52 protein-coding genes (1 of these 52 running past the window's edge) are annotated in these 57,671 nt (G+C 61.4%); 13 read left to right on the top strand and 39 right to left on the bottom strand.

Translation table 11 applies throughout. The annotated features are described in order from the left end of the window. From G7009_RS21765 to G7009_RS21750, 4 genes are all read right to left on the bottom strand, one after another. On the bottom strand, positions 1–166 hold the 5' portion of the coding sequence (locus G7009_RS21765; RefSeq protein WP_181132166.1) for an aromatic-ring-hydroxylating dioxygenase subunit beta. Its footprint begins 410 nt before the window's first position; 166 of the gene's 576 nt are visible here — the first part of the coding sequence; the start codon lies at positions 164–166; the stop codon falls past the left edge of the window. A gap of 113 nt (positions 167–279) precedes the next feature. After that, positions 280–1,680: an aromatic ring-hydroxylating dioxygenase subunit alpha gene (locus G7009_RS21760; protein ID WP_181132165.1), complete on the bottom strand. Its 1,401-nt coding sequence runs from the start codon at positions 1,678–1,680 to the stop codon at positions 280–282. Positions 1,681–1,793: 113 nt separating this feature from the next. Then, positions 1,794–2,795: a fumarylacetoacetate hydrolase family protein gene (locus G7009_RS21755; RefSeq protein ID WP_181132164.1), complete on the bottom strand. Its 1,002-nt coding sequence runs from the start codon at positions 2,793–2,795 to the stop codon at positions 1,794–1,796. Continuing rightward, a complete protein-coding gene (locus tag G7009_RS21750; protein WP_181132163.1) occupies positions 2,792–3,493 on the bottom strand; it encodes an SDR family NAD(P)-dependent oxidoreductase in 702 nt (233 codons plus the stop codon). Before G7009_RS21750 ends, G7009_RS21755 begins: the two co-directional genes overlap by 4 nt. 133 nt (positions 3,494–3,626) lie before the next feature. On the opposite strand from G7009_RS21750, the gene G7009_RS21745 reads away from it, so the two are divergent. Both G7009_RS21745 and G7009_RS21740 read left to right on the top strand, forming a co-directional pair. Further along, positions 3,627–4,025, top strand: coding sequence for a Zn-ribbon domain-containing OB-fold protein (locus G7009_RS21745; RefSeq protein WP_181132162.1), 399 nt, complete (start codon positions 3,627–3,629; stop codon positions 4,023–4,025). After that, the gene (locus G7009_RS21740) at positions 4,025–5,215 is read left to right on the top strand and encodes a thiolase family protein (RefSeq protein WP_181132161.1); all 1,191 of its coding nucleotides are present in this window, start codon (positions 4,025–4,027) and stop codon (positions 5,213–5,215) included. Before G7009_RS21745 ends, G7009_RS21740 begins: the two co-directional genes overlap by 1 nt. 14 nt (positions 5,216–5,229) lie before the next feature. Here the strand turns inward: G7009_RS21740 and G7009_RS21735 are convergent, their stop codons facing one another. The 6 genes from G7009_RS21735 to G7009_RS21710 all read right to left on the bottom strand — a co-directional run bounded on the left by G7009_RS21735 (position 5,230) and on the right by G7009_RS21710 (position 10,673). After that, positions 5,230–6,015 carry an IclR family transcriptional regulator gene (locus G7009_RS21735; protein WP_181132160.1) on the bottom strand — a complete coding sequence of 262 codons (786 nt, stop codon included), beginning with the start codon at positions 6,013–6,015 and terminating at the stop codon, positions 5,230–5,232. A gap of 94 nt (positions 6,016–6,109) precedes the next feature. After that, positions 6,110–7,690, bottom strand: a complete 1,581-nt coding sequence (locus tag G7009_RS21730) for an MFS transporter (RefSeq protein WP_181132159.1) — start codon at positions 7,688–7,690, stop codon at positions 6,110–6,112. Positions 7,691–7,723: 33 nt separating this feature from the next. Then, on the bottom strand, positions 7,724–8,608 hold the full coding sequence (locus G7009_RS21725) for a fumarylacetoacetate hydrolase family protein (protein WP_181132158.1): 885 nt from the start codon (positions 8,606–8,608) through the stop codon (positions 7,724–7,726). A 1-nt stretch (position 8,609) separates the two neighbouring features. Then, positions 8,610–9,560 carry a VOC family protein gene (locus G7009_RS21720; RefSeq protein ID WP_181132157.1) on the bottom strand — a complete coding sequence of 317 codons (951 nt, stop codon included), beginning with the start codon at positions 9,558–9,560 and terminating at the stop codon, positions 8,610–8,612. A 66-nt stretch (positions 9,561–9,626) separates the two neighbouring features. Further along, positions 9,627–10,385, bottom strand: a complete 759-nt coding sequence (locus G7009_RS21715; RefSeq protein WP_181132156.1) for an SDR family NAD(P)-dependent oxidoreductase — start codon at positions 10,383–10,385, stop codon at positions 9,627–9,629. A gap of 51 nt (positions 10,386–10,436) precedes the next feature. Further along, positions 10,437–10,673, bottom strand: a complete 237-nt coding sequence (locus G7009_RS21710; protein ID WP_181132155.1) for a ferredoxin — start codon at positions 10,671–10,673, stop codon at positions 10,437–10,439. A gap of 304 nt (positions 10,674–10,977) precedes the next feature. Here G7009_RS21710 and G7009_RS21705 point away from each other — a divergent pair, with 304 nt between their 5' ends. The 4 genes from G7009_RS21705 (at position 10,978) to G7009_RS21690 (ending at position 14,738) form a co-directional block, all read left to right on the top strand. Continuing rightward, positions 10,978–12,237, top strand: a complete 1,260-nt coding sequence (locus tag G7009_RS21705; RefSeq protein ID WP_181132154.1) for an MFS transporter — start codon at positions 10,978–10,980, stop codon at positions 12,235–12,237. 22 nt (positions 12,238–12,259) lie between these two features. Then, complete coding sequence (locus tag G7009_RS21700) at positions 12,260–12,580, top strand: 2Fe-2S iron-sulfur cluster-binding protein (RefSeq protein WP_181132153.1); 321 nt, start codon at positions 12,260–12,262, stop codon at positions 12,578–12,580. A 20-nt stretch (positions 12,581–12,600) separates the two neighbouring features. Then, positions 12,601–13,836 (top strand): NAD(P)/FAD-dependent oxidoreductase, encoded by a 1,236-nt coding sequence (locus tag G7009_RS21695; RefSeq protein ID WP_181132152.1) that lies wholly within the window; start codon positions 12,601–12,603, stop codon positions 13,834–13,836. Between the two features lie 68 nt (positions 13,837–13,904). Then, the gene (locus tag G7009_RS21690) at positions 13,905–14,738 is read left to right on the top strand and encodes an oxidoreductase (RefSeq protein WP_181132151.1); all 834 of its coding nucleotides are present in this window, start codon (positions 13,905–13,907) and stop codon (positions 14,736–14,738) included. A 66-nt stretch (positions 14,739–14,804) separates the two neighbouring features. On the opposite strand, the gene G7009_RS21685 is transcribed toward G7009_RS21690, so the two are convergent. The 5 genes from G7009_RS21685 to G7009_RS21665 all read right to left on the bottom strand — a co-directional run bounded on the left by G7009_RS21685 (position 14,805) and on the right by G7009_RS21665 (position 19,747). Next, complete coding sequence (locus G7009_RS21685) at positions 14,805–15,155, bottom strand: nuclear transport factor 2 family protein (RefSeq protein WP_181132150.1); 351 nt, start codon at positions 15,153–15,155, stop codon at positions 14,805–14,807. Between the two features lie 13 nt (positions 15,156–15,168). Further along, positions 15,169–16,458, bottom strand: a complete 1,290-nt coding sequence (locus G7009_RS21680) for an MFS transporter (protein WP_181132149.1) — start codon at positions 16,456–16,458, stop codon at positions 15,169–15,171. Between the two features lie 30 nt (positions 16,459–16,488). Then, the gene (locus G7009_RS21675) at positions 16,489–17,277 is read right to left on the bottom strand and encodes an SDR family NAD(P)-dependent oxidoreductase (protein ID WP_181132148.1); all 789 of its coding nucleotides are present in this window, start codon (positions 17,275–17,277) and stop codon (positions 16,489–16,491) included. A gap of 85 nt (positions 17,278–17,362) precedes the next feature. Then, entirely contained in the window at positions 17,363–18,394 is a 1,032-nt protein-coding gene (locus tag G7009_RS21670) for a hypothetical protein (RefSeq protein WP_181132147.1), read from the bottom strand. Between the two features lie 75 nt (positions 18,395–18,469). Beyond that, the gene (locus G7009_RS21665) at positions 18,470–19,747 is read right to left on the bottom strand and encodes a cytochrome P450 (protein ID WP_181132146.1); all 1,278 of its coding nucleotides are present in this window, start codon (positions 19,745–19,747) and stop codon (positions 18,470–18,472) included. Between the two features lie 203 nt (positions 19,748–19,950). Between G7009_RS21665 and G7009_RS21660 the strand changes: the two genes are divergently transcribed. Beyond that, positions 19,951–20,616: a TetR/AcrR family transcriptional regulator gene (locus tag G7009_RS21660; protein WP_181132145.1), complete on the top strand. Its 666-nt coding sequence runs from the start codon at positions 19,951–19,953 to the stop codon at positions 20,614–20,616. A 48-nt stretch (positions 20,617–20,664) separates the two neighbouring features. On the opposite strand, the gene G7009_RS21655 is transcribed toward G7009_RS21660, so the two are convergent. The 8 genes from G7009_RS21655 to G7009_RS21620 all read right to left on the bottom strand — a co-directional run bounded on the left by G7009_RS21655 (position 20,665) and on the right by G7009_RS21620 (position 31,871). After that, the gene (locus G7009_RS21655) at positions 20,665–22,269 is read right to left on the bottom strand and encodes a phytoene desaturase family protein (RefSeq protein ID WP_181132144.1); all 1,605 of its coding nucleotides are present in this window, start codon (positions 22,267–22,269) and stop codon (positions 20,665–20,667) included. Between the two features lie 58 nt (positions 22,270–22,327). Beyond that, positions 22,328–23,149 (bottom strand): SDR family NAD(P)-dependent oxidoreductase, encoded by an 822-nt coding sequence (locus G7009_RS21650; RefSeq protein WP_181132143.1) that lies wholly within the window; start codon positions 23,147–23,149, stop codon positions 22,328–22,330. A gap of 32 nt (positions 23,150–23,181) precedes the next feature. Further along, positions 23,182–23,991, bottom strand: a complete 810-nt coding sequence (locus tag G7009_RS21645) for an enoyl-CoA hydratase/isomerase family protein (protein ID WP_181132142.1) — start codon at positions 23,989–23,991, stop codon at positions 23,182–23,184. Continuing rightward, the gene (locus tag G7009_RS21640; RefSeq protein WP_181132141.1) at positions 23,988–24,959 is read right to left on the bottom strand and encodes a lactoylglutathione lyase; all 972 of its coding nucleotides are present in this window, start codon (positions 24,957–24,959) and stop codon (positions 23,988–23,990) included. The genes G7009_RS21645 and G7009_RS21640 overlap by 4 nt, the downstream gene beginning before the upstream one ends. A 44-nt stretch (positions 24,960–25,003) precedes the next feature. Next, complete coding sequence (locus G7009_RS21635) at positions 25,004–27,538, bottom strand: efflux RND transporter permease subunit (RefSeq protein ID WP_181132140.1); 2,535 nt, start codon at positions 27,536–27,538, stop codon at positions 25,004–25,006. Positions 27,539–27,573: 35 nt separating this feature from the next. After that, a complete protein-coding gene (locus G7009_RS21630; RefSeq protein ID WP_181132139.1) occupies positions 27,574–28,695 on the bottom strand; it encodes a WD40/YVTN/BNR-like repeat-containing protein in 1,122 nt (373 codons plus the stop codon). Positions 28,696–28,820: 125 nt separating this feature from the next. Further along, entirely contained in the window at positions 28,821–30,185 is a 1,365-nt protein-coding gene (locus G7009_RS21625) for a DUF1329 domain-containing protein (protein ID WP_181132138.1), read from the bottom strand. A gap of 30 nt (positions 30,186–30,215) precedes the next feature. After that, on the bottom strand, positions 30,216–31,871 hold the full coding sequence (locus tag G7009_RS21620; protein ID WP_181132137.1) for a DUF1302 domain-containing protein: 1,656 nt from the start codon (positions 31,869–31,871) through the stop codon (positions 30,216–30,218). Positions 31,872–32,279: 408 nt separating this feature from the next. Between G7009_RS21620 and G7009_RS21615 the strand changes: the two genes are divergently transcribed. Continuing rightward, positions 32,280–33,125 carry an SDR family oxidoreductase gene (locus tag G7009_RS21615; RefSeq protein WP_181132136.1) on the top strand — a complete coding sequence of 282 codons (846 nt, stop codon included), beginning with the start codon at positions 32,280–32,282 and terminating at the stop codon, positions 33,123–33,125. Positions 33,126–33,134: 9 nt separating this feature from the next. Beyond that, on the top strand, positions 33,135–34,019 hold the full coding sequence (locus G7009_RS21610; RefSeq protein WP_181132135.1) for a DMT family transporter: 885 nt from the start codon (positions 33,135–33,137) through the stop codon (positions 34,017–34,019). Here the strand turns inward: G7009_RS21610 and G7009_RS21605 are convergent. The 5 genes from G7009_RS21605 to G7009_RS21585 all read right to left on the bottom strand — a co-directional run bounded on the left by G7009_RS21605 (position 34,016) and on the right by G7009_RS21585 (position 39,112). Beyond that, the gene (locus G7009_RS21605) at positions 34,016–34,801 is read right to left on the bottom strand and encodes a tyrosine-protein phosphatase (RefSeq protein WP_181132134.1); all 786 of its coding nucleotides are present in this window, start codon (positions 34,799–34,801) and stop codon (positions 34,016–34,018) included. The two genes, G7009_RS21610 and G7009_RS21605, sit on opposite strands and share 4 nt — an antisense overlap. 2 nt (positions 34,802–34,803) lie before the next feature. Beyond that, positions 34,804–36,003, bottom strand: coding sequence for a phosphotransferase (locus G7009_RS21600; protein ID WP_181132133.1), 1,200 nt, complete (start codon positions 36,001–36,003; stop codon positions 34,804–34,806). Then, the gene (locus G7009_RS21595; RefSeq protein ID WP_181132132.1) at positions 36,000–37,037 is read right to left on the bottom strand and encodes an amidohydrolase family protein; all 1,038 of its coding nucleotides are present in this window, start codon (positions 37,035–37,037) and stop codon (positions 36,000–36,002) included. Before G7009_RS21595 ends, G7009_RS21600 begins: the two co-directional genes overlap by 4 nt. A gap of 182 nt (positions 37,038–37,219) precedes the next feature. Next, positions 37,220–38,131 carry a LysR family transcriptional regulator gene (locus G7009_RS21590; RefSeq protein WP_181132131.1) on the bottom strand — a complete coding sequence of 304 codons (912 nt, stop codon included), beginning with the start codon at positions 38,129–38,131 and terminating at the stop codon, positions 37,220–37,222. A 54-nt stretch (positions 38,132–38,185) separates the two neighbouring features. After that, a complete protein-coding gene (locus tag G7009_RS21585) occupies positions 38,186–39,112 on the bottom strand; it encodes a quinone oxidoreductase family protein (RefSeq protein WP_181132130.1) in 927 nt (308 codons plus the stop codon). A gap of 281 nt (positions 39,113–39,393) precedes the next feature. Here G7009_RS21585 and G7009_RS21580 point away from each other — a divergent pair, with 281 nt between their 5' ends. Together G7009_RS21580 and folE are read left to right on the top strand one after the other, a co-directional pair. After that, the gene (locus tag G7009_RS21580; RefSeq protein WP_181132129.1) at positions 39,394–42,957 is read left to right on the top strand and encodes an indolepyruvate ferredoxin oxidoreductase family protein; all 3,564 of its coding nucleotides are present in this window, start codon (positions 39,394–39,396) and stop codon (positions 42,955–42,957) included. Positions 42,958–42,969: 12 nt separating this feature from the next. Beyond that, positions 42,970–43,527, top strand: coding sequence for a GTP cyclohydrolase I FolE (gene folE, locus G7009_RS21575; RefSeq protein WP_181132128.1), 558 nt, complete (start codon positions 42,970–42,972; stop codon positions 43,525–43,527). A 44-nt stretch (positions 43,528–43,571) separates the two neighbouring features. Here folE and G7009_RS21570 read toward each other — a convergent pair whose 3' ends face one another. The 11 genes from G7009_RS21570 to G7009_RS21520 form a co-directional block, all read right to left on the bottom strand. After that, complete coding sequence (locus G7009_RS21570) at positions 43,572–44,327, bottom strand: SDR family NAD(P)-dependent oxidoreductase (protein ID WP_181132127.1); 756 nt, start codon at positions 44,325–44,327, stop codon at positions 43,572–43,574. Between the two features lie 22 nt (positions 44,328–44,349). After that, complete coding sequence (locus G7009_RS21565; protein WP_181132126.1) at positions 44,350–45,399, bottom strand: phosphotransferase family protein; 1,050 nt, start codon at positions 45,397–45,399, stop codon at positions 44,350–44,352. Further along, positions 45,396–46,691: an acyl-CoA dehydrogenase family protein gene (locus G7009_RS21560; protein ID WP_181132125.1), complete on the bottom strand. Its 1,296-nt coding sequence runs from the start codon at positions 46,689–46,691 to the stop codon at positions 45,396–45,398. The genes G7009_RS21565 and G7009_RS21560 overlap by 4 nt, the downstream gene beginning before the upstream one ends. A 24-nt stretch (positions 46,692–46,715) precedes the next feature. Then, positions 46,716–47,453, bottom strand: coding sequence for an SDR family NAD(P)-dependent oxidoreductase (locus tag G7009_RS21555; RefSeq protein ID WP_181132124.1), 738 nt, complete (start codon positions 47,451–47,453; stop codon positions 46,716–46,718). 38 nt (positions 47,454–47,491) lie between these two features. Beyond that, a complete protein-coding gene (locus G7009_RS21550; protein WP_181132123.1) occupies positions 47,492–49,729 on the bottom strand; it encodes a CoA transferase in 2,238 nt (745 codons plus the stop codon). Positions 49,730–50,089: 360 nt separating this feature from the next. Next, a complete protein-coding gene (locus G7009_RS21545; RefSeq protein WP_181132122.1) occupies positions 50,090–50,386 on the bottom strand; it encodes a hypothetical protein in 297 nt (98 codons plus the stop codon). 29 nt (positions 50,387–50,415) lie between these two features. Next, the gene (locus G7009_RS21540) at positions 50,416–51,720 is read right to left on the bottom strand and encodes an alginate export family protein (protein ID WP_181132121.1); all 1,305 of its coding nucleotides are present in this window, start codon (positions 51,718–51,720) and stop codon (positions 50,416–50,418) included. Positions 51,721–51,869: 149 nt separating this feature from the next. Beyond that, on the bottom strand, positions 51,870–52,898 hold the full coding sequence (locus G7009_RS21535; RefSeq protein WP_181132120.1) for an AraC family transcriptional regulator: 1,029 nt from the start codon (positions 52,896–52,898) through the stop codon (positions 51,870–51,872). A 110-nt stretch (positions 52,899–53,008) separates the two neighbouring features. Then, complete coding sequence (locus G7009_RS21530) at positions 53,009–53,680, bottom strand: TetR/AcrR family transcriptional regulator (RefSeq protein WP_181132119.1); 672 nt, start codon at positions 53,678–53,680, stop codon at positions 53,009–53,011. 264 nt (positions 53,681–53,944) lie between these two features. Continuing rightward, positions 53,945–55,420: a cytosine permease gene (locus tag G7009_RS21525; protein ID WP_181132118.1), complete on the bottom strand. Its 1,476-nt coding sequence runs from the start codon at positions 55,418–55,420 to the stop codon at positions 53,945–53,947. Between the two features lie 12 nt (positions 55,421–55,432). Further along, complete coding sequence (locus tag G7009_RS21520) at positions 55,433–55,657, bottom strand: hypothetical protein (RefSeq protein ID WP_181132117.1); 225 nt, start codon at positions 55,655–55,657, stop codon at positions 55,433–55,435. 562 nt (positions 55,658–56,219) lie between these two features. On the opposite strand from G7009_RS21520, the gene G7009_RS21515 reads away from it, so the two are divergent. Continuing rightward, on the top strand, positions 56,220–57,206 hold the full coding sequence (locus tag G7009_RS21515) for an aminotransferase class IV (protein WP_181132116.1): 987 nt from the start codon (positions 56,220–56,222) through the stop codon (positions 57,204–57,206). 80 nt (positions 57,207–57,286) lie between these two features. Beyond that, on the top strand, positions 57,287–57,671 hold a 385-nt coding region (locus G7009_RS21510; RefSeq protein ID WP_181132115.1), incomplete at its 3' end, for a phytanoyl-CoA dioxygenase family protein.

The raw sequence follows: 57,671 nt of genomic DNA, 5'->3' as shown, positions 1-57,671 counted from the left end.
GGCGCTCGGCCCAATCCCGAAGGCGAATCTGGTCGAGCAAGGTGGCTTCCTCGTACAGGAAGGTCACCACATCGTTGTAGATCGGCGACCCCACCGGCACTCGCCGCGTACCGACCGGGGAGCCTGGCTGGATATCCTCCACGCCGCGTTGCTGAACCTGCGTCATGAGCAATTCCTCATTGTTATTCTTGTACTTGAATGGTGGCTGTTTGAATGGTGACTACGGGTGAGTAGCAGCGTAGGGAGGGGCGCCAACGATGGCGGCCCTCCACCCCATCCTTATGCCTCGTCCGAGGCGGTCATCAGTTCGTGCCAGTACAGCCACCAGTGCCACTGGGTATCGTCCTTGGTAAAGCCTTCGTTGACGATGCCAGGGCCTGGCCAACCTTCAGGCGCGCCCGTCTCGTAGCAGGCCTGGTACTTGAGCGTGCTCTTGCGCCCCATCGCGCCCTTGGCGGCCAGTGTCATGTGCGGCCAGGTGTCAGAGTCATCCTGTTCGACCATGCCGGAGGTGCCGAACAGCTGGATGGTCTGCTTGAGCATCTTGTCGCGCAGCTCTGGCGGCGCGTCCTTCTCGGCGAACACCCAGTTGACGAACTCCAACTTGTCGGGGCCTTGCGGTACATAGGCATGCAGGGTCATGGAACCCACGACGCTGCCGTCAGGCTGGGGAATGTAGACAAAACCGAAGAGTATGTTAGGGAACATGCCACCCACTTGCGGAGGCATGCTGGTGAGCACCTGGAGCTGATCGTCGCTCAGGTTGCGCGCCAGCTGCTCGACCATCCCGGCGGTCATGCCGGCAGGCGGCAGTGCCTCAAGCTTCTGCTGCACGCTCAGTTCGGCCGGGTCCAGTCCGGTAAGGCGCTTGATCTTGCGGGCCAGGTCAATACAACGCAGCGCGTGGCCATGCGGAGAGCTGATCTCCACACCGATCATTTCCGGGCTCAGGTCGGCGGTTTCGCCCTCTCCCTTCTTCGCATAGTTGCCCACCTCCCCCAGCCAGCGGTGCAGGGTCAGGGTATGGAAGCCGTCGGCGGCCGATTGCTCGCCGGCGGTTTTCCAGTTGGCGTTGACGATGAAGCGCTGCGGCGGGCCAAGCACTTCCATGCCCTTGTCGGAGCGACAGAACAGCATGTCGTAGTACCACTTCGCGTCGCCCAGGAACTCCTCGAAGGACGGCCCTTCAATGTTCCAGGTCGCGAAGACCAGACCGCCATACAGGGTGACCCGCGCTTTTTTCAAGCCCAGTTGCTCTTTGGGCATCATCTTGCCGTGCATGCACTCGCGCTCGACCGGCGAGCCGATGAAGTCCCCATTGGGACGGAAGGCCCAACCGTGGTAGATGCATTTATGAATCTGCGCATTGCCGCAATCGGCGGTGGTGATACGCATGCCACGATGCGGGCAGACGTTCAGGGTGACGAACACCTCGCCCTGCTTGCCACGGGCCACAATCACCGAGTCAGACCCCAGGTCGCGGACCATGAAGTCCCCGGCGTTGGGGATTTCCGTTTCGTGGCCCAGCAGTACCCAGATCTTGCCGAAGATCTTTTCCATCTCCAGCTCGTAGATTTCACGATCAGACAACACGCGCATCTGCACTTCGCGCGTAGTGGGATAGATGAGGTCCGAGACCTTGGTTCCATCAGACAATACGGGGCTTGTTCTTGTTAGCATGATTGCCTCCTGCTCAGGGTGTCACGGCGGGTCCGCAACGAAATATAAGACACTTTATTAATTTTTGTATACTTAATTCACACTACAAAAAGTAGGTCCATACAAGCTGAACGTCATGTCTCAGATGACGCCTTCTGGCCCACCTGGGTGCGCAGCACGCCAATACCGTCGATTTCCAACTCGACCACATCGCCAGGCTTGAGATAGCGCAGCTGCTCGAGGCCACAACCGTTGCCCACCGTGCCGGACCCCAGAAATTCGCCGGGGTACAGGGTCTCTGATCGGGATACATGGGCGATCACGTCTTCGAAGCGCCAGCGCATGTCCCGGGTATTTCCGCGCCCCCACTCCTCACCATTGACCCGGGCAACCATGTTCAGGTCGTAGGGGTCGCCCAGTTCATCCGCAGTCACCAGGCACGGCCCCATGATGTTGGCGGTATCGAAGTCCTTGCTCTTGGCCGGGCCAAGCATGCCAGGCATTTCCAGGGCCTGGGCATCGCGGGCACTCATGTCGTTGAAGATAGTGAAGCCAACGATGTGCGTGCGCGCCGCTTCACGACTGATGTCCTTGCCCCGTTTGCCGATATAGCAACCGAACTCCAGCTCGAAATCCATCGCACGGCTGAAGCTCGGCCATTGGAACTCATCGTCGATGCCGATCACCGCAAAGCGGTTGCCTTTGTAGTAGATGGGCTGCTTGTTGAAGGTCTCGATCACCCGGTCGTCGGCACGGGTATTCATCGCCTTGAGGGTGGCCTCGGGGTCTTCGGTACGCAACGCGCGCGCGCGGCGGGCGGCAGCAAAACTCTGGCGCAGGTGCAACTCGAAGCAGGAGCAATCGCGCATTTGCGGCGGGGGCTGGATCGGTGCTCGCAGCTTGACCCCATCGCGCTCCAGCACCGCGGCCGATGGCGCCCTGACAACGAGGGAACGTGCCAGCTCCAGCGCCGCCTCACCTCCTTCGACCAGGGCGAGAATACTGCCCAAGGCGGCGCTCTCGCGCCCTTCCAGCAAGCGATAGGCCGTGCTCAGGTCGAGCACCTGCTGGTCCTGGTTGAGCAGAGCACCGGCACGGTCTACGCCACTGGCATCGGTATAGGTGACCAGCCTCATACGCGTCCGCTCACTGGCAATAGCGCACCGGTTACCGCGGCCGCCTCGTCAGACAACAGGAACGCGACCACTCCCGACAGTGCTTGCGGGGTCACCCAGCGGCTGCTGTCGGCCTCCGGCATGTCGGCGCGGTTGGCAGGGGTATCGATGATGCTGGGCAACACGGCGTTCACCGTCACGCCGCGATCTTTCAACTCTTCGGCCAAGGCTTCGGTCAGGCGGGCCACCCCTGCCTTGGAGGCGGCATAAGGGCCCATGCCTGCTGCGGCCTTGATGGACGCCAGTGCCCCGATATTGACGATTCGCCCGGCGCCGGACTCCAGCAGAAATGCCAAGGCCGACTGGGCACTGACGACAGCAGTGCGCACATTCATCTGATATAGGCGGTCCCAGGTGTTCAGGCTGCCGCCCTCGAGCGTTTCCCAGGAAAACCCGCCGGCGACATTGACCAGGCCGTCAATACCGCCCCACTGCGCGGCCACCTGCTGGAACGCAGCGCTCGCCGACTCGGCCGAGGTCAGGTCGACATCGCCCAGGCACAACAGGTTCTGCGTATCCAGCAGGTCGGCTGGCGCATCGCTGCGGTCCAGCAGCGCCACTCGCGCGCCACGCGCCAGCAGGTACTTGCCCAGTGTGCTGCCAAAGGCACCGAAGCCGCCCGTGATGACTACCCTTTTGTCCAGCAATGATTGGGACATAGCCAAATCCTCTTGTTGTTGTATCGCGAACGGTCGATCCGTGTTTTCGCCTGCAGCAATATATGACACTTTTCTAAAATATGTGCAAATGGTACTGTGTAACTCCATGTCAAACATACACCTCGGACTGCTGATGCCTAGAAAACTCCCTGCACTGAACGCCGATAACCGCGCCTTCTGGCAAGGCGGTGAAACGGGTCGGTTGTTGATTCATCGCTGCGCGGCCTGCAGTCGCTACTTTCATCCGCCCGCCCCGCTCTGCCCACACTGCGCCAGCTTCGAGGTAGCACCCCAGGCGGTGTCCGGCCAGGGCAAGGTGCTCAGTTTCACCGTCAACTATCAGGGCTGGGCGCCAGACCTGGAGGTGCCCTATGTGGTGGCGATTATCGAACTGGCAGAGCAGGCCGGCTTGCAGTTTGTCAGCAACGTGGTGGGCATACCGGTAGCATATGTACATATCGACATGCCGGTACGCGTCACCTTTCTCAATGTCGAGGATGTGTGGTTGCCCCTGTTCGAGAGGGATCAATGATGTTCGATCATCGTTACGAAAAAGACGTGGCCATCACCGGTATCGGTCAATCGGAAGTCGGCCGGCCATCAGACAAGTCGGCCATGCGCCTGACCCTCGACGCTTGCCTGCAAGCCATTGCCGATGCCGGGCTGCAACGTAGCGATATCGACGGGGTAGCCTGCTGGCCGGGTGACAACAACAACGGCGATCCTTTTTCCCCCGTGGGGCCAAGCGCACTGAAAAGTGCCCTGGGTCTTAACGTCAACTGGTTCGGGGCTGGCTACGAAGGGCCTGGGCCCCTTGCCGGCGTGATCAACGGCGCCATGGCGATCGCCGCCGGCCTGTGCAAGCACGTGCTGGTGTTTCGCACCATTACCGAAGCCTCGGCACGCGCGGTCAACCGGCAGGCCGGCGCACTGACCGGCAAGACCCAGGGCCGGGACAGCAGTTATGCCTGGCAATGGTTCACGCCGTTCAATGTGCATTCGGGTATCAACCTGATGGCCCTGTACGCCCAGCGCCATTTTCACGAGTACGGCACGCGCGCCGAACAACTGGCGCAGATTGCGCTCACCTGTCGACGAAACGCCATTCGCAACCCCAAGGCGGTGTACCGCACCCCCATGTCGATGGATGACTACATGGCCTCGCGGATGATTTCGTCGCCGCTGCGCTTATTCGACTGCGATGTGCATTGCGATGCCTCTACCGCCATCATCCTGTCGCGCCGCGACATTGCCCAGGACCTGCCGAACAAGCCGATCCGCATCGAAGCGATGGGCGCCGCATTGAACCAGCCCTGGTCGTGGGATCAGATTTCTTTGACGCGGATGGCGGCCTTCGATGTCGGCCAGATGATGTGGGCACGAACCGACTACACCCCGCAGGACGTCGGCTCGGCACAGCTGTACGACGGTTTCTCGATTCTGACCTTGATCTGGCTGGAAGCCCTGGGCCTGTGCCCCGTTGGCCAAAGCGGTGCCTTCGTCGAAGGCGGGGCCCGCATCGCGCTGGACGGCAGCCTGCCGATCAACACCAACGGCGGGCAGTTGTCCGGTGGGCGCACCCATGGGCTGGGCTACGTGCACGAGGCGTGCCTGCAGCTTTGGGGCCGCGCCGAGGGCCGGCAAACCCGCGATCATCGCGTGAGCACGGTAGCCGCGGGGGGCGGCCCGCTGGGAGGCAGCCTGTTGCTGGTACGCGAGTAGAGTAGCTGCGGGGCTCAGTAGAGCACGCAGGCCACTTCAGTGCAGAACTCGATCAGGGCCTTGCCTATTTCGGCAAGGCCCTCCTCGTCGCGCTGGCCACGGAACATCACCGCCGAAACCGTGAACTCGATGCTGTTGGAAGGCGAGTAGATCGGTGCCGCCACGGCCAGGATACCGCCCGAGAAATGCCCATCGTCCATCGCCCAGCCCCGCTCGGCGGCCAACCTCACTTCCTCGCGGTAATCGTCCAGCGATAGCGGTCCTGCCCAGCGAATTTTCTCGAAGCTGCTCTCTACCAACGGGTCATTCATATCGATCTGGGTGGCAAACAGTCGTCCGCTGGCCCCCATCAGGATCGGCAGCCGTTGGCCTTCGGCCATGTCGATGCGTACATCGGTGGGGCTCGCGGCCGCACTGACGATGACAATCCGGTCCGGGCTCATTTTGCGCCACAACGTGATGGTGACCCGCAGCCGGGATGCGAGGTTCTGCAACAGCGGCTTGGCCATTTGCACGCGGTGCCCCTGGGTCACCAGCTGCTCCACCAGGCGGGCCAGGCCGGAGCCCACGGAGTAGCGTTTGGACAGAGGGTTGAAATCAACGACATCCTCCTGCACCAGCGTACGCAGAATGTTGAAGCAGGTACTGGGATTGATGGAGAGCTGCCGGGCAATGTCCACAGAGCGCTCGGGTGTGCCACCCTGGCTGAGGTGACGCAGGATGCGTATGGCGTTGGAAACCGGCTTGACGAGGGTTGCATTGGCCGATTTGGCGTTGTCGCTGACGTCTGAAATTTCCATACTGCATCCCGGTAACTAATTATTACCGTCATTCTAGCCTGAGAATTAATCTCGACGTAAAGTTTTACATGGGAATTTTCTGCAGGTTGTAGCGTTATCCTCCCACCGGCGGCTGATAGATCAGCCGTCGGGTTTGCAGGTCTTCACGGCGAAATTGCTGCAAAAGGCTTTCCTGGGCATGGTCGGCCTGGGTTACGCGCACCTGCTGGCGCAAGTAATCAAGCCACGACTCGACGATGAAACGCTCGCTGTAGAGCTGCGGCTCGGCCATATCTCGATACAATCGCCAGTTCTGCGCTCCGTTGCGGCGCCTGGCCTTGCCTACCGCGTACACCGCCAACAGAAAGTCATCGCGTTGGGTCACGGGCACCTGATAGACCACCTCCACCGAGACGGGCCCGTCCGCATGGGCGACCGGCGTCTGTAGCTGCAGGTTGTCGGTCAGCGGCACCTGTGCAAAGTCGGCTTCGTGGCCCAGTTCTACGCGGCCGTTGCGCGTCAGCAACACCCCGGCGAGCAGGCACAGCGTCGATAGCAGCAGGCTCGCCTCCAGCCCTGCATACTCGGCCAGCGCGCCCCATGCAGCGCCGCCGAAGGCCATCGCGCCCATCAGGGTCAATACGTACATCGACGCTACGCGGGCTCGCACCCAGTTGGCGGCATAGGTTTGCACCACCGAGGAGACCGTGGCGTTGACCGCCATCCAGCCGAACCCCGCACTCAGCATCATGGCGCAGACCACGTAGCGATTGGGCGAAAGCGCGGCGGCCAGCGTGGCGGCGGCAAAGGCAACGGTACCGCAGACAATCAGGCGACGAAGGCCGAGCAGACGATACAGGCGGGGTGAGTTCAACGCCGCCAGTACCGCCCCAGCCCCCAGGAACGCCATCAGCAGACCGTAGCCACCTGCGCCCATGCCCAATTCCTGCCTGGCGACCAAGGGCATCAACGCCCACAGGGCACTGGCGCTACCGGTGAAGATCAGCACCTGCTTCAGGGCACTGGACAACACGGCCGAATGGCGGATGTAGCGCAGGCCGCTGCGCATGCCGCCCATGATGGTTTCCGGCGGCAGCCCCTGGGCAGGCGGCGACGGCGCGAGACGACACAGGAAGATCATTACCGCAACCATGCATAGCGCAATCACCACGAACACCGAGGTCGTGTTCCAGTAGGCTATCAACATCCCGGCCAGGGCGGGCCCCAGCGCACGGGTGGCGTTGACGGCAATGCCGTTCAGGGAGACCGCCGCCGGTACCTGATCGCGTGACAGCACGGCGATCATGGTCACCATCCACGCCGACATCCCCAGCGCGCTGCCGGTGCCCAACACAAAGGTGAAGGCCAGCAGCCCCCAGGCTTCGAGGCGTGCGCAGTAAGCCAGCACGCTCAGCATGATGGCCGCGAACAACATCAGGCACTGGGTGACGATCAGCCAGCGGCGCCGGTCCACCAGATCGGCGATCACCCCGCCTGGCAATGCAAACAGAAAGACCGGCAGCGTCACTGCGGTTTGCACCAGCGACACCATCGTGGGTGACGCCGTGAGCGTGGTCATGATCCACGCCGCGCCGACCGTCTGCATCCAGATCGCCAGATTGACCACGGCACCGGCCAGCCATAAGCCTCTGAAGGCCCTGTTGCGAAATGGCGCCCATGCCGAACCATCGCTCATCATCTCTCCTCGGAGCATCTTGCAGAACAGGGTTTATTGATCCAGCGGCAGCCCTAGTCGCCCAACGCCTCGGGATGGGCTAAGTGTGCTGGCCGCCGTAACGGTGTTGCGCAGTTGGCCAATGCCGCCGATGTGCGCCACTACGTGGTCGCCCGGCTGCAAGAACCGTCCACTTTCCAGGCCTACCCCGTGCGTGGAGCCGGTAAAGACCAGATCGCCCGGGCGCAGCTTGATCCGTGCATCCAGGTAATTGAGCAGTTCATCCAGGGGAAAGATCATATGCCGGGTGTTGTCGTGCTGGCGCACTTCGTCATTGACGCTCAGGCGCATCTCCAGCGCGGGCTGCTGATCGCCACAGAACTCGTCGGCCGTCACGATCCAGGGCCCTGCCGGCGTGGTGCGATCCATGGCTTTCTGGGTCAGCAGGTCCAGCCGCCCGATCTGCCGGCCCGCATCGCGCGCGCTGATGTCGTTGCCCACGGTGAAACCCAACAGGCAGGTACTGGCGCGGGGTTCATCCAGCAGTGGCCGGCCCACGACCGCCACCAACTCCACCTCGTAGTCAAGTTGCCGGGTCAGCGGCGAATAGCTGATCGGATCATTGGCCCCTATCAGTGCCGAGTCGGGTTTGAGGTAGGCTAGCGGGTGTGCCGGGGCCTTGCTGCCCAGGCGCTCGAGATGGCTGAGGTAGTTGAGCCCCACGCCGAACACGCGGCTGCCTGGCTCCAAGGGCGGTAGCAACCGTGCCCCTGCCAGCAGCAAGCGTTCATCCGCCAGGTCCAGAGCGTCCGGATGCAGGTTCGCGCCCAGGCCGGCCCAACTGACAAAGGGCGCCCTCACCCGCCGACAGTGGTTGCCGCTGGCGTCCACCTGTGCCCAGAACGCCTGCCCGGCCAGCTCGATCCGCGCCAGGCGCATCTCACTGCCTGGCCAGGTATAGGGGCAGGTACTCGGCGTCGAGCACCTCTTCCGGGGTCTTGACGCTAGGACCCAGGATCGGGCCGACCATCTCGTGGCCCCACAGGCTGAGCTTTTCCGGGTTCAACTCGTAGGGGTCACCTTGCCATGGCTCGATTTCAGCAATGGTTTCGAAGGCAAAACCCGAGGGGTTGTAGTGATAGAAGGACAGGTGCGGGTCCTGTGCATGCTGGCCGAGGGTCATCATCATCGGCAGTTCGCGCTGGCGCACGATATCGTAGGTTTCCCCGACATCCCGCACGTTGCGAACGAACAGCCCTACGTGCTGGACACCCATCCGCCCCGGGCCATGGCCATAGGCAATGTCATGGCTGGTATGGTGGTTGAGCTTGGAGCGGAAGAAGCCGGTGCGGCCCTTGCCCGCCCCTGCGCCGTACCAGCTGAACCCCATGACATTGAGCAGGAAGTCTTCCAGTTCCGGAGTGTAGTCCGGGGTAATCAGCACCACGTGGCCTGCACCGCGCTCGTCGGCCAGAAAGCCGCTGTGGGGCCGCCCTGGCTGAAATGAACGCGGGAGCCATTTCTGTCCATAAAACAGCTCATGCTGGTAGCCGACCGGGTCGCGGAAGCGGACCAGTTCGCGCACGCCGCGGGTTTCACAGAGCTGCGCATCGCCGCGAATGTATTCTATGTTGGCGGCCTCAAGCTTCCTGATACCGTCCTCGAACGCCATGCGCCCGATGGCTTCCCAACCGATATAGGCTATACGGTCAACCTTGCCGGGATGGAACGCGAAGCGGTGTCGGCGATCATCGATTCTGAAATACAACGACTCCGGATCGCCGGGCGGATTCTTGCCGATGCCAAAGCCCATCACTTGCGGGCCGTACTCACGCCAGGCGTCAAGATCAGGGGTTTCGAAGCCCATGTAGCCGATACCAATGATGTCCACGTTGTTCACCTTGTTCTTGTTCGAGATGAAACGATGCCAACCGCCGCGTGCTCTGTCGCCTTAGGGCTAGACCGCCAGCAGCCCGCCGTCTATGACAAAGTCAGAGCCGGTAATGAATGATGCCTCATCGGAGGCTACGAATACCGCCAGAGCCACCACCTCCTCAGGTTCGCCCGGGCGGTCCATCAACACACCATCGAGCAGCATGGCGCGGGCCTCGGGGTTTTCCAGAAACGGCCGGGTGCCAGGCGTGGCAACGAACCCAGGGCTCAGGCTGACGGCGCGAATGCCAAAGGCCGCCCCTTCCACGGCCAATTGCCGGGTAAAGGACACCACCGCGCCTTTGGCCGCCGCGTGCGCACTGATGCCGGCGACTTTCGAGCCACCCCACGCCGCCGTGGAAGACACGTTGATAATCACCCCGCGCTGCTCGGCCAGGTAGGGCCATGCATACTTGGTGGTATAAAACAACAAATCTATCTCGTTGCGCAGGGTGTACTGCCAATCTTCGATCGACAGCTCGCTCACCAGCCCGAATCGTGCCGCTGACGCGTTGTTGTAGAGAATATCGATTCGCCCGTGTTCGGCGACGGCGGCCTCGATCCAGGTCCTGGCCTGTTCGTGATCGCCCAGATCCACGGGAGCTGCGCCATACAGGGTAAAGCCCTCGGCTTTCATCAAGGCATGCGTTTGCTCGTGCCCCTCGGCATTGAAGTCGCAGCCGACCACAATCGCACCCTCGCGGGCAAAGCGCAGCGCCGCTGCCCGGCCCTGCCCTCCGCCGGTGCCGGTAATCAGGGCAACCTTGTCGCGTAAACGTCCCATCAGCACATCCTCAACTCGTTGGTTATCACGCCCAGGCGGGCGCGCATGCAATCAGACGGGTCCGCCTTCAGCGCTGATGGGCTCCAGCCACACCGCTTCGGCCGGGCAGGCGGCAGCGCCCTCGCGGGCTTCCTCTTCAAGCTCCGCAGGTACGCGGGCATCATCGAAGTACACCAAGCCATCGGCATCGAGCTTGTACACACTGGGGCAAATCGCGGCGCATAGGCCATAACCACAGCAACGGCTACGGTCTGCAACTGCTTTGAACTGCGCTTTTTCTGAACTCATCTTTTTCTCCTTATCAGGTCCAGGCACGACAAATTATGAACACTTATTTATTTTATGTGCAATTTATTTTTGGCGGAGATATGCTGACCTCAGCCGCTGGAGCAAATCACGGTTTCGCTGCATCAACCCTCGGAGGGGTGCAATGTTGAACATGGCATAAGCGAGCGTGATTCAACCGCGTGCACAGCGCAGGAAATTCGTTTGTCAGTGAGTCATACGGCATTGCTGGACAAATCGAAAGTTAAGATTTTCATACAAAAAACCGAAGTGCTTGGCTCAACAAAACCTATAAGGAAGCCAACCCATGAACCCTTCGAAAAACGAAGCGGCCATTGATCTGCATGAGTTCCGGCAAAGCTGGAAGATCCTTCTGTTGTCCGTCGCAGGCGTCGCCATCAGCATCAATGCCGCCCTTTTGTATGGCTTTGGCACGTTGGTCGTGCCGCTGGGTGATGCCTTTGGTTGGGGCAAAAGTGAATTGCAGGCATGCATCACCTTCCTGTTTGGTGGCGCCGTAGTGTCGCTGCAGCTGGTGGGCTGGTTCAACCTGCGCTTTGGCATGAAGCGCGTCACCGTAGTGTCCTTGCTGTTGTTGTCGATCGGTTACCTGGCCACCACGCAGGTCACTTCGTCGATCTGGTCGATGTACCTGGCCTTTGCGCTATTGCCCATTGTCGGCATGGGTGCGCTGGCAGTGACCTGGACACAGCTGATAAGCCTCTGGTACGACCGCAATCGCGGCTTGGCGCTGGCCATCGGCCTGTCGGGTACCGGCATCACCGCCGCGACCATCCCCCGGCTGATGGCCTGGAGCATAGAACAGTGGGACTGGCGTGCGGCCTTCGTGATCCTTGCACTGCTCAACCTGCTGGTGCTGCTGCCGCTAATCCTGCTGTGGTTCAAGCTGCCCAAAGCGGCTGACAGTACCCACCACACCGCCAGTGCGCAGTTGTCGGGCATGGGGTTTCGCGAAGGCATGGGATCGTTGAAGTTCTGGACCTGCAACCTGGCGCTCGGCCTGGTGATCTCGTCGATCGTCGGCATGGTCACGAGTACGGTGCCGATGCTGCAGGCCAAGGGGCTTTCAGCCGCGGATGCGGCCACCATTTTCAGCGGCTTTGGTATTTCACTGATCCTGGGGCGGATGGTCATCGGCTATCTGCTGGACCGACTGTGGCCGCCGATTGTTTCCGCGTGCAGCTTGATGCTCCCCGCCATTGGCTGCCTGGTGTACCTCAGCGGCACTACCGACTTCATGCCCTTGATGCTGGCGGCAGTGCTGGTCGGGTTTGGCGCCGGGGCAGAGTTCGATATCGCCGCGTTCCTGATTGCGCGCTACTTCGGCCTGCGTGAATACGGCCGTCTGTTCGGTGTTCACCAGGGCCTCAATACCGTGGCATCGGCACTGGCGCCTCTGCTCTTTGCCTTGCTGCTCGCACGCACCGGCTCGTACACCGCCATGCTGGTATACAGCGCCGCCTGCTGCGTGGTTGGCCCTCTGTTGCTATTGACCCTTGGACAAGTGCCACGCTTTGAAGCGCAGCCCTTGCCCAGCCACTCCTGAGCCCAAAAAAACGGAGCAGAACATGCCCATACTGACCTTTATCGAGCACAACGGCACCCACCATCAGGTCAAAGGCGAAATCGGCCAATCGGTCATGCAGGCCGCCACATTCGCTAGCGTGCCTGGCCTGCCCGCCGACTGCGGCGGCGCCTGCAGCTGCGCCACGTGCCACACCTACGTCGACGAGGCTTGGCTGGACAAGGTACAGGCAGCGCAAGGCATGGAGAGCGACATGCTCGAATACGCCTTCGAGCGCCGTGACAATAGCCGCCTGAGCTGCCAACTGATCATCAGCGAAGACATGGAAGGCATGGTGCTGCACCTGCCTTCTTCGCAATTCTGAATGCGTTGCAAGGAGTATTCATGAGCCTCGCCTCAGTCGTTATCGTCGGTGCCGGTCAAGCCGGGTTTCAGGTTGCCGCCTCCCTGCGTCAGGAAGGTTACGAAGGCCGCATCACCCTGATCGGCAATGAACCTGGCTTGCCCTACCAGCGTCCGCCGTTGTCCAAGGCCTATCTACTTGGCAAGATCCAGGAAAGCAACCTGCTGTTTCGCCCCGCCGAGTTTTACGCAACCCAGCGCATCGAGCTGCTGCACGACCCGGCCACCGCCATCGACCGGCTCAACCGCCGCCTGGTGCTGGCCTCCGGCACTGCCGTGAGCTACGACCACCTGGTATTAGCGACCGGGGCGCACAACCGCCCGCTGCCGGTGCCTGGTGCGGAGCTTGCGCAAGTGTTCGGCATCAAGACCAAGGCCGATGCGGATGCCCTGGCGCCGCTTGCCAAACAGGCGCGCAATGTCGTGGTGGTAGGCGCAGGCTTCATCGGCCTTGAGTTTGCGGCGGTGGCCGCAGCCCTGGGGGCCCAGGTGCATGTGCTGGAGCTGGGTGAGCGCCCCATGGCGCGCGCGGTCTCGCGAGAAATGTCCGAGCTGTTTCGCCAGGCGCACGAGCATTGGGGCGTGCACTTCGACTTCCGCCAGGGCTTGAGCCGCATTCTCGACGACAACGGCAAGGTATGCGGCGTGCAAACCGCCGATGGCCGTACCCTGGCGGCTGACCTGGTGGTGTTTGGCATCGGGGTCATCCCCAATGCGCAACTGGCCACCGAGGCGGGCCTGGACATCGAGAACGGCATCAAGGTGGATGCCCACCTGCTTACCTCTGATCCGCAGATTTCCGCGCTGGGCGATGTGGCCAGTTTCCCGTGCGTGCAAAACGATGAGCATTCTACCCGCCTCGAGTCGGTGCAGAACGCCATCGACCAAGCGCGTACCGTGGCCGCGCGTCTGATGGGCAAACCCTCGCAATACGGCGCCCTGCCCTGGTTCTGGACCGATCAGGGGGATCTGAAACTGCAGATCGCCGGGCTGTCCAACGGTTACGACAGCACGGTGGTACTGGGCTGCGCCCAGGACAGGCAACTCTCGGTACTGTGCTTTCGCAATGATCGCCTGGTGGCTGTCGAGTCGTGCAACCGCATGGGCGACCACATGGCCGCGCGCAAGATTCTTGCACGCCCACCCAAGCTGACGGCTGCCCAAGCGGCTGCCGAGGGTTTCGACCTCAAAGCCTGGGAAGCGGCCAACCGCGACTGACGTCGCCCTGAACGGCAATCCGCCGCGTTCTGCGAACGCGGCTTTGCACAATCTGCTGGAGCGATGCAATGAACAAAGTCTGGTTTGTGACCGGCGCGGGCCGCGGGTTGGGCGCCGCCATTGCCCGTGCGGCGCTGGCGGATGGTGACCGGGTAGTGGTCAGTGGCCGTCGCCTGGAAAGCCTGCAAGGCGTGTTTGCCGAATACGCTGACCGCGTGTTGGCGGTGGCACTGGATGTGAGCAATGAAGCTCAGGCGCTGACCGCCGTCAAGGCGGCCATGGCCCAATTCGGTCGAATCGACGTGCTGGTCAACAACGCCGGGTACGGCCAACTGGCGCCTTTCGAGGAGAACCTGGCGAGCGATGCCGAAAAGCAGTTTGCCACCAATGTGTTTGGTGTGTTCAACGTGTGTCGCGCCGTGCTGCCCGTAATGCGCGCGCAACGCAGCGGCCACGTATTCAATGTGTCGTCCATGGGCGGTGTGCTGGGCATGGGAGGAGCGGCGTTGTATTGCGCCTCCAAGTTCGCGGTGGAGGGTTTCTCCGAGTCCCTGGCCCAGGAAGTGGCCCAGTTCGGCATCAAGGTCACGCTGGTGGAACCCGGGGTGTTTCGCACTGACTTCCTCGATGCCAGCTCTGCAGCATTTGGTGCACGCGGACTGGAGGACTACGCCGCGTTCACGGCCAAGGTCAAGGGCGCGTCAGCCGCCGGCAACCATCAGCAGACCGGCAACCCATCGAAACTGGGCGCAGCCCTGGTGCACCTGGCCAACACCGAGCAGCCACCACTGCGCTACCTGGCCGGCTCCGACGCCTACCAGCAGGTCGGCGAAAAGCTCAACAGGATGCTCGCGCAGATAGAACACTGGCGCGAGCTCTCCTGCTCTACCGATGGTGCGTGAACGCACACGGCAGATGCCGGGTGCTACCGGCGCATCCCCCCGCGCCAGTACGCCCGGTCGTTGCGGCTACAGGTTGATGAAGTAACGCACGAACAACCTCCCCTCTTCGAACCGGTACAGCTCGATCGTCTCTATGCCGCCCTCCTGCTCGCGAAAGGCGTTGAGGTGGTGGCAGGCCGCCTCAACGCCATTGATGATGCACTGGCGCACCTGAACGCGGATTTTCGGCTGCTGTTGCGCCCACATGCCTTCCAGCACCTGCCAGGCGTCGTGCTGCGGCTTGCCGACATACTCGATGTTCAAGCCATTTGGCGACACGCTGCGGTAGTGGGCAAGAAACCCCTCCTTGTCGCCCCGATTCCAGCAGTCGATCTGGCCATGCAGAAAGTGTTCGATCGCGTGTTTGTCCATCGTCATGTGAGGTTCGTCCTTAGGCGGGTTGTTGCTTCAGCTGGCGCTGCAGCGCTTGAAATGCCGGTTCCATTCTCAGCCACAGCAGAATGGTCGGGCCGATGATGGCGCAGCAGAAGCAGCTCACCAGCACCGCGGAATAACTGCCGTACACGTCAAACAGATGGCCGAACAGCATCGGCACCAGCCCGGACACGATGGTGATCAGGCACAGATGCAGGCCAAAGATCCGCGCGTAATCCTTCAGGCCGAAGTAACGCGCCATCAGAAACGCCGCCAGGTCGAATTCGGCGCCGGCACTGGCGCCAATGCACAGGGTGGCCAGCACCAGCAGCGGAACCTGCTGCGCGCCGCCGAAAAAGAAGATCGCGCACCCCAGCGCAGGCAGCGCAAGGCTCACGGCAGCCACCAGCGAAGGGGAATAGCGATCCAGCAGGTAGCCCACCAGCAAGCGTCCGCCAATGATCGAAATGCCGAACGTACTGAAGATCTGGCTGGCCTGCTGGGCGCTCAGGCCCTTGCTTTGCAGCATCGGCACCATGTTGGTGACCATGCCCACGGTCAACGACACCGAAAGAATCAAGGCGACATTGAAACCCCAGTACTTGCCCGAGCGCAGCGCCTGCCTGAAGCTCATGCCGGACAACTGCGGTGTCGTTTGCGGCGTCGACGAATCCGTCCTCGCAGGGTCGACCGGCATGCGCAACCACATCACCGACAGTGGCAGCGTGAACAGCAGCGGCATCGCCGCCAAGGCAATGAACCCGGCTTGCCAACCATAGGCGGCGATCAGGCGGGACAACAACGGCGGCAGGATCATCGCCATCAGCCCGGTCCCGCACAGGATCACTGCCAGGGCCAGCCCCCGGTTGCGCTCGAACCACAGGTTGACCAGCTGCGTCCAGGTGATCGCAATGGTACCGGCACACACGATCGGCATACTGAAGAACGCCAGGTACAGCCAGGCAATCGAGCCTTGGATCTGGGTGATGGCGAAGTAGCCGACGATCTGCAGCATGATCGAGACAATGGCGACCCGGCGCAGACCGTAGCGGCGATACAGCCAGCCGACCACCTGGGTAGAGATCGCCACCCCGGCAAACAGAAAGGAAATCGACGCCTGCAAGTCACCGCGACTCCAGCCAAAGGCCTGTTCCAACGGAATCACAAGAGTGCCAAACGCGTAAAGCAAGGCGGCGGTGATGCTGGTGCAGATACCGAACAGCCCCAGCAGGACCACGCGCCAACCGCGCTTGAATTCTGAAAAATCATTGCCAGCGTGCTGGCGGTTGCGAGTATCTGTAGTCATGACATAACTCCCGGAACAAGCGTGGCGTGGTTACTGGCCCTTGAGAATTTCTTCGACCTTGGGCAGCGCGACCATGGTGGCGCCACCGTCCACCAGCAGTGAGGTGCCGGTGATATAGGACGCCTCGTTGGAGGTCAGGAAGAGCACCGCATTGGCAATGTCGGTGGACTCGCCCAGACGCCCGACCGGAAAGTGCGCCGCGAGCTTGTGTGGAAGCTCCTGCCCCAGGGTTTCCAGCATATGGTCAGTGCCGATAAGACCGGGCTCGACTACGTTGACCAGAATGTTCATGGCACCGAATTCCACCGCCAGCCCACGAGCGAATGCATTCATGAAGGCTTTGCTGGACCCATAGGCAATCAGCCGCGGGGTGTATTTGCGGTTGGCTTCACCGGAAGAGATGAAGATCAGCCGACCCTTGTCGACTGCCTTGGAGAGATAAGGCGCGCTGTCCTTGGCCAGCCAGAACAACGATTGGATATTGCTGCGCACGATGTGGTCGAACGCGTCATCCGGCATTTCGGCGATCAGCCCGTGACGGGTGTCGGCGGCGCAATGCACCACGATGTCCAGGCCGCCGAACTGCGCCACGCCGCCCTCGACCATTGACTTGATCGCCTCACGATCGGCGATGTCGCCGCCTACCAGGCACGCTTCGGTACCCAGCGCCCGAATCTGCTCGACGGTTTCTTCGCCGTACCGTGCAGTACGTGCCGAGACCACCACCCGTGCACCTTCGCGCGCATAGGCCAGGGCAATCGCACGGCCCATGCCGCGGCCCGCGCCGGTAACCAGCACCACTTTGTTGCGAAATTTCATCGCGGTTCCTTATTGTTGTTATTGGTTGAGGATCTTGCCCACGTGCGTGCGCCTGCTCGCCGGCCGGCAGGCGCACCCAGCGGTCTTACACGTCCTTGCCCAGCACGTTGCGCGCAGAGCCGTTGCGCCGGTCCGATTCACCCCAGCCAAGCCAATGCGACGGCTCGCGGGTATCGCCTACCCGGCGCCAGCGCCCTTCCTGCTGCGCCGTGATCGGGAAGCCACCGACAAAGTCGATCATCTCGCCCTTCTCGTCCGGCAGGAACTCCCATTCCTCCTTGCCTTCCAGCACGATTCGGGCGGACTTCAGGAAGTAGCTGCCGTCCTTGTGCTCGGTCTGGCCTTCGATATCGGTAGTGACCCGAACTTCGCCTTTTTCATTGTTGAAAAAGGCATAGCCGAGGTGGTCGTGACCAACCATGAACGAGCCTGTATCCCAGGTGCCGTCGGTGTACACAGTGACGAAGGACCACCAGATCACATGCTTGTTGTTGTTCACCACCAGGTCTTTCTTGAAATGGATGGCGCCTCCTTCAGCCATGTAGAACTGGTCCAGTGCCAATGCGCCCTTGACCGGTCGACCCTCACACACGCCCGCCACATCCCACAGCTGCGAAACGTAGAACGTGCCCCACTCCACACCCGGCAAGTACCACTGCAATCCCGGCCCAAGCAAACGCCCCTCGATATGAAACAGGCCTTCCTCCTTCCAGGTCAGGCGTTCGCTGCTGGCGGTGATTTCCCAGCCGTTGCCCGGCTCGCCCGGTTGGCTGGCCCAACGCGCGGTATCACCCTCCAGGCTGTGCACGGGCATGAGTGTCAGCGCCTGCTTGGCCATCTTTTCGTGGTCCATGCGCAGGTTGATGTTGTCGACGTGATTGTTCAGGTAGAAGAACTTGGTCGGGTTCGGCGTGCCATTGGGGGCCATCAGCGAACGAACGAAGGAATAGATGTTGCCTTGCTCATCGCGCACCGACCCGAACGGCGAACTCTTGCTCAGGTGCAGGCCGAAAAAGCCGCGCTCGGCCGACATCGAGGCACCGCTCACCTTGTGCGGGCCCACCAGTTGTTGAAAGCCGAAATCACCACGCTCTGGAATGGTTTTGAACGTTCTCATAGTGCCCTCTATTGTTTTTGTAAGGCTGCAAAGCTGACTACTGGGTATGGGTATGGGTATGGGTCGGGTGCTGGCTCAGTCCCAGATCACTGGAAGTTTGGATACACCGCGCAGTTGCGCGCCGCCGATCACCGGCAGCGGCTGGCTGGGGTCAAGGCGCAGGTTGGGGAACAGGTCGAGGATGGCGTTGACCGCGCAACTGATCTCGACCTTGGCGACAAATTGGCCGATGCACATGTGCGGACCGAAGCCGAAGCCGAAGGAAGGCTTGGGCTTGCGATCGATGTCGAAGACGTCGGGGGCCTCGAAGGCGTCCTCGTCGCGGTTGGCCGACACCACCATGCACTGCACGAACGAACCCTTGGGGATTTTCACGCCGTGAAACTCGACGTCCTTGGCCGTTTCGCGAACCTTGAACGTTGCCACCGGCTCGAAACGCGTGGTTTCGTCCATCAGCTTGGCGATCAGGCTGCGGTCAGCCTTGACCCGCTCCAGCAAGCCCGGTGTGGTCAGCAGCAAGGTCATTACCGAGCCGAACATGCGCGTGGTGGTTTCGCCGGCCGCTGGCAACAACGAGCGGGTAAAGGTGATGACCTCGTGGTCGTCTAGCGTGCGCCCTTCGTATTCGGCGCGCAGCAGGCGACCCACCACATCGTCGCCCTGGCTGCCTTCCTTCCTGCGTTGCACCACGACTTCAGCCAGCGCGTCATACAACCCCTTTACCGCGATGCCGGCCTGGCGACGCGCCTCGACCATCTTGCTCGGGTCGATCTGATTCCCCCCCACGATGGCCAGTGCCCAGGCAGCGTACTGCTTGTACTTGGATGGGTCGTCGGAGGGGAATCCCATCAATGCGTACATGATGCGAATCGGCAGCTCGAGGCCGAACTTCATCAGGTCGGCTTTTTTCGCTGGCAACATTGGGCGGATGTACTCTTCGCGGATCACCTGGTCGATCTGCGGGCGCCACTTGTTGACGGTTTCCGGCATGAACGCCGGTTGTAACAGGGCGCGCACCTTGCGGTGTTCGTCGCCGTCCATGGCCAGGATGATCAGGCCATCGAAGAACGCGCCCAGGCCTTCGGCGATAAACCCGCTGGTGTAGGTAGCGCCGTCGCGAAGGACGGTCATCACATCCTGGTACTTGAACAACGCATAGGTCGGGCGAGTACCTTGCTGAGTCCCGGCATTGGTCGGCACCCCGAACTGGGTAATGAAATCGCCCTCGTAAATGGGCGATTTCAGCCGTTGTTCACGGCACACCGCATGAATGTCCAAGTCAGTACCGCGGTACATTTCCGACACGGCGTTGTACGCGGTTGCCAGGTCCAGTGCTGCGCTTTGGTTACTCATCAGGGTCTCCTGTGTTGTTTTTATTCTTGCCTGCCGGCCGGTGTTTCGGCGCTTTACGTACGATGCCTCGCCTGCCAACCTATGGTAGGCGCTTGCCTGACTGCGGGTAGCCCGATTCGTTTGACTCCGGGTCAAACGAAGGCAGCCGGGTAAATGCTTCAAGGTGTGAACAACAAGGCCAACACCGGCATGAGGAGTCCAGGGTGGTAGTCAAAGCAGCAGACGGTGGCGAACAGGGCAAACGCAGTACGATGAAGCGTCTGCTCGCGGCTGCACGCAGGGAGTTCGCCAAAAAAGGCCTGGCCGGGGCACGGATGGAAGAAATCGCCAGAGAAGCCGGCGTCACCAAACAGTTGGTCTACCACTACTACGGCTCCAAGGAAGGGCTGTTCGTGGCCGTGCTGGACGAATCGTCGAGCCATATCATGTCCGAACTGGTGAACCTGGACGTCGAGCAGCTGCCACCGCCCGTGGCGTTGCGTACGGTGCTCAATCACTTCTTCGACCAGTACCGGCTTGACCCCTTCCTGGGCAGCCTGGCGCTGGAGGGCATTCGTTACCACGACGCCCACGAAACACCCCGTAACCACTTTCAGGAAATGACCCCGGCGCTGATTGCCAAGCTCGACGCCATCCTGCGCAGAGGGGCTGCCAGCGGTGATTTCCGTGCCGACACCAACCCGCGCCTGCTGCTGGCCTGTGCGTCGTTGGTGACCACGGGCTGGTTCACCAACCGCTACTCGATGTCGACACTCGCTGGCCTGGATACCGATTCCGCCGAAGGCATGATCACCTGGCGCCAGTATTCGGCCGACTTCGTCATTGCGAGCCTTTCATTGGGCGCAGACAAAAAAACCGGCAGCATTTGACTGCTGCCGGTTCTCACCCGCCTGCGACCTCCGTGGGCGGGCGGCGCTTCAGCGACGCGTTTTCTGCAAATACCGGCTGACCCGCCTGGCCGCCAGCCGGCCAGCCATGCCATTGACCCCGCCCCCCGGATGGATACCGGCACTGCCCAGGTAGAGCCCCGCCACCGGTAAGATGTCGCCGCCCAGGCCATGCGCCGGGCGCATGGTGCTGGAGCGCATCGAGGTGGTGTCGATATGCACTACGCAACCGTTCACCGTATTCAGACGCGCAGTGAAATCCGGGGCGGCCTCGATGCGGCGGCCGATGACCTGCCCCTCGATGCCTTCGACATAGTCGTACAGCTGCTCGATCACCTGGTCGGCTACCCGTTCACGCAGCGCATCCCAGCCTTCGTTGGGGTTGACCGGCATCACAGGCGGATAGACGTAGAGTACGTCCTGGCCTTCAGGCGCCTGTGACGGGTCGGCGGCGCTGGGCGCGGCCACGGTGATGTAGGGCAGCGTGGGCACCTCGCCCCGCGCGCAGGCGGCGAAGTTCTCCAGTACGGCCTCTTCAGTGCCGATCAGCAGGCACGTCTTGCGCAAATCGACGCCATCGCCGCGCACCGCTTCGAACCGCGGCAGCGAAATCTGCCCACGCAGTGCGACATCCACTTTCAATGGGCCCGAGCCCTTGGCATTGGCCGGGGCCATGGCGATACGCGTCAGCAGATGCCTGGGGATCTGGCCGGGTGTGACCATTTCCAGCGCAGGCTTGGGGTGGCAGCCGGCAATCACGGCGCGGGCGGAAAACTCACGGCCATCGGCCAGTTTCACGCCTTTGATCTGGCCATCCCTGGCAACGATTTCAGTGACGTTGGCCGACACCAGCACCTGGCCGCCCAACGCCTCCAGGCGGACCTGCATGGCATTGCCCAACTGCTGCATGCCACCGATCACACGCCCCACGCCAAACCGGTGCAGGAACCCCAGCAGGGCGTAATAGATCCCGCCGCCGTCAACGCTGATATCACCCGCAAGGCCGGTGAGTGCACACATCGCCGAACGGGTGATCGGGTGCTCGAACCGCTCGCGCGCCGCCTGCAATGCCGAACCCGTCATCAGCGCCATCAGTTCGGGCTTCAAGGCCTTGTGCTTGATCGCCGTGCCAACCATCCTGAGTTTTACCCCCAGATTGGCCCGGGCCGGGTCGACCCGCATCATCGGTAGCGCGATATCGAGGAACAGGTCGATGATGTTCATGAATTCGAGAAACGCGTCGGCGTCCCTGGGGCTGAAACGGCGAATCTCGGCGGCGGTCTGCTCGCGGTCCCGCCAGAAGATCAGCGACTGGCCGTCCGGGTGCAGGTACACATACCCAGGCGTCAGCTCGACCGAGTTGAAGCCGTATTGCTCCAGGCCCAGCTCCGCCGGCACATGGGCATGCACGCGCATCGACATCATGTCCAGCGCGCAGGGGTGGACCAGGTGCTGCGGCGCTTCAGGTATCAGGTAGCCCGAGGAGGCCATGCCGCCCACCTTGTCCAGGGCCTCCAGCACCAGCACCTTCTTGCCTTCCATGCCCAGGTAGCAGCCGGCAGACAGGCCATTGGTGCCACCGCCGACCACGATCACATCGAAATCAGTGTTTTGCGCGGGTTGCTTCTGGTTCATCACATGCTTCCATGTCGAAGGTCAGCCGGGGCGACGCAGGCACGCGTCGCAGCCCAGGTCACATGCCAGTGCGGCCCATCTGCGCAAACAGCGAGCGCATGGCCACCAATGAAGGGGTGTGGGTACTGAACCCGCCATCGGCGACCAGTGTGCTGCCGGTGACGAAGGATGATTCATCGCTGGCCAGGAATGCCACGACATCGGCAATCTGGCGTGGGGTGCCCAATTCGGCGGTGCAGTGGTTGTCGCGCAGAATGTCCAGCAACGCCGGCGGCATGGCGTGCTCGGAGGGCGCCAGACCGATCTGCACGGCATTGCCGCGAATACCCTGCTTGCCGTACTGCGACGCCACCATGCGGGGCAGCATCATCAGGCCCGCCTTGGAGGTGGCGTACCCCGTCAGGGACATGTCGCCCTGCATGCCCAGCCCGGAGGTCGCGAAAATGATCGAGCCCTTGCCGTGTTCCAGCATGGCCGGAATCACATGCTTGGTGCACAGCACCGCCCCGCGCAGGTTGACGGCGATGGCGCGGTCCCAGGCCGTCATGTCAAGGTTGACGAAGTCGCGGTCCAGCTGGCGCTGCTCGGCATTCAGGATCGCCGCGTTGTTGTGCAAGACGTCGATACGGCCAAACCGTTGCCTCACCTGGGCAACCATCGCCTGGACCTCGTCCTCCGAAGAGACGTCCGTGCGAATCGCCAGCGCCTGATGCCCGTCGCCGAGCAATGATTCGGCAACCGCCGTGGCCCCTTCGAGGTTGATATCGACCACTGCGATGCTCGCGCCGTGAGAGGCCAGCACGCGGGCGCACTCTGCCCCCAACCCGCCACCGGCGCCTGTGATAATGGCCACCCGCCCTGCCAGCTTGCCTGTACTCATGTTGATTATCCTTGTTGTGGTGAGAGTGTCCTTCACTCGCCCGTGAAACGCGGCTCACGCCGCTCGCTGAAGGCTTGGGCAGCCTCGCGGGCGTCATGGGTAGGCGCCAGCAACGCGAACAGGTCGAGCTCCAGGTTCAGGCCACTCTTGAGGTCCAGTTCCAGCGCTGCGCGAGCTGCCTGCTTGACGAAAGCCGACGCGGTGGGCGGCTTGCTGGCGATGCGCCGGGCAAAGGCCCCCACCTCCTCCAGCAGGCTGAGGTTGTCGCTGGCCAATCGGCTGACCAACCCGATACGGTGCGCCTGCGCGGCATCCATCCGGTCACCGGAGAGCAGCATGTCCAGCGCCTGGCCCGGCGCGACCACGCGAGACAGCCGTTGCGTGCCTCCGCCACCGGGAATCAGTCCAAGGCCCGTCTCCGGCAGCGCGAAGACCGCGTTGGGCGCGGCAAAGCGAATGTCGCAGGCGAGTGCCAGCTCCAGCCCGCCGCCCATGCAATAGCCGTGAATGGCCGCGATCACCGGTTTGGCAATGCCATCCAGTGCTTCGATCCAGCGCACCTTTTCCATGCGCTGGCGCACCTGCAGGCTGGATTCGGGGCCACGGCGCTCCTTGATATCGGCGCCGGCGCAAAAGCCCCGCTCGCCTTCACCACGGATTACGATCACGCGAATGTCGGGATCTTGCTGCAACTGTGCCAGCGCCTGCGGCACGCCCAGGCGAACAGCATCATTGATGGCATTGATCTGGTTCGGTCGAGTCAGCACCACCCAGCCGACCCTGGCATCACGCTCAAGACGTACCGCCTCGTTGATCACCTGCTCGCTCTGCGCTGTGCTCATGCAGGGCACTCCTCGAACTCGAACACCTGGCCGTTGAGCTCCTGCGGGTCGACCTTGATCAGGGCCCGGCCGCCCACTGCCTCAGAAGATTCGATCCACTGGAAGCGGGTGCCACGGGCGCGCAAGTCCTCGGCCTTGGCGGCCAGGTCGTTGACGCCGATGCGGATGTAATAAGGGCCTGGGCCCCAGTTGTTGAGGTAATGGCCGGCATCGGTATTCCAATAGGTGGCCTCCAGCACATCGAGGGTGGCGCTGTTGGGTACGTTGAAACCCATGCGCGCGCGGCGGTAGCCTTCGCCACGAATATGCTCCACGGGCCCGCTCGGTTCCCAGTCAAGGTTGGTGGAGACCTTGCGCAGGGTCTCATCCAGGTCACGCACCAGGAACCCACGGGCGGTGACGCGCACCATGTCGCCCGGTTTAAGGTCGCGCGGCTGCACCGGCGGCAACTGGTAGGTTTCCGCTGGCATCTGCAACGGTTCGGTCGGCATGATCTCGATGCACAGGCCACCGTCCACGGACGGCTGGTAATAGGGTTTCTCGGGCGTCGCACCGAGCCACAAGCGATCGAATGGCATTTCCGGGGTGCGTTGCGCCATACGGAACGGCAGGCGGCGGCGCATCAGCTTGTCCACCAGCGCATCGAACTTGTCGCCGTGCAGGGCCAGCACGATGGAGTGGGTAAGCATGGGACGGTGATGGCCCTGGAAGTCCTTCAGGCTCTCAAGGAAATCATGAAACAGCGGGTCACCCGGGTTGGGGCGATCCAGATGCCACTGCGGCTCGATGCGCGTGGGCGACACCGCCAAGGACTTGTGCACGCGCAGAAAATGCGCGATGTAGGGGTGATTGTCGAACGCCTGACGCCAGCGTTCGTGCTTGTAGACACCGAGCTTGTCGACCAGCATTTCCGTCATGCCGTCCGGGTCCGGAACCATCATGTCGGCACTCATCAATAATTCGAACATTTCTCTCTCCTCGAAAGGGTTGGCAAGGCCTGTATCCGGCCTTTTCAGTCAGCGGGCACACCGTGCACGGCGGGCTCGGTCAATGCATGTCGTTTGGCGGCGATCACAGGCTTGTCGGGATGCTGCTGCACGCGGGCATCGTCAAGGTCCAGGGTGGCCTCGGCCTTGGAATTGCGCTTGGGGTTGAGCAAGTAGTGCGACAGGGCTGGGATCAGTATCAGTGCCCCGAGCATGTTCCACAGGAACATGAAGGTCAGCAGGATGCCCATGTCCGCCTGGAACTTGATGGGCGACCAGGCCCAGGTGATCACCCCGGCGGCCATGGTCAGGCCGACCAGCGCGACGACCCGGCCGGTGAAATCCAGGGAGCGACGATAGGCGACAGCCAGGCTGGCACCGCGCTCCTGCACCGCCAGTTGCACGCTGAGCAGGTACAGCGCGTAGTCGACGCCGACCCCGACGCCCACCGCAATGACCGGCAGCGTCGCCACCTTCAGACCGATGCCCAGCCACACCATCAGCGCCTTGCAGATGATCGTGGTCATCAGCAGCGGGATGAGCGCCACCACCGTCGCGCGCCAGCTGCGGAACGTCAGCAGGCACAGCAGGGCCGTGGCGCCGTACACCGCCAGGTACATGGTGATGATGCCTTTCTCGACCTCGATATTGGTCGCGGCCTCGATGCCGGCATTGCCCGCCGCCAGCAGGAATTCCACCGGGTGTTCAGCATCGGCTGCGGTGTTGTTTTCCTTGGCGAAGGCTTCCGAGACCTTCAAGACCCGGTTCAAGGTGTCTGCCTTGTGATCCGCCAGGTAGGCGATCATCGGGGTCACCGAGCACTGCTGGTTGGTGATACCGGGCGCGGAGATCATTGCCGCGTCCACCGCCGAGTTGGTAATGGCCTGGTCGCGGCTGATGCTGAGCCATTTCGGGCTGCCCTCGGCCATGCCCGAACTGATCATGCGCACGGTTTCGGCCAGTGACTGAGTGGTTTGCACACCGGGGGTCTGGTTCAGGCGCCAGGCCAGCTTGTCCATGCTTTGCAGTGCCGGGTAAAGCCGGCAGCTGTCTTCGTCGGTTTTCATGATGACCACGAACTGGTCACTGGACAGCCCGTAATTCTGGGTGATAAAGGCGTTGTCGCGGTTGTAGCGCGAGTCCGGGCGCAACTCGGGTGCGCCGGGGTCCAGGTCGCCTACCTTCAGGTGCATCATCACCGCGCTGCCCAGCAGGGTCACCAGCAGCGACAAGGCAATGACCGCAGTGGCCATCGGACGCTCGGTGAAACGGTCAAGGCCGTGCCAGATACGCCCGAGAAAACCTCGGCCGGCTTCACCGGCCTGGTCCTTGGCAATCGCGATGCGCGCGGCTTTGGCGCTCACACCCAGGTACGACAGCGCTACCGGAATCAGCAGCAGCTTGGTGAAGATCAGCACCGCCACGCCGATACTGGTGGTCAGAGCCAGGTCGCGGATCACCGGGATGTCGATGATGACCAGCACGGCAAAACCGACGATGTTGGTCAGCAGCGCGGTGAGCCCGGTGAGAAACAGACGGCGGAACGTGTAGCGCGCCGCCACGTACTTGTGGGTGCCACGGCCGATGTCCTGGAGAATGCCGTTCATCTTCTGGGTGCCATGGGAGATACCAATGGCGAAGATCAGGAACGGCACCAGAATCGAGTAGGGGTCCAGGTTGTAACCCAGCAGTTGCATCAGCCCCAGCAGCCAGACCACGCCGGCCACTGCCACGCTCACCAGCAGCAGCGTGCTGCGCAGGCAACGGGTGTAGAAGTATACGAACAGGCCGGCGATCACCACCGAGGCGCCAAAGAACAGCATCACCGAATACAGACCATCGATCAGGTCGCCCACCAGCTTGCTGAAGCCGACGATGTGGATGCCGATCTTGTCGCTCTCCAGCGTGCGAATCTTCTCTTCGAGCTGCTTGGAGAACTCGCCGTAGTCCAGCGGCTTGCCGGTTTGCGGGTTGGTATCGAGCAGCGGAGCCACGAGCATGCTCGACTTGCTGTCGTTGGACACCAGGTTGCCGATGATGCCGGCGCGTATGATGTTACGGCGCAAGGCCTGGATGGATTGTTCACTGCCGTCGTAGTCTGATGGCATCACCGCCCCGCCATCGATGCCCTCCTCCGTGACTTCCTTCCAGCGCACGATGGGCATCCACAACGACTTCATCCATGAGCGGTCTACGCCCGGAATCAGGTACAACGTGTCGTTGACCTTCTGCAGAGCCTGCAGATAATCGGCATCGTAGATGTCGCCGGTCTTGTTCTCGACCACCACGCGAACGCTGTTCCCCAGGCCCGGCAGCTGATTCTTGTAGGCCAGGTAGTTCTTGATGTAGGGGCTGGAACTGGGAATCATTTTTTCAAAACTGGCGTTCACCTGCAGCCGTGCAGCAAAGAAACCCAGCACCACGGTGGCGAGCAGGCAGCCAACGATGACCAACATGCGGTTACGGAAGATCACCCGTTCAAACCAGCCCCCGGAGCTTTTGTCGAAGTCCTCCAGGTGGGCAATCACTGGCATCCCGCTGTTGAATTTTTGCTCGACCATGTTTTCTTTCTCGTTGGGGAATCGTGCCGACGGCGTCAGTTAGCCCGGGCGATATCGATGACCTTGGCACCGGCAAAGCGTGCCACCACCAGCCGCCCGGCCTGCTCTGTGGCGCTTGCTGCATACACCTCGCCCACACGCGTCTGTGCCAGCGGGGTAACTTTCAGGCTGTGGCGGTCCACACTGACCAGTTGCCCGCCCTGGCTGACCACCACCAGCGCCGGACCTTGTTCCACGATGCTGACCAGGCTGCCGTCAACGCCGGTTTCAAGCCGCTGCCATTGCTGGCCGCCGTCGACACTGGCGAACAGATTGCCGCGCAGCCCGTAGGCCAACAGCAGGTGCTCGAAGGCGCCGATGCCGAAATACGTGCCGGTGTAGGGCGTATCGATTTTTTCAAAACGTTGTTGCCCGGGTTCAAGGCGCAGCAACACACCCTGTTCGCCGCTGATGTAAAACGTGCCATTACGCTCCGCCAGCCCGTACAGGTGCATGCGGCGAGGGTTGTCGGCACGCTCGAGCCACGGTTGCCATGTGCTGCCGGCATCCTCGCTGTACAGGATCATGCCGAAGGCACCGACGGCGAAGCCTCGGCCGCTGGCATCGAACAACACGTCCAATAGGGGCGCGGGCAGCACATCGGGGGTCGCGGAGGTGCCCACGGCACGGTTGACCTCCTGCACCAGATCGCTGGCCTGCGGGTCACCCTGCTCGGCGCGTTTACCGTAGACACTGCCAAGCAGACTCAGCAGCTTGCGCCCGTCCATCTGCACGGCCCAAGTGGCGCCCCCGTCGCTGCTGTGCAGCACCACGGAATCATGGCCGACAATCCAGCCATTGCGCGCGTCGCTGAAGCGCACTTGAACGAAATCGCTGGATACCGGGCTGGGAACTTGCTCCCAACTGCTGCCATTGTCGCTGGAGCGTTGAATCAAGCCGTGCAGGCCGACACCGACCAGCACGTTGCCGGCGCTGGCCACGCTGATCAACGGTGCGGCCAGCGGCTGCCCGAGCGTCTGCGCCGGCAGGTCAAGCGTGTCGCTGGTGGACGTGGCCGCCTGGCCTGTCCCCGTCATCGCCAGCCAAAGAGGGATCAGAGCCACGCTCAACAAGCGCGTGCTCGAGGATTTGGGTCTTGCAAGGCCTTGGCTAATCATTGTTTTTATCCTTACCACGCCAGAGTCGTCCCGCTACCCGACAGCACACACCGCCGGGCTCAGGAACAACCTTTTCAACTGCGCGTCGCTTTGCAGGGCGCGCAGGTCACAGCAGCACGCCAGGCTTAACGCTGGGTCTCACGCGCGACGATGGCCTCGGGGTTCATGTCCCGTTCGGTGCGTGGCGTTTCGGAGAACTTGTAGCCTCCCTTCAAACCGTCGTTGAGCAGCGCCCACATGCCTTTGTTGAAGTCATAAACGACGTTCTTCACGTTGTACGGCAGATCCTTGTCATACAGCTGCACACCACTCAGGAAGATCGCGCGATACAAGGCACCGCTCTGGTCCCAAGCGTCGTACAGGCCGATACCGAAGGTATCCTCGTCCAGGTAATAGGTGCGCTTGCTGTAGACGTGGCGCTTGCCCGGCTTGAGCGTGGCCTCCACGACCCATACGCGGTGCAGTTCCCAACGCTCGCACGCCGGGTTGGCGTGGTGCTTGAGGAATTGCTCGTCCTGTTTGCAATCGAAGTAGAACTTGTAGGCGTTGTAGGGGATGAACATCTCCTTGCGGCCCACCAGCTTGTAGTCGAAGCGGTCCTGGCTACCCGAGAACATTTGCAGTTCGTCGAACAGCGTCACCCCGCCCTGGCTGGCAACCGGCGTGTCGAACGAGAATTCTGGGGCCAGCTTCACCCGGCGCTGGCCGGGCGAATAACTGAAGGCCCGGCGGGCTTTGGTCGCGGGGTCCAGGTAGTCGTTGAGCACGGTCACTTCACCCGAACGGCGCGCCGGATAGTTGTTCAGCGAATACACCCGCGCATACATCATCGGATCGCGGTCGGCCTGCGTCGGCTGATAGTAGGGCTGCTCCTCGAAGGTGGCTTGCTCGGCAGCCTTGGTGCGCTGGCCATTGGCATCCATCACCCAGCTGTTGGACGAGCTGGTGGTGGAGTACCCGGGGCCGATCTTGTAACGCAGTTGCTGGTTCCAGATGACCTCGTTGCCGGTCTTCGGAATCGGGAACGGCAGCCCGCCACGGCAGGCAGTGTCCACCGCCAGGCCGTCCTTCAGGGTGTTGCAACTGGTAGCGTTGCGTACCGTGGCGTCCAGCACCTCCTTCGGATACGCCGTGGTGCGATGGCTCGGATAGATATCGAAGTAGTACTCCGGGTACTTCTTCAGGATTTCCTTCTGCCCTTCACTGAGTTTGTCGGCGTATTGGGCCATGTTCTGTGAGGTGATGCGGAACAAGGGTTTCTCATTGCGGAACGGGTCGGCCCAGAATCCGCTGTCGGGTTTGAAATCCGCCGGCGCAGTACGCAGCCCGCCGTCATAGGCAGGGATGGTGCCATCTGCGTTACCTGCCTTGATCGCGCCGAAGGAGGTCAGGGTCTTACCTAGCTGTGCTGCCTCTTCCGGGCTGACCGCAGCCATGCTGCAGGTAGCGATGCCGAACAGCGCGAGGGACAAGGACAATTGTCTTTTCATTCGGGCAGTCTCCGTTTTTATTGGATTTGTTCAGAAGGAGGTTTTGAATGTGAATGCCAGCCAGCCACGGTCGGTGTTACCGACGCCGCCATTGCCACCGACGGTGCCATTGGCCAGGTTCTTGGGCTGGGCACGGGTATCGGCGTAACGCAGGCCGAATTCATACTGTTGCTGGTAGGTGAACTTCACGCCGGCCGACCAGGACATCGCGCCTTCACTGCCGCCACCGGCCGTTGCAGCGTTGCCGTGGATGCCGTAGTTGATGGTCAGAGGCACGTCCATGTCCCACGACGGGAAGATGCTCAGGTATTGCGGCGTGTAGTTCACCGCCACCGCATAGTAGTCGCGCGTCGAGCAGCCATCGGACGCGCCGCCGGAACCGGCGACGCCGGGTGTGCGGACGTCAGTACAGGCATCGTTGCCCTTGTACTTGAACAGTTCGTCATGCTCGGTGACCTTGACCAGGTGGCTGTAGGCAAACTCGGTAACCAGGGTCGCGTTGTTGGCAATGAAGTTGCGCGGCATGCCGTACACGGCGTTGGCGATGAAGTGGATGGTGTCGCCGCGAGGCCCTTCGTCATCCAGAGTGCTGACGCCGGTGGCGTTCAATGCGCCGTTCTTGCGGTACGACAGCTCGGTGCCCACGGCCACCGCATCGAACACCCGTGCAAAGCTGATACCGGCAAGCTTGACTCCGCGTGGGTAAACGACGCGGTACTCACCCAGATTGGCCTGGACCTGCGGCGCGAGCCAAGGCTGATAGTCATCGAATTGGCGATAGTAGAAGCCGAAGGTCGATTCGATCGCCTCCATGTTGTATTTGGCCATCACGCCCCAGTTGGCATTGCTGTCGCGGCCATACTTGGAGGAGGCGCGCTTGAATGCCCCGGCGCCGGCCGGCATCTGATCCGGCCCTTCGAACATGAAGTCTGCACCGCCGAAGTAGGTCCCGCCGTAAGGAATGCGAGTGTAGTCCCACTCATAGAAATACTGGCCGGCGATGGAAAGATGATCGGTGACCTGTGCCTTGGCAGAGACTTGGCCAATGGGCAGAAACACTTCTTTTGTCTCGATACCCGGGCTGGTGGCGGCTTTTACGCCGTCGCTCGGCGCCTGGGAGTAGGAAACGGAGTGGGCACCGAACAGCAGGCCCTCACCCCAGTAGTTGGTATGGCGACCGATCTTCACGTTGATCGGGGTGTCGCCCAGCTGAAAGTTCTTCCAGACGAACGCATCGAGGATTTCACCCGATGGCCCCCTGACATAGCGCTTGACCTCATCGCTGTAATGGCCATTTTCGTAACTGGTCTGGCCGCCCACCTGGCTGTGGACACTGGTGTCACGGTAGGCATGGTCATACCAGCCGGCGGCGCTGAGGCGTGCGCCCCACTCGTTCAGGTAGGAGAAGTCCACCTCGCTCAACACATCGATCCGATTTGTAACGATGTCGCCTTTGTCGAACTTGCTGTCGGATTCGTCGTAGGTCGGGGTCCGCATGACCCGGTTGTCTTGATCTTCCATGCGTACGCCCAGGTTGTAGCGCACGGTATTGTCCCAACGCAGGCGGTAGTCAGGGTTGCTCAGGTCGAACGAAACAGCGTGCGCGCCACTCATCCCGCCGAGCACTGCCAGTGCCACGGCGCTGCGGCTAAACACATGCCTTCCATGCTTGGTCATGTCTTTCATACGCCACCTTTTATTTTTATTTTCAGTCGTTTATGTGAGGGCAAGTGACGGTTGCAAGCGTCGTGACGTGCCGCTGCATTGCCCCTTGCCTAAGCGTCTTGGGTGGTCTTGCCGGCAGGTCTACCGGTGAAGCGCTCCCGTGGCTTGAATTCAAATTAACCGAGAAAAAAAAATAATTCCATATAAAGATTTCAATTCTCTATAAAGAATATCGAGCGACATTTTTTTGCCGCTGAACGTCCCTGGTGTCCGAGGTCCTGAAAAAACCTGAGCCCAATACTGCACACAAAAAAGCTAACTGTTCAATTATGTTTTGCTCTGCCTGCCTTTTTCCGGTAAACAGGCCACTGAAGGCACCGGCATGTGCCTGCGCTCGCCCCAATAAAAACCACAAGGAGCTCGCCCCGCATGAACATCGATCTGAGCGGAAAACGCGTGATTGTCACTGGCGCTTCGCGCGGCATAGGCCTTGCCATAGCCCGCGCCTTCGCGCTGGAAGGTGCTCGCGTGGCCATTTGCGCGCGAAGCCTGGAGGCCGTCCGTGAAGCGGCAACGCAGCTGCAGGAAAACGCACAGGCGGTGCTGGCACGGGCCGTGGATGTCACGGACACTCAGGGTGTTCAACATTTCGTCAGCGAAGTGGTCCAGGCATGGGGGGGCGTGGACATTCTGGTCAATAATGCCGGCCAGGGACGCGGTGGCAACCTCGAAACCCTGACACCGGAGGCCATTCTTGAACACGCCAATGTGTTGCAGATGGGGCATTTTCGCTTCGTTCAGGCAGTGGTGCCGTCCATGCGCCAACAGCGCTGGGGTCGGATCATCGAGATCAATGCCCTGGCCGGCACCGTGCCCACGCCCGACGGCATCCCGTCGGTGATCAACCGGGCGTCATGCGTAGCCCTTTCCCGCTCGCTGGGCATGTCGCTGGCCAAGGACAATATTCTCGTCAACAGCCTGAACATGGGCTGGATCGACACCGGCCAGTGGGACCGTCACTACAAGGAAATGGGCCCCGGCGTCAGCCGTGAAGAGTTCGACGCCATGGTCATGAAGGTGGTGCCGATCGGCCGATACGGCAAACCGGAAGATGTAGCGGGGATGGTGCTGTTCCTTTCCAGCGAATACGCCAGCTTCATCAGTGCGGCTTCGATTGACATTGCCGGGGGCATGGGTGGCCAGATTGCCTACTTCCCGACCCTAAAGCGCGATTTTGCCGCGGCCATGGCTGCTCGAAACACCACCAGCCACTAGGCGCCCCTGATGAAGCTGCTGTTTCCTGTGCTTGCCACACTGATCTGGGCCGCCAGCACCGTGGTCAATCGCCTGTCGGTGGGGGTGATAGACCCCGCCGCCATTTCGTTCTATCGCTGGCTGACGGCATTGCTGGTGTTGTCGCCCATCATGCTGCCCAGAACCTGGAAAATACGCCAGGCGATACGGCCGTACCTGCCCAAGCTGGGGGTGCTGGGCTTGCTCGGCATGTCGCTATACCAGTCATTGGCCTATTTTGCCGCGCATACGGTCAGTGCCACCTCAATGGGGCTGATCCTGGCGACCATGCCCTTGCTGACGGTGCTGGTGGCCTTCCCGCTGCTGAACACCCGCCCCACCCTGCCGCTGCTGGCAGGCGCGGCGGTTTCGTTCGCCGGGTTGGCCTGGTTGCTGGCCGCGGGTGACCTGCCGTCCCTTTGGCAGCAAGGGGTGGGTCTGGGTGAGTGGCTGATGTTGCTGGCGTCACTGTCCTACGCGCTGTATTGCGTACTGGTGAAACGCTGGCAGATCCCCCTGCCCACCTGGGAAAGCCTTTACGTACAGATACTCTGCGGCACCTTGCTGCTGGTGCCGCCGTTCCTGCTCACGTCATCGATGGCCCTGAGCTCTCAAAGCCTGCCGCTGGTCCTGTTTGCCGGCCTTTTCGCTTCGGCGCTGGCACCGGGCCTGTGGATGCAGGGCCTGCAACACCTGGGCCCGGAAAAAACCGCGGTGCTGATGAACCTGGTCCCCCTCTTTACCGCAGGCCTGGCGATTGGGTTGCTCGGAGAGACCTTGCACCTGTATCACGCGGTAGGCGGCGGACTGATTCTGCTGGGGATTGCCCTGGCCCAATGGCAGCCCGCACGGGTCACCGCCAGCACCCTGCCCTAAACCACTAGCAGGCGATTGCGCAGCGCGTCCAGGCTGCAACGGTCCATGCCACTGAAGCGCGCCAGGTACTGCTCCAGCCCGCCATATTCAGCCTCGATCACCGCATAAGCCGCATTCAGGTACTCAGGTCGAGCATCCAGCATGACATTGATCGCCGCTTCGCTGACCGGCTGGCCCATCATGCGGCTAACGGCAGTGTGCATGGCCTGCTGGCGCAGGGTGTCCAACTGGCAGAACCGCCGCGCCGAGCGCAGGTAATCCGCCATGATCTGCCCAGGTTCAACCCCAAGCGCATGCAGTAAAAGCGCCACCGCCACACCCGTGCGGTCCTTGCCGGCGGCGCAGTGGATCAGCACCGATGGCTTTGGCGTAGTGAACAGGCTGAGCAGCGCCGGCATATACCCTGCCAGTAGGCCTGGCAACCTTTGGTACACCTCCAGCATCATGCGCTGCGCGCCCTCCACCGCCGAATTTTCGGCCTGCATCGCGGCGATGCCCGGGTCCGCTCGCAGGTCATCACCGATAGCCAGATGAAGGTGTTGCAGGCCAGCAGCCGGCAAGCCGCTCGGATAACACTCGCGCTCGCCCGCACTGCGCAGGTCACACACGGCCTTCAGGCCCAGACGCTGCAATACCTGCCAGCTCGCGGCCGTCAGCCGATGCAACTGATCAGAGCGCAACAGGCTGTGGCCTGCGATCCGGCGGCCACACAGGGTGGGCATGCCTGCCAGGCTGCGAAAGTTGTCTACACCTGGCAGATGCAGTACGTGCGTTTTGACCATGCTCAATCCTCCAACAGGTGTGCATATGCCCGTGTCAGCGGACGCGCGCCCTCGCCCAGCACTGGGGTACGCCGTGGCTTGCGCCCGTGGGTCAGCAAGCGAATGGTATCGAAGTCCTCGGCGGCGGCAAAAAAGCGCTCCACCATCGGCAATCCTGCCTGGCCCCAGTCATCCATGTTCGACATCCACGTCTGCATGCCCCACACCGGCCAACGCCGCAGCTGTTCCCAGGCGGTGTCCTGGTCGAGTACACCAGGCGCGCCCAGGCTGATCAACTTCTCGCGGTACACCTGCAGCAGCCGTTGCGCCTCGGCGCGGCGCTCTTCTATCGTCAACGCCCCGAGCATGAAGTACGCCACATCGCGCCACGGCCGCCCGCGTCTTGCCAGTTGCCAGTCGAGCCAGATGCGTTGCCCGTCATCACGCAGAAAGCTGTTGCCCTGGTGCGAGTCGCCATGGATCAGGCAAATGGGCGAGGTCTGCGCCCGCTCGAAGGCAGCCAACTCATCGAAGGCATGGCCGAACAGCTCCGGCGTCTCGTACATCCACCGGGGCAGCCGCTGCCGGTAGTCGTCCTTGCGCAGGTTGACCTTGATGTAGTTGTACATGCGCAGCAGCCCATCGCTGTCTACCGGGTTGGCCATCGACACCGGAAGCCAGCCCTGGCGGTGCAACTGCGGGTTGGCCCAGGTCGCGGCATGCAGCGTGGCCAGCGATTCCAGTCCCTGGGCAACACCGTCCACCCCCAGGTGATCGGTGCTGTGGCCGAATTGCCCGGCGGCCAGCCCAAGATCCTCCATTAACACCACGCCGCGACCACCACCATCGGCGTCCCAGTCAGTGAAATACGTGGCAGGCAATGGCGCACCGGACCACTCGCGGGCCAGATGATAGAAACGCGACTCCAGCTCACAGATATCGCCGCTCTCGAAACCGTCCGACCAGTTCGATTTCAGGCAGACATGTGACGGTATCCCCGCGCGCTGGCCGACCTCGTTCAACTCGAGCCTGGCGCGCAGCTTGGTGGTATGCCCATTGCGGACCTCCACCACCGCCAACGCCTGCACCTCGATACCGGGGTAGCATGGCTGCAGCAGTTGCGTAAGCCAGGCCGCATTGATGTCGCCAAGTTGCCGCGGCAGCCGCCCGCCACGTTGCGGATAGGGCCGCCCGGCGCTCATCGCCAGCAGGCTGTCCGTCATGGTGTCACTGCGCGACCAGCGCGGGCCGGCACCTTCAGCTTGAGCAGTTCGATCGCGTTGCCGCTGCGGATCCGCTCGCGGTCCTCCGCCGACAGCCCCAGCCCGGCGGTCAGGTCACCGTGGTCATAGGCCCCGCCGAAGTTGGTGCCGTACAGCAGGCGTTCGGCCCCCACCACTTCAGCGACGCCACGACGCAAGCCAGGTGCGTGCACGTCGAGGTCGAAGTAGAAGTTCTGCAGGTAGTCCAGCAGCGGCCGCTGGTTGCGCGTATCGGGCGCCATCGCCTGGTTGAGCTCGCTGAGCCGGCCCAGTTGGAAGATCGCCATGCCCCCGGCATGGGTGATATAGGTTTTCAGGGTTGGAAAGACATCCAGCGCGCCACCACAGATCAGGTACCAGAAAAACAGGGTCTCATCGACGCAATCACCCACGATGGAGGTAGTTTCGAACTTGTCGTCGGTGTGTTTTTCGCCCCAGTAGATCGACTGATTGAAGCCATGCACCATGATCGGCACATCCAGCTGCACAAGCTTCTCCCATACCGGGAACAGCTGCTCGTCATACGCTTGCAAGCCATTGAAGTTGGCACCGCCTACGCATACGCCCTTGGCCCCCAACTGGGTTACCGCACGCTCGATTTCCTTGGCGGCGTTGTGCGGGTCGGCCAGGTTGGCGTGGCACCAGAAGTCGAAATGGTCGGGGTCGGCGCGGCAGAACGCCGACATCTCGTCGTTGCAGATACGCGCGTATTCGTTGGCGAAATCACCCGCCCAGTACATGAAGCAATGCGACGGCGTGGACACCACCAGCTTGTCGACACCCCGCTCGGCCATCAGCTTTCGACGACTGGCGTGGGTCATGCGCGCTAGCAGGTTGGCTTGCGCTTCGGTATCGCTGGCGGCTTTGGCCGGTTGCTTGGTACCGAGGGAAAAATGGCCAACGGTCAGCCCCTGCACTTTCATGAAAGGGCCCCAGAATTCGTGGCGGTTGAGCATGCCCTCGGTCAGCAGATGGGCGTGTACATCGATCAGCATGGCGTTCTCCTTGTTGTAATCAGCCAGCGGGCCGGACGGTCATCAGATACACCGGACGGCAGGTTCGGTTCCAGTACGAATATAAACACTTATATGATTTTTGTTCATTTAAATTCTCTGTGCGCAGCGCAGCCTGATGAACGACAACTCCTGGCAGCACAGGCACCGCCTGCCAAGAGGCTTCACGACGCACACGCCATGATCAGGAACTGCCGGAACGCCTGGGCCGGCTCCGACAAGCGCTTGTCGGGCAGCCAGATCAGCCCAAGCTCCATGGGCGGAATGACATCCACCAGTGGCCGAGCCTCGATCTTCTTGCCCTCCAGAGACCAGGGCCGATATAGCATGTCGGAAAGAATGGTGACGCCGAAGCCATGACCTACGAGGCCTCGTAGCGCCTCCATGGAAGAGGTACGAAACGCCACGTTGGGTGCCAGTCCGCGAGACTCCCAGTAGCGCAGCGTCGAGCTGTCACCTTCGTCCAGGGTCGCAAGAATGTAGGCGTGCTGCGCGACGTCTTCGAGGCTGATTGAAGTGGCCGCCATCAAAGGGTGCTGGCTGGCCAACCAGAGTTGCCGGCGCGAACGGATCAACACCTGGTGCGCGAAAGTGTGCAGGCTGAGGGTGTTGGACACGATCACAAGGCCGAGGTCGAGGTCGCCGTTGTTCACGGCCCGCTCGATGCTGTGGCGATCCATGTCGACAAGGTCGATCTCTACCTGCGGATAGCTGCGCTTGAATCGCGCCAGCAGCGCTGGCAGGAAGTAGCCAAGCACCGTATAGGAGGCGCCCACGCGCACACTGCCCTGCATCGCATGGCTGAGGAACAGCGGCTCGCTCAGGGCGTCCTGCAGCGTATCGAGGATGTGCCGCGCATGCTGGGCAAACTTGTTGCCTTCGGCCGTCAGCGTCACGCCATGGGGCAGGCGATCAAACAGGCTGACGCCCATGGTCTCTTCCAGGTGCAGCACCGCGGCCGTGATTGCCGATTGCGACACGTGCACCTTGAGCGCCGCTTGGGAGAACTGCCCGGCGTCAGCCGCCGCCACGAAGTAGCGCAGCTGGCGCATGGAAACGTCTTTACCCTTGGTCATCTGCTTTGCCAAGCCCGCCGCCGAAACCAATGAAACCGCTTGCCGCTGCAGGCTTCAGCGGCGGATCGTGGCCGTGATCTTGGCGTGCGGCCCGTCTACCTGTGCAGCCCAGGCCTCTGCCGCCTGGTCGAGGGTGAAGTCCAGGTAGTCCACGTGTATCTGCTGTTCCCTGGCGATTTTCAGCAGCCGCAGCCAGATTTGCTCGCGGTCCGCAGGGGGCCGCTGGCCGGTGCCGATGCACGACAGGCTGCGAAACAGCAAGTCGGCGATATCCAGGTTGAGCTGACGGCCCGCACCGGTGCCGATGGTCATGATGCGTGCGCCCCAGTTGGTGGCCTTCAAGGACGTCAGCAGGGGTTGCCCGCAAACCAGGTCGAGCACCACATCGAAGCCGCCACCGGCCGCTTCCTTGAGCGCGCCAATATCATCGCTGCCGCCCAGGGTGACGACCTCGTCGGCGATGCCGCGCGACTTGAGGCGGCTCAGCGCCTCTTGTGAACGCGCGGCACCGACGACCTTGCCAGCGCCCATGCCACGCGCAAGCTGCAGGGCAATCTGCCCCAGGGTGCCGGTGGCGCCGAGTACCAAGACCTTCTCGCCCTTCTGGATCTCTGCCTTTTCCAGCGGCACGATGGCCCCGGTAGCAGCAATGCCCATGCTGATCGCGGTCTTGTCGTCCACCTCATCCGGCACATTCCACACCTCGGCTTGCGGCACCAGGGTGCGCTCGGCCCAGGCACCGTAGGGCAGCACCGAACGCTCACCGAAATACACCCGACGACCATCCGGTGCCCGCCCCACGCCTTCACCGCGGATGACACAAGGGTATTCGACGCCCAGGCGGTAGGCACCCAGCACATCCCAGCCCCCGAGGCCGGCCGTGTCCACGTCGATCAGTACCGCGCCGTCTTGGGCTTGCGGCTCATTGAACTCACGCACCTGTGGCGAGGCATTGCGCTCGGAAATGATGGCTGCACGCATGGCTTTCTCCCTTGTCTGTTTTGTTTTAGAGCATCTGCACGACCGATAATTGAACATTTTTTGATTATTTGTCTATATTTAATTAGCATCACAACCGGGCAGCCTCAGGCTTGAGCTGAAGCGCATACCCAAGGCCGTACCGTGCGGGTATCTGAAATGCCAATACCACGCCGGTGTTTTTGTGATTTTACGGTCGCCCCCCTGCTTCCTAGACTCGGCCCATAACAAGGCATCGCCTGCACCTGGCGCAGCCATACAAGAACAACGCCTGGAGGATGAACATGAGTACCCCGGTTTCGCTGGAAGACAAGTACGTGCAGCACAGTGGGCACGTGTTGCTCACGGGGATCCAGGCGCTGGTGCGCCTGCCCCTGATGCAGCGCCAACGCGATCAGGCCAACGGCCTGAATACCGCCGGGTTCATTTCCGGCTATCGCGGCTCGCCGCTGGGCGGCTTCGACCAGGCCCTGTGGAAGGCACGTGACTACCTCAAGGCGCACCACACGGTGTTCCACCCCGGCATGAACGAAGACCTCGCCGCCACCTCGATCTGGGGTACACAGCAGGTCAATCTGTTCGAAGGCGCCACCTATGATGGCGTGTTCGGCATGTGGTACGGTAAGGGCCCCGGCGTGGACCGTTGCGGTGATGTATTCCGTCACGCGAATGCCGCGGGCACCTCACCCTTTGGCGGTGTACTGGCCATTGCCGGCGATGACCACGGCGCCCGTTCCTCTTCCCTGCCCCACCAGACCGAACACATCTTCAAGGCCGTGATGATGCCGGTATTGGCGCCTTCCGGTGTACAGGAGTACCTGGACTACGGCATGCATGGCTGGGCCATGTCGCGCTACTCGGGTTGCTGGGTCGCCCTCAAGGCGGTGGCCGACACCGTTGAAAGCGCGGCCGTCGTCGATATCGACGTCCACCGCGTACAGCCGGTCATCCCGACTATCGCGTTGCCCGAAGGCGGCCTGAACATCCGCTGGCCCGATCCGCCACTGGCCCAGGAACAGCGCCTGCTGGAGCACAAGCTGTATGCCGCCCTGGCCTATGCCCGCGCCAACCGTCTCGATCGCATCGTCATGGATGCGCCGAATGCACGAATCGGCATCGTCACCTCGGGCAAGTCCTATCTCGACGTCTGCCAGGCCCTGAATATCCTCGGGATCGACGAGGCGCAGGCGCAGAAGATCGGCCTGCGCGTGTACAAGGTCGGCATGGTCTGGCCGCTGGAAGCCGAAGGTGTGCGCCAGTTCGCCGAAGGCCTGGAAGAGATTGTGGTGGTGGAAGAAAAGCGCCACCTGATCGAATACCAGCTCAAGGAAGAGCTCTACAACTGGCGTGAAGACGTACGCCCGCGCATCGTCGGCAAGTTCGACGACAAGGGTGAATGGAGCCTGCCGCACACCGACTGGTTGCTACCGGCCATCAATGACCTGACCCCGGCGATGATCGCGCGAGCCCTGGCCAAGCGCATCCTGCGCCTGCACCCAGGCGGCCCGCTGCAGGTACGCCTGGCCGTACTGGACGCACAGCTTGCCGGCAAAGGCCAGCTCAGCAACCTGATGGAGCGCGTGCCGCACTACTGTTCCGGCTGCCCGCACAACACCTCGACCAAGGTGCCGCAAGGCAGCCGCGCGCTGGCCGGTATCGGCTGTCACTACATGGCCGCCTGGATCTACCCGCAAACCCAGACATTCAGCCAGATGGGTGGCGAAGGCGTGGCCTGGATCGGCCAGGCGCCGTTTACCACCACCCAGCACGTCTTTGCCAACCTGGGCGACGGCACCTACTTCCACTCCGGCATTCTCGCCATTCGTGCCGCCATCGCGGCAAAGGCGCAGATTACCTACAAGATTCTCTACAACGATGCCGTGGCCATGACAGGCGGGCAACCGGTGGACGGCAGCCTGAGCGTGGCACAAATCAGCCGCCAATTGGCGGCAGAAGGCGTTCAGTGCCTGGTGGTGGTCAGCGACGATGTCGAGAAGTACAAAGACATCCATGATCTGGCCCAAGGTGTACCGGTGGTGCGTCGCGACAAGATGGACGAGGTACAGGAACAGTTGCGCCAGTTCCAGGGTGTGTCGGCAATTATCTATGACCAGACCTGCGCCGCGGAGAAACGCAGGCGTCGCAAGCGCGGCAAATTCCCCGACCCGGCACGTCGGGTGGTCATTAACGAAGCGGTATGCGAGGGCTGTGGCGACTGCAGCAGCAAGTCCAACTGCATGTCGGTGGTAGCGGTGGACACCGAGTACGGCCGCAAGCGCGAGATCGACCAGTCTTCGTGCAACAAGGACTTCACCTGCCTCAACGGCTTCTGCCCAAGCTTCGTCACCGTCGAAGGCGGCACCTTGCGCAAGCCGCAGGCCCTGGCAGTCAAGGCCGACGACCTCTGGGATCTGCCCACCCCTTCGACCGTCACCCTCGATGAGCCGTACAGCATCCTGGTGACCGGCGTGGGGGGCACGGGTGTGGTGACCATCGGTGCCTTGCTGGGCATGGCGGCATTTATCGAAGGTAAAGGTACGCTCAACCTCGACATGGCCGGCATGGCGCAAAAAGGCGGCGCGGTCTGGTCGCACATTCGTATCGCCGCACGCCAGGAACAGCTGTTCGCCCCACGAATCGCCGAGGGTGAAGCTGCCCTGCTGCTGGGCTGCGACCTGGTGGTCAGCGCCAACACCGAAACGTTGTCCAAGCTACGTCAGGGGGTGACGCATGCCCTGGTCAACAGCGAGCAAAGCATCACCAGCGCGTTCGTGCGCACCTTCGCTCTGCAGGCGCAAAGTGGCGATCTGACCAGCCATCCTGACCCGCAATTCCATACCCGAGGCATGTCGGAGCAAATTGCCGAAGCCGTTGGCCCTGCGCGGGCGGACTTTGTCGACGCGAGCAGAATTGCCACGGCGTTGATGGGCGATTCAATCGCCACCAACACCTTCATGCTGGGCTATGCCTACCAGAAAGGCTGGTTGCCGGTGGGCGAAGCGGCGCTGGTGCAGGCCATTGAACTCAATGGCACGGCGGTGGCCTTCAACCTTGCAGCCTTTGCCTGGGGCCGACGCAGCGCCCACGACCTGTCACGCGTGCTGCGCATGGTCGAGGCCGGCAAAAAACCAAGCGCCGACCGCATGCTGTCGCAGACCCTGGAAGAAACGCTGGAGCGGCGCATAAGCGTTCTGACGGCCTACCAGAACAAGGCCTATGCTCAGCGTTATCGCCAACGCGTCGAGCACTTCATGGCGGCCGAAACCCGGTTACTGGGCCAGCCGGGCGAGCTGTCCAAAAGCGTAGCCCGCCACTACTTCAAGGTGCTGGCGATCAAGGATGAATACGAGGTAGCTCGCCTGTTCAGCAACGGCGAGTTCCTGGCGAACATCCAATCGACTTTCGAGGGTGACTACCGCCTGCGTTTCCACCTGGCGCCGCCGCTGCTCAACGACAACCACACAGGCAAAGAACCGAAAAAACGCAGCTTCGGACCTTGGATGCTGCAAGGCTTCAAGCTGCTGGCCAGGCTCAAGGTTTTGCGTAACACCTGGCTCGACCCGTTCGGCCATACTCATGAGCGCAAGGTGGAACGCGACTGGTTGCGCAACTACGAAAGTATTCTGGATGAAGTGCTGTCGGGCCTGCGCAGCGACAACTTGCAACTGGCACGGGACCTGCTGGAGCTGCCGGACAGCGTGCGCGGTTACGGGCCGGTAAAAGAGCGCTTCCTGCATCATGCTCACCAGCGTCAGGCGCAGTTGCTGGAGCAATGGCGCAATGGCTCGACCGGACAGTTTCACGAGGCCAGCCAAGCCACCGGCAAGATTGCCATCACTCAACTCTGAACAGGGACAATCATGAACGAGGAAATGACCCGAAACTACCGCGAGATTCTGCAGGGCATCGGCGAGAACCCGCAACGCGAAGGCTTGCTGGATACGCCAAAGCGCGCAGCGAAAGCCATGCAGTACCTGTGTCAGGGCTATCAGCAAAGCCTTGAGCAGATCGTCAACGGCGCACTGTTCGACTCGGATAACGACGAAATGGTCATCGTCCGAGATATCGAACTGTATTCGCTGTGCGAGCACCATCTGTTGCCGTTCATTGGCAAGGCGCACGTTGCCTATATTCCCACGGGCAAGGTCCTGGGGCTGTCGAAGGTGGCGCGTATCGTCGACATGTTTGCCCGCAGGCTGCAGATCCAGGAGAACCTGACCCGCCAGATTGCCGAAGCGATTGCCGAGGTCACCCATGCCGCCGGCGTGGCGGTGGTGATCGAGGCCAAGCATATGTGCATGATGATGCGCGGCGTGGAGAAGCAGAACTCGGTGATGAGCACGTCGGTCATGCTGGGCTGCATGCGCGAGTCGTACAATACTCGCCAGGAGTTCCTGCAGCTGATCCGTAGCCGTTAGCCCTGGCTGATCTTGCGGGAGCGGCATGCGCCGCTCCCGCAAGATCAGCTGAGCATCAACATCCCGCCATCGATCATCAGCGTTTGCCCCGTGACAAACCGCGAACCGTCACCTGCCAGAAATACCAGTACGGGCGCCAGGTCGCGAGCTGGCTCGCCCAGTCGACCACCAATCGGAACCTGCCCCGCCATGTAGGCATCATGCTGCTGCAATTGCTCGGCGCTCATGCTGGCACGAGTGGCCTCGTACATGGGCGTCCACATTGCCGGCGCAATGGCGTTGACGGTAATGCCCAACGGTCCCCATTCCCGTGCCACGGTGCGCGTCCAGGCCAATACTGCACCCTTGCTTGCGGCGTAGTGCGCCTTGCCGGGCTGACCGAGCACACCGGCGGCAGAAGCAAAATTGATGATTCGCCCGCCAGTAGACTTGAGCAGTTCATAGGCGGCGCGGTTGGTCAGGAACGTGCCGCGCGCATTCACTGCAAACACGCTCTCCCAGTCGTCCAGGGTAATAGCATCGGCGCGCGCATTGGGCGCGATGCCAGCGGCGTGCACCAGTACATCCAGGCCTTGCAGTTGCTCATTGGCCCAGGCGAAGGCGCTGTCTACCGATTCGCGCTGCGAAATGTCGCAGACTCGCGTGCGTGCCCAACCGCCACCCTGCCCTTCAACCATGGCGCTCTCTGCGAGGTCGAGGTTTATGACCTGTGCGCCCTGCTCTACGAAGGCCTTGACCACTGCGGCACCGATCCCTCGGTTGCCACCGGTGACAACAATACGTTTACCTGCCAGTTGCATGGGTTGTTTCTCCTGTTCTGACCTAGGGGTAATCGATACGCTGCAGCGCCTGGGCGATCAGGCGCAGGGCCGAGGCGTGGTGCCTTTCGCCGGTTGCCATGGACGCCTTGCCCGCACAGGCTCGGGCATAGCTGACTTCAAGAAAGATGCCGAGCTTGAACCCCGCCAGTACCAGGTACCAGGTGAAATCCGCCAACGAGCGCGGGCTACCGGCCTGGTATCGGGCCACCAATTCCTTGCTGCTGCAAAAACCCTCCCAAGGATGCACTTCGATGGTGCCCGCACCCCGGCCATCGTCATCCGGCCAGGTGACGACCAGCCAGGCAAGATCCAGCAATGGGTCACCTATGGTTGCCAGCTCCCAATCGACCACGGCAGCCAGGTCGCCGCTGTCAGGGCGGAACATGACATTCGACAGATGAAAGTCCCCGTGCTGGATGCCAGGCTGAAATTGTTGCGGGCAATTGGCCTCCAGCCAATCCGCCAGGCGCTTCAGGCCTGGCAAGCCATCCGCACCGGGCCAACCGGGGTATCCCCGAACGCTGTCCAGTTGTGCCAGCCACCGCGCTACCTGGCGCTGATGAAAACCCTCTGGGCGACCGAAGTCCGCCAACCCCACTGCTCGGTAGTCGACTTCACCCAGACGCAACAGCGCATCCACCATCGCCAGGCCCATGCGTCTGCGCAGGTCCGGCCGCAGGGCATGCGGCGCCGGCAAGCCTGCATCGCCAGTGGGGTTGAAGCCCTGCACCGACTCCATCAGGTAGAAGCTTGCACCCAGGACCGATTCGTCGTCGCAGGCGGCAATCAACCCGGCATGAGGGACCCCGCTGCCCGCCAACGCCTTGAGCAGGCGCGCTTCGCGCATGATGGTGCGTCTGCCGACCTCACGCAGCGCCAGGGAGGGCCGACGCAGTACGAACTCACGCGTACCGCGCCGCGCCCTCACCAGCACATTCTGCGTGCCGCCGATCAGTTGTTGCGGCGCTTCAATGGGGCCGCTTTCCAAACCCTGGCTGTCCATCCATTGTGCCAGGCGTTCAAGGTCGACCAACCCCTGCCAGTCGCTCATGCTTCTAACGCCTGTAGGCTGGCCAACGCGGGGGCGTACTTCTCCTGGGCGCGAGCTGCAGCCGTCGGTCGGTGATAACTGGGGAACAAGGCGTCGCAGGCCTCATAGTCACGCAACAGCTGTTTGGCGACGGTGATCTTGTGCACCTCGGTTGGCCCATCGGCCAACCCCATCTGGAACGAGCGCACGATGTGACCGACAAACGGCATCTCTTCGCTGACGCCCAGCGAGCCATGTACCTGCAACGCGCGTGCAGCGATGTCGTGCAGCACTTTCGGCATGGCAACCTTGACCGCGGCGATATCCTTGCGCACGCGCCTGTAATCCTGATAGTGATCGATGCGCCACGCAGTGCGCATCACCAGCAGCCGGAACTGCTCCAGCTCGATCCACGAATCGGCGATCTTCTCCTGGACCATCTGCTTGTCCGCCAGGCGGCTGCCCTGGGTGGTACGCGACAGCGCACGCTCGCAGAGGCAATCCAGGGCTTTTTGGGCCTGACCAATGACACGCATCGCATGGTGCACCCGACCACCGCCCAATCGCACCTGGGCCACGGCGAAGGCCTGTCCGGGCTCGCCGAGCAGGTCGCGGGCCGACACCCGCACCTTGTCGAACGACAGGTAGGCGTGGGTTGCCGCAGGGTCGTCGGCGATCCCCACGTTACGGATGATGCGCACGCCGGGAGCATCCGCGGCAATGATGAACATCGACGTGCCCTCGTGCACCGAGACACGCTTGTCGGTGATCGCCATCACGATGTAGAACGCTGCGTAACGAGCATTGGAGGCAAACCATTTTTCACCGCTGAGCAACCAGCCGTCGCCGTCACGCACGGCCTCGGTGGTGATGACACTCGGGTCCGCGCCCCCTTGGGGTTCGGTCATGGCGAAACAGGAAACGATGTCGCCCGCCAGCAGCGGCTGCAGGTAACGTCGCTTTTGCTCGGGCGTACCGTAGTGGGCGAGAATTTCACTGTTGCCCGAATCCGGCGCCTGGCAGCCGAATACGACTGGCCCGAACAGTGCCCGTCCGAGGATTTCGTTGATCAGCGCCAGGCGCACTTGCCCGTAGCCGCTGCCCCCTAGTTCCGGCCCCAGGTGACACGCCCACAACTTGCGCGCCTTCACCTGAGCCTGCAGCGGTTTGACCAACTGCTTGAACAACGGGTCATGGATGTTCCACGGGCTGCCCAGTACATGCTCGAGAGGCTCGACTTCTTCGCGTACGAATTGCTCGATCCAATCGAGTTCCACTTGAGTTTCAAGGTCGGTTTCAAAGTCCCAAGTCACGGTGATTCTCCCAGCAAATGAACATCAGGCCAGCAGCATGCCGCCGTCGACCAGCAGGGTCTGGCCAAGCACATAGCTGGCCAGTGGCGACGCCAGGAACAGCGCCACATTGGCCATGTCCTGTGGTGTACCCAGGCGGCCCAGGGGAATCCCGCGCAGCGCGCCTTCCAGGCGCTCGGGGTTGCCGGTGGTGACGCGGGTCAACTTGGTTTCCACCAGGCCCGGAGCGATTCCGTTCACCCGGATTCCATCACGCGCCCAGGCCTCGGCGAGGGTTCGGGTCAATCCGAACGCACCGGTCTTGGAGGCGTTGTAGGCCGGGTTGCCGCGCGTGGAATGAAAGGCGGCTGCCGAGCTGACAGTGATCATCGAACCTTGGCTCTGTGACAACTGCGTGTGAAATTTGCGGGCACAGACCATCAGGCTGGTGAGATTGACGTCAAGCACGTGCCTGAAGCCCTCCGTCTCGAACTCCTGGCGCGCGTAAAGCACTGTGCCCTGCGCCTGTACCAGCACATCCAGGCGAGCGAACGGCACCTTCGCAGCGTCAATCTGCGCTGCGTCGGCCACATCGACTTGGGTGTACTGCAAGCCTTCCAGGTCAGAGTCTGGCGAGTCTCGATAAGCCGCGGTATCGGTGCGCGTGCCCCACACATGGACCTCGGCGCCGTGCCGGCGAAAGCACTGCGCAATACCATTGCCGATGCCACTGGAGCCACCGATCACCAACACCGTCTTGCCACTGAAATCCAGCGCGTTCATGTGTAGTCCTTGTACTGGAGAAATGAAATGACAGACCGCTACAGCGCCACCAGTCCGACTGCGGCCAGGCGCTCGAGGTCGTGGCTGGCAATACCGAGCGCTTCGAGAACCTGGCGTGTGTGTTGGCCCAGTGCCGGTGGCGGACGCTGCAGCGACAAGGGTAGGTTGCCGAAATCCCAGAACGCGCCGATCTGTTGCATATCGCCGTACACCGCATGGGAATAGTGAGCATGAAGCCCGGCCGCTGAATGTTCGGGGCTGTCGAGAAACGGCTCCATCTGCGCTTGCATCACAGCCTCTGCTGGAACCTGTGCGGCACGAAGCCGTTCGAGCGCAACCTGCCGGGCAAGGTCGGCGAACCAGGCGTGAGGTTGAGGGCCGACCAATTGCCTGAACCTGTCTGCCTCGTCGGCTTGCAGCGCGGCCACCGCGACCCAGGCATCGTTGCAACGATACAAGCGATGGGTGTCGCCAAGGCCCGTCTGTTGGGCATCCAGGTGCTCGATCGGCGTGATGCTGCCGTCCTGTTTCGCCACGGCTTCACTGATCGTCAACAGTGTGGCCCCCAGCAACGACGCATTGACGGCCTGCCCTTCACCGCTGCGATTGCGTTGATAAAGCCCCAGCAGCAGTGCATACAACGAAGACATCCCGGCAAAGAAGTCCCCGACGCCAAAGCGCAGCCACATCGGCGCCTGGTCCTCGCCGCCCTGCTCCATTTCCCAGCCGCAGGAGGCCTGCATCAACTGGTCGAAGCCTGGCCAGTCGGCGCGAGGACCGGCCGGCCCGTAGGCGCTGACATGGCAGTACACCAATCGTGGGTTGAGCGCTTTCAGGTGCTCGTAATCGACCTTGAGCTTGCGCGCTGCCGGCAGGCGCATATTGTGGTGCACCACATCCGCCCAGCGAACCAGCGCCTCGACCGCTGGTTGCGTCTGCTCGACACCCAGCTGCAACGCTACGCCCAGCTTGCCTCGCTGGGTGCCACTGAACGTGCGCTCCAGCCGGCGCATGGCGTCCCCCTTGGGCGCCTCGACCTTGATGACCTCGGCACCCAGGTCTGCCAGCAGCATGCAGGCGAACGGACCCGCCAGATAAGCGCCCAGGTCCAGCACCTTCACACCCTGCAAAGGCGCCACGGGAGCAAGGTTGCTGGCAGGCTGTTGCGCCATGCCGGCGCAGGCGGCCCGGAGCAGTTGCGCATTCCCTTCCCCGGCGTGCGGCGCGGCGGCACCTATCTTTGCTGGCGGTTGCACCTGCCAGGCAGGTCCGGGCTGCAGGATCTTGCCCAACTGCGCATCCTCGACCTCCACCACGTAGCCATTCAGACGTGCCTGCTCATCGAAGTACACCTCGCCGAATGGCGCCGCGATTTGCGCAGCCACATCGTGTAGCCAGAAGTGCTCTATCCAGGCCTGCGCGGGGCGCGTCGCCATGATCGCCTTGTTGGCACCGAAGTTGGGCGCCACATGGCTCGGTGGCCACAACGCATTCAGGCGCGCCACTTCAGCGTCCCCCAGCTCAGCCAGGCCTGCGGCCATCCACGGGGCTTTGTCCGGTGAATAGTGCACATGCACCCAGCGCCCATCGGCACATTGATGCAAAGGGATGGGGATATGCTTGTCCAGGCCCTTGGCGAACTCGGGGGTCGGCGCCTTCGCTCGACTCCAGTGCATGGTCATTGGCACTAGAGCGGCCTGGGCCAGGCTGGTATGGGCAATGCCGCCGCAGCCATCCCGATTACGCGCCAGCAGACGCGCCATCACTCCGATCGCGCACAACCAGCTGGCCAGCCAATTGGCATAAGGCATGCGCACAAACACCGGGCCGGGGCGATGCCCAGGTTGCTCGTCCAGCAAGCCCAGGCGCGCGAGAATCAAGGTTTCCCGGGGCATCGCATCGGCCAGTGCATGGCCTTGCGGCCAGCCGCCGATCGCCGAGACGACCAGCTTCGGGAACGTCGCGAGAAGCACTGCATCTACCAAGCCCAGGCGTGCGGCAACCGCAGGGGTAAAGTCGTGCAACAGCACATCGGCGCTCGCGAGCAGGTGCTGCAACTGCACGCGAGCGGTCGGGGTTTCGAGGTCGAGGATGACACTGCGCTTGCCGCGGTTGAGTACTGCAAACAGTGCCTGTTGATCCCTGCCAGGGTTGCGGGGCGGCTCGATCATGATCACTTCGGCACCTGCTTGGCCCAGATGCAGACCCGCGGCAGAGCCGGCAATGCCCGAGCACAGGCTGATGACACGTATTCCTTCGAGGATCGATCGGCTCATATAGCACCTTCTGGTGTCTTGTTCTGCTCACGACGCTTTGCAGCAAAGCTGCAGGCAAATCCCATGGCGACAGCCTATCTCATCCAGGTAAATTCCGAATCTAGATCAGAATTCTGAATATAGAACCATAACTCAGGGCATGAACACTTATTCGATGCCTATTCATCGTTCATCCCCTAGCCAGGCGGCTGATATCACCCCCGGTTCGGCGTCTCGGCCGTAAGCGAACTGGCCAGCCTGCGCCACCGATCAGAGGCCGCACTGGTCAGACTTCGCAAGGTAAGCGGCTCACCGCAGTGCATGTCGAATACGTCAGGTGCAAAAAAGGCAACCCGCAGGTTGCCTTTGTCAAAGCCTGGCTTACTCAGCTCTATGGGTTTGCTCTACCAGGCCCAGCTTGAGCACATCATCGGATTGCAGGAACGTGTGCGGGCTGAGCATCTTGCCTTCCTGCTCCACCCATCCCATGAATTTCTCGCCCGCATCCCAGCCAAGCAAGGGCTGCACTTCGCTCGGCAATCCCTTGAGCGTCTCGAAGGGTATGGACAGGTACTGGTTTTCTTCCTGACGTACGGTGTGCGGCCACCCGGATGTAGGGTGAGGTGCGCGCGTGACCGGTTCGCGGCAGACAAAAAAAGGCGCGATCGGGCCAGTCAAGACAACGTCCGCACGCCTCTTCAATACAATCAGAAACTCCAGGTCACAATGGTTTCAAAGAGGTTGGAACGGTTGTTGTCACCATAGATCTGCTTGGCCGCATCGCCGGGCAACGCCACGCCATACACTGCGCTGACCGTCAGCGATGGCGTCACTGTCCAGTTCGCATACACATCCACCTCGTTGGCAAAATCACGACTGGTCACGCCCTCCGGCGCCTTATCCAGGCGGAACCGATAGCCCATCACACCAAAGCCGATATTCTCGCGTGGCTGCAAGGCCAGCTTGAGTAAATCGATGTTGACGTTACTGTTGAACAGCATGTACTCACCGACGATTTCACCTTGGTACCAGGTGCCGTACTCACCGCCATAGCCATAGGTCATCGGGTCGTAGTCATCGGAGTACTGAGTCCGGCGGTAGGTCAGGGTCGGCGTCCATGGCACGTCGGTAAAGGCGTAGCTGGCTTGTGCGTACCAACCGTGGGCGGACTTGTCGGCATCACCCCCCTTCTGCCAGACATACTCACCGGCCAGGCTGACTTGCGGGAGCGCCGTGAACGGCGTGCCTTTGGCGCGCACGTCGTACACATCCACGCCGTCACGCGATGCGTTGTCAGCGTCCAGCGTGTGGTAATAGGTAGCTCCCAGCGTACCCAGGCTGTCACGCCATTCGAAATTGCCACCGCGCAGGCGCAAGTTCTCTTTGTAGTCGGCGTATTCAAGGTCAGCATTGGCCGTCAGATCGAACACGTCCGCGTGGATCTTGCCGGTATCCAACTGGGCAACAAGGGTATTTTTGAATGCAGTGCGTGGGCCAATCCAGGCGGCCGCGTCCTTGCCCTGGTCAGCATGGCCGTCACCGATCAAGAAGCCGTTATCGATCATGAAGTTCTGACGACCGCCGCTCAGCGTCAGCGCATCCTTGCCTAGCGAGGGAAACAAATCCGCACTTTTCCAGCCGATAAAGGCCGTTTCCAACCCAATGGACTCCGGATCGTCATGGGTAAATCCACCCGCGTCACTGTCGCCACGCGTCATCGCGCCGACCGCCGAAACGCCACCGAACACCGTCCCGAACGCGGTTTGCGGCCCGGTGAACTTTACATCGGGCAAAACAAAGCCTTCAAAGCGGCTGGAGGTACGGTCCACCTCCAGGCCGATGCCGCTGGTGCGGCCGCCAAACGCCTGATTCTTGTGATGGAGATATGCCGCGCCCACCGTCACTGAGGGTTCGAACAGCACATCCCCGATTTGAAAGCTGTCGAGCGCAAAGCCGGAACCCGCATAAAGCGCTCCGACACCTGCCGCCACACTGCGAATCAACACTTTCATAATTGCCCCTTCTTCCCAATCACTGCGTGATGCCAATCATGGCGACCTGCTATTGATTGTCTGGTTTGAGGGGGTTGGACTAAAGGCGCAAACGGGTCAAAAAAGGGGACCTTAAAAGACACCTTCCACCGCGAACGCCCGCGCCTCTTTCAATGCCTGACCTGCGAGCGATACTGCGAAGGCGTGCAACCGCTCCAGCGCTGGAACGCCCTTCTGAAAGCGGCTGCCTCGCTGAAGCCCAGGTGTTCGGCGATACGTGCGATAGGTACCTGCCGTATCAACAGCTCTTGAGCCCGTTGATAGCGCACTTCACCCAGCAGCTCGTTAAAACTGGTGCCTGCGGCGCGTAAATGACGCTGCAGGGTTTTGCTTGAACAGGCCATGCTCGATGCAATGTTGTTCAGCGTGGGCGCTGGATCGAACTGCGTGGAAATGGCGGATCTCACATTGGCGAGAAAATCACGAGGGCTTTCCAGGTGGGATTTGAGCTCGGAACAATGTTTCTTCATCTGGTCATGGGAAACGGAGTGCGCACAGGGCAGTGGCTCATCGAGCCAGCGGGCATCGAAAGACAGGCTGCTGGGGCGCGAGGAATCAAATGATACTGGGCAGTCGAAGTAACGCTCATAGGTCTGCGCATCGGCCAATTCCGGAAAGCTGATATTGACGCTCAGCACCGGCAACGCCTGGTAGAGCAAATCGGCCATCAGGCTTTGCACAGCCGTCAGGCAAAACTCGATCGCCAACCCGCGTAACTCATCCTCCACCTCGAAGGTGTCGGTAACGCTCATGGTTGCCACCCCATGCTCTTGCTTCAAGGCCAATTGAAAGCCTGTCCCCAGCGGCAACGGGAACTCGAACAGCAAGCCCAATGCTGATCGCAAGTCACTACTGGAAAGCAGGGTGAAGCCGAAGATGCCATAGGCCGCCAATCGACACCGACTGCCGAGCTCCAGGCCAAGATGCGCATTGCCTGACAAGGCCAGGGCATTGCGCAAGATGGCGTATTCCTGGGAGGGGGTGATCAGCCGCAGGCCCGCCTGCAAATCGTCGGCCTCAAGGTCTGTACCCTGTAGCAGCCCTTGGGTGGTATGACCCGCCTCGATCATCAGCGAGTCGACCAGTGCAATGAAATGCAAGGTGGCCAGCCGATCGATGTCTTCAAGAGTTCCTCCCATGATGCTCACCTCCCATGCTGATTCAGCAGAGAGAATAAACGCAGGTCAGAAATCGGAAACAGGTGCGCGGAGACCAGAAAAAGGGGCGTAGCGGCCTTATAGCATTCGGCTCAGCCAACACGAATCATGTTGACCCACATCGTGCGCATCGTTTCAAGTGTATCGGCCCAGTGCTGCTGGTCGACAGCGATCTGCTTGTTGTAGAACAACAACCCTTCGATTTGCGAAGCGATCAGCGTCGCGTAGACATCGGCCTTGCTGTGGGTCACGGCGGGGTTCACCTCCATGATCAGGCTCGCCAGGATGCGGCAGAACTCGCCGTAGATATGTTTGAGGTGTTCGTTGACGTCCTTGTCGTGTTCGGCCAGCGCCCATGTCTGGAATGAAAACGAAGCAATCCAGGGATCCAGCGTCGCGACCATGTCTTCATCGATGACTTTGATAAAACGCTGCTCTGGTGTCAGCGAAGGTTCATTGGCGATGTCGTGAAAGTGGGTGACAAACACCTCGATTTTTGCCCTGATCATTGAAAGCAACAGGTTCTCGGTGGTGCCGCAGTAATGTTGCAGGTTGCTCAGGCTGATACCCAGCTCATTGGCAACACGGCGCGAGGAAAACTGAGCGTAGCCATCACGCACGAACAACTTGGCGGCGGTCTCGATGATGTCTTCGATACGCTGCACGCGTTTTTTTTCACGGGGGCTGGCTGTTCTGTCGAACAAAGTCTCTGTCCGTGTGGTTTCACTCAACATCGCGTAATGCTCCAAAAGCGGCTCTTTCACTTTCACAGAATGCCTGCTGGCAAGATCGCGATGCAACCTCGCGGACCTCAATACCCCGGGCGTCCTGCCCAACGTAGACAAATTGTAAGGAGGCCACTTGATTTAGGACAATCGACCTTATTTAAAGGTCATATGACTTTCCCCATCAATCCTGGTCGGTCCCTGTCCATTGGAGCGGCAAATCACCGGGACTGGCTGCAATCCGCTGCCCCACAAAACAAAAGGCCCCGACGGTGAGCCAGGGCCTGGTTCTACGAGACTGAGCTACAGCCCTACACTGACCTTCTTCAGGGCCAACTGATCAACGTTACGGTAACCGCCTTTGTCACTCAAGGCGATCACCAGGCGCATGGCCACATAGTACGTCACGATGCACAGTGCAAAAGAAGGCATGGCCGCACCGATATAGCGGAACGAGCCGCCTACTGCCAATGTCATCGGGTTGAACAGCGACAGATAGGTCCAAATCCCGAGCACGATGGTCCCCATCGCCACCCAGTTCACTCCACCCCAAAACCAGTAGGCGCTTTCACGGGTCTTGACGAACAAATGGGCCGGCAGGACTTTCTGACGACGCAGCAACACGTAATCGGTGAGCAGAATCGCAGCAATGCCGACAAACATCGCACCGTTGTAGGCCAGCCAATTCATCACATGAGCGATCAGCCACTCCGTTTCAAAAGCCACGACGATGCCTGGGAGCAACAGAAGCGCAATGATGATGTCCCAGCGCAACCCGGCAAAAAATCTGATCTGCTGGACTGAAACCCCGGCCAGGTAGAAGAAGCTGATCAAGGTCCCCAGGTTCGCCAGTAGCAGGACCGTCACGATCAACGTACCCAGGCCATTGCCGGCCGTCTTGACCACCCACTCGGCAGGCTCGGTGGAGCCTGTGGCCACAGCTGCCAGAGCGCCGACAGCCGTCGTGAAGCCCGCGCCAATCAACCCCGCACCCAGTAGGCAAGGCGTGACCAGGTGTTTACGCTTGTGGATCAAGCGTGCCATGCCGCCAAAAAACGGCACAATCGTCAGCGCATTGGATGCGCCGAACTCTACGCCGTAGGCCAACTGCAGCAATGGGTCGGTGGTGTAGGCCAGCTTCGGATCAACATTGGTATGCAGCAACGTTGTGAAACTGACATCCCGGGTCACCAGGTATAACAAGACGGCCGCAATGATCAGAATCGCAGGTGATGTGAAGCGCGTCAGCATAGCGATCATGGCTGGGCCTTTTCTGAGCAGCAGCCAGATCAGCACCAGCATGGCAATAGAGACACCGGCCACGAACGTATTATCGATACCGCCGCCGGGGTAGAACAATACCTGCTGCAAGCGCCCTGCCGCCTGCCCGGTCATGGCGATCAGCACAAACGACCAACCCAGCGTGGTTACCAGTATCATCACCAGCAGCAGTGACGAGCCTCGAGTGCCCAATACGCTCTTGGCCGCATCCACCGGGTCGACACCATGGCGATAACTCAGCATTCCCGACGCCAGGTACATGGGCGCCAGCGTCATCATCAGGCCGATCAAATAACCGATAATGCCGAGGGACGTGCTGCCGATATAGGCGATCGATGCGCCGAACAAGTAGTTGAAACTCGCCGCGCCGATCGCAATGGCCGCCCCCAACAAGGTGCCGAAACCGTTGTACAGCCGCGCAGAACCCGGCACCGGTAAACGACCTGCCAGAGTTTCCCGAGAGATGAGCCCACTTACGTCTTCACCTGCATTGCTCATGGCAAACCTCTATCAGATGTAAAAGCCCACAAGGGCCCAAAGGACAACACCGGCAACAAACCAACCCGCGGCGGTCAGGATGATCGAGCCAGTCGGCAGACTGGTTTCGTCTTTCAGGTTTTCAGCAGAATTCAAAGCGATCAGGCTCTTGACCAGGTCGAGGTCAAGGTCGCCGATCGCCTCATCGATCAGAAAGGCATGTTCGCCGGAAATATGAAGGCTGGATGCATCACGCATGAGCTGCTCCTGAAACGGTAAAGGGCAGGATGTCTGGAAAATCGTTTTTATTGTGTGTGTGTCAGCATCCCTGTATTCGTGACCTTTCCAGCCACTTCCGCGCCATCCGTGACGCTCCGATTATGAGCCTGGCGACCCTGCCAAACAGGTGCGAAGGGGACATTTTTACGGCCATTGCGTCCCTCCCCGCCGGCCAGACGCTGGAAGGTATCGGTCAATCCAGGCGGCGAAATACCTCAAGACCGCCGGTAACTCATCGGCCTCGTGGCCTTGCGCAGCCGTCTACCGCGCTGCCAGAAGCTCTAGGCATCGGTCGCTCAGCGAAAAGGTGATGTATGGCCAACAAAGCATCCTGGCAGGACAGCAGGCTGGCGTACCCGGCACACGAATCTTGTCACGTTGGAAGGTGGCCGCGCTGGCGTCGAAACTTGGCCCCGTCTCACCTGTTTGATTCCGTCATGACCGCCCTACCATGAGCTCACCGGCAACACAACTGAAGGGGCCTGTGCCTTGCGCAGTTTCCATCTCAACTTGGGCCTCAACTCGCAATGGAGAGTGACCGATGAGCATCATCCAGGCACAACACATCATGTTGAGCGACCCGGGCCATCTCCGTGTCGCCTACGAACCGAAATATGATCACGGCTCGGCCTTCATCAATGGCATCTATGTGGATCTGGACAACGCAGCGATCCCGATGAGCGACCTGGGCTTTACCCAGGCCGATGCCTGCTACGACGTTGTCAGCGTCAGCAAGGGCTATCTGTTTCGCCTGGAAGACCACCTGGCGCGCTTTGAAAGTGCCTGCGCCAAGTTCCAGCTGACCAACCCCTACACCAACGCGCAGACCACCGAGATCCTCACCAACCTGATCAAACAGGCAGGCGCCAAGGAAGCGTACGTCTGGTGGGCTGTCACACGCGGGCGCATGCGCGTCGGTGGAGACCGGATCAATCCCCAGGCTTTCGAAAACCGCTTCTACGCCTTTGTCGTGCCCTACGTCTTTCTTTCCAACGATGAACAGCGCTCGCGCGGCCTCGATCTGCTGGTCAGCAAGCAGTACATCCGCATTCCGCCAGAAGCCGTCGATCCAACCGCAAAAAACTTCCACTGGATGGACCTCAAGCTGTCGTTGTTCGAAGCCAAGGCCGCCAACAAGGAATGGTCGGTGCTCTGTGATGCCAATAGCTATCTGACCGAAGCTCCAGGCTCCAATATTTTCCTGATCAAGGATGGGGTGTTGTACACCCCAGACTCCGGTTGCCTGGAAGGCATCACACGCAAGACCACGCTGGAGCTGGCGAAGGAAATCGGCATGCCGATCCATGTCGAGCGTGTCCATGTCGAACAGTTGATCAATGCCGACGAGGCCTTCCTCACCTCTACTGCCGGCGGGATCATGCCGATTAACAGCGTCGACGACACCGTACTGGGTGGCAAGGCGGGCCCAGGCGCGCTGACGACCCAACTGCACAATCTTTACTGGACCAAACGCTGGGATGGCTGGCTCGGGACTGCGGTGGATTACAGCGTACCCGCCAACGTCTAGTCGGCCGACCGGCCGGGTGTGACAGCCGTTATTCGGCATCGCCCCGTGCCATCATTTCTCATACTCATCAGGTTTCCGTCATGACCAGTGCATTCAAGAAAATCACCCTCGACACCCCGAAAGAAGAAGTTCTGAAAATCCTCAAAGAGGATGCCGGGGTCATCATCAAAGGCATGCTCACCGCCGACCAGGTGGCGCGTTTCAACACAGAAATACAACCTGAGCTGGACAAGATTCCCGCGGGCTCGTCCAAGAGCAACGAAGGCGCCCAGGATTTCCATGGGGCCAACACCAAGCGCCTGACCAACCTGGTAACCCACAGCAAGACCTTCCGCGAGGAAATCATCGACCACGACAAGGTCCACCAACTGGCCCACGCCATTCTCAGCCCCTGGTGCGACACCTACTGGATGGGCACCGCTCAGGTCATCGAGATCGGCCCGGGCAACAAGGCCCAACCGCTGC

The organism is Pseudomonas capeferrum (assembly GCF_013523055.1).
Taxonomy (GTDB): Bacteria; Pseudomonadota; Gammaproteobacteria; order Pseudomonadales; family Pseudomonadaceae; genus Aquipseudomonas; species Aquipseudomonas capeferrum_A.
The sequence above is the reverse complement of the archived record's forward strand: the minus strand, read 5'-3'. Positions and strand labels throughout refer to the sequence as shown.

Coding starts and splice junctions, on each gene's coding strand:
- G7009_RS21760 (WP_181132165.1), bottom strand. CDS start 1,680: ATGCTAACAAGAACAAGCCCCGTATTGTCTGATGGAACCAAGGTCTCG.
- G7009_RS21755 (WP_181132164.1), bottom strand. CDS start 2,795: ATGAGGCTGGTCACCTATACCGATGCCAGTGGCGTAGACCGTGCCGGT.
- G7009_RS21750 (WP_181132163.1), bottom strand. CDS start 3,493: ATGTCCCAATCATTGCTGGACAAAAGGGTAGTCATCACGGGCGGCTTC.
- G7009_RS21745 (WP_181132162.1), top strand. CDS start 3,627: ATGCCTAGAAAACTCCCTGCACTGAACGCCGATAACCGCGCCTTCTGG.
- G7009_RS21740 (WP_181132161.1), top strand. CDS start 4,025: ATGTTCGATCATCGTTACGAAAAAGACGTGGCCATCACCGGTATCGGT.
- G7009_RS21735 (WP_181132160.1), bottom strand. CDS start 6,015: ATGGAAATTTCAGACGTCAGCGACAACGCCAAATCGGCCAATGCAACC.
- G7009_RS21730 (WP_181132159.1), bottom strand. CDS start 7,690: ATGAGCGATGGTTCGGCATGGGCGCCATTTCGCAACAGGGCCTTCAGA.
- G7009_RS21725 (WP_181132158.1), bottom strand. CDS start 8,608: ATGCGCCTGGCGCGGATCGAGCTGGCCGGGCAGGCGTTCTGGGCACAG.
- G7009_RS21715 (WP_181132156.1), bottom strand. CDS start 10,385: ATGGGACGTTTACGCGACAAGGTTGCCCTGATTACCGGCACCGGCGGA.
- G7009_RS21710 (WP_181132155.1), bottom strand. CDS start 10,673: ATGAGTTCAGAAAAAGCGCAGTTCAAAGCAGTTGCAGACCGTAGCCGT.
- G7009_RS21705 (WP_181132154.1), top strand. CDS start 10,978: ATGAACCCTTCGAAAAACGAAGCGGCCATTGATCTGCATGAGTTCCGG.
- G7009_RS21700 (WP_181132153.1), top strand. CDS start 12,260: ATGCCCATACTGACCTTTATCGAGCACAACGGCACCCACCATCAGGTC.
- G7009_RS21695 (WP_181132152.1), top strand. CDS start 12,601: ATGAGCCTCGCCTCAGTCGTTATCGTCGGTGCCGGTCAAGCCGGGTTT.
- G7009_RS21690 (WP_181132151.1), top strand. CDS start 13,905: ATGAACAAAGTCTGGTTTGTGACCGGCGCGGGCCGCGGGTTGGGCGCC.
- G7009_RS21685 (WP_181132150.1), bottom strand. CDS start 15,155: ATGACGATGGACAAACACGCGATCGAACACTTTCTGCATGGCCAGATC.
- G7009_RS21680 (WP_181132149.1), bottom strand. CDS start 16,458: ATGACTACAGATACTCGCAACCGCCAGCACGCTGGCAATGATTTTTCA.
- G7009_RS21675 (WP_181132148.1), bottom strand. CDS start 17,277: ATGAAATTTCGCAACAAAGTGGTGCTGGTTACCGGCGCGGGCCGCGGC.
- G7009_RS21670 (WP_181132147.1), bottom strand. CDS start 18,394: ATGAGAACGTTCAAAACCATTCCAGAGCGTGGTGATTTCGGCTTTCAA.
- G7009_RS21665 (WP_181132146.1), bottom strand. CDS start 19,747: ATGAGTAACCAAAGCGCAGCACTGGACCTGGCAACCGCGTACAACGCC.
- G7009_RS21655 (WP_181132144.1), bottom strand. CDS start 22,269: ATGAACCAGAAGCAACCCGCGCAAAACACTGATTTCGATGTGATCGTG.
- G7009_RS21650 (WP_181132143.1), bottom strand. CDS start 23,149: ATGAGTACAGGCAAGCTGGCAGGGCGGGTGGCCATTATCACAGGCGCC.
- G7009_RS21645 (WP_181132142.1), bottom strand. CDS start 23,991: ATGAGCACAGCGCAGAGCGAGCAGGTGATCAACGAGGCGGTACGTCTT.
- G7009_RS21640 (WP_181132141.1), bottom strand. CDS start 24,959: ATGTTCGAATTATTGATGAGTGCCGACATGATGGTTCCGGACCCGGAC.
- G7009_RS21635 (WP_181132140.1), bottom strand. CDS start 27,538: ATGGTCGAGCAAAAATTCAACAGCGGGATGCCAGTGATTGCCCACCTG.
- G7009_RS21630 (WP_181132139.1), bottom strand. CDS start 28,695: ATGATTAGCCAAGGCCTTGCAAGACCCAAATCCTCGAGCACGCGCTTG.
- G7009_RS21625 (WP_181132138.1), bottom strand. CDS start 30,185: ATGAAAAGACAATTGTCCTTGTCCCTCGCGCTGTTCGGCATCGCTACC.
- G7009_RS21620 (WP_181132137.1), bottom strand. CDS start 31,871: ATGAAAGACATGACCAAGCATGGAAGGCATGTGTTTAGCCGCAGCGCC.
- G7009_RS21615 (WP_181132136.1), top strand. CDS start 32,280: ATGAACATCGATCTGAGCGGAAAACGCGTGATTGTCACTGGCGCTTCG.
- G7009_RS21610 (WP_181132135.1), top strand. CDS start 33,135: ATGAAGCTGCTGTTTCCTGTGCTTGCCACACTGATCTGGGCCGCCAGC.
- G7009_RS21605 (WP_181132134.1), bottom strand. CDS start 34,801: ATGGTCAAAACGCACGTACTGCATCTGCCAGGTGTAGACAACTTTCGC.
- G7009_RS21600 (WP_181132133.1), bottom strand. CDS start 36,003: ATGACGGACAGCCTGCTGGCGATGAGCGCCGGGCGGCCCTATCCGCAA.
- G7009_RS21595 (WP_181132132.1), bottom strand. CDS start 37,037: ATGCTGATCGATGTACACGCCCATCTGCTGACCGAGGGCATGCTCAAC.
- G7009_RS21590 (WP_181132131.1), bottom strand. CDS start 38,131: ATGACCAAGGGTAAAGACGTTTCCATGCGCCAGCTGCGCTACTTCGTG.
- G7009_RS21585 (WP_181132130.1), bottom strand. CDS start 39,112: ATGCGTGCAGCCATCATTTCCGAGCGCAATGCCTCGCCACAGGTGCGT.
- G7009_RS21580 (WP_181132129.1), top strand. CDS start 39,394: ATGAGTACCCCGGTTTCGCTGGAAGACAAGTACGTGCAGCACAGTGGG.
- folE (WP_181132128.1), top strand. CDS start 42,970: ATGAACGAGGAAATGACCCGAAACTACCGCGAGATTCTGCAGGGCATC.
- G7009_RS21570 (WP_181132127.1), bottom strand. CDS start 44,327: ATGCAACTGGCAGGTAAACGTATTGTTGTCACCGGTGGCAACCGAGGG.
- G7009_RS21565 (WP_181132126.1), bottom strand. CDS start 45,399: ATGAGCGACTGGCAGGGGTTGGTCGACCTTGAACGCCTGGCACAATGG.
- G7009_RS21555 (WP_181132124.1), bottom strand. CDS start 47,453: ATGAACGCGCTGGATTTCAGTGGCAAGACGGTGTTGGTGATCGGTGGC.
- G7009_RS21550 (WP_181132123.1), bottom strand. CDS start 49,729: ATGAGCCGATCGATCCTCGAAGGAATACGTGTCATCAGCCTGTGCTCG.
- G7009_RS21540 (WP_181132121.1), bottom strand. CDS start 51,720: ATGAAAGTGTTGATTCGCAGTGTGGCGGCAGGTGTCGGAGCGCTTTAT.
- G7009_RS21535 (WP_181132120.1), bottom strand. CDS start 52,898: ATGGGAGGAACTCTTGAAGACATCGATCGGCTGGCCACCTTGCATTTC.
- G7009_RS21525 (WP_181132118.1), bottom strand. CDS start 55,420: ATGAGCAATGCAGGTGAAGACGTAAGTGGGCTCATCTCTCGGGAAACT.
- G7009_RS21520 (WP_181132117.1), bottom strand. CDS start 55,657: ATGCGTGATGCATCCAGCCTTCATATTTCCGGCGAACATGCCTTTCTG.
- G7009_RS21515 (WP_181132116.1), top strand. CDS start 56,220: ATGAGCATCATCCAGGCACAACACATCATGTTGAGCGACCCGGGCCAT.